General features: G+C 40.3%; 67 protein-coding genes (2 of these 67 cut by a window edge). 31 read left to right on the top strand and 36 right to left on the bottom strand.

Features of this window, described 5'->3' with window-relative positions; translation table 11 throughout:
- Window positions 1-216 carry the end of a hypothetical protein gene (locus tag ACQK2H_RS09410; protein WP_425391184.1) on the top strand. Its footprint begins 216 nt before the window's first position, so the window shows 216 of its 432 coding nt (coding positions 217-432); its start codon lies off the left edge, out of view; its stop codon occupies window positions 214-216.
- Between the two features lie 60 nt (window positions 217-276).
- On the opposite strand, the gene ACQK2H_RS09405 is transcribed toward ACQK2H_RS09410, so the two are convergent.
- Window positions 277-849, bottom strand: a complete 573-nt coding sequence (locus ACQK2H_RS09405) for a toxin-antitoxin system YwqK family antitoxin (protein WP_425391183.1) — start codon at window positions 847-849, stop codon at window positions 277-279.
- Entirely contained in the window at window positions 846-1247 is a 402-nt protein-coding gene (locus tag ACQK2H_RS09400) for a DoxX family protein (protein WP_425391182.1), read from the bottom strand. The genes ACQK2H_RS09405 and ACQK2H_RS09400 overlap by 4 nt, the downstream gene beginning before the upstream one ends.
- A gap of 34 nt (window positions 1248-1281) precedes the next feature.
- Here ACQK2H_RS09400 and ACQK2H_RS09395 point away from each other — a divergent pair, with 34 nt between their 5' ends.
- The 4 genes from ACQK2H_RS09395 (at window position 1282) to ACQK2H_RS09380 (ending at window position 3803) form a co-directional block, all read left to right on the top strand.
- Complete coding sequence (locus ACQK2H_RS09395) at window positions 1282-1710, top strand: response regulator transcription factor (protein WP_425391181.1); 429 nt, start codon at window positions 1282-1284, stop codon at window positions 1708-1710.
- Between the two features lie 73 nt (window positions 1711-1783).
- Window positions 1784-2296 carry a DUF4199 domain-containing protein gene (locus tag ACQK2H_RS09390; RefSeq protein WP_425391180.1) on the top strand — a complete coding sequence of 171 codons (513 nt, stop codon included), beginning with the start codon at window positions 1784-1786 and terminating at the stop codon, window positions 2294-2296.
- A gap of 20 nt (window positions 2297-2316) precedes the next feature.
- Window positions 2317-2826, top strand: coding sequence for a hypothetical protein (locus tag ACQK2H_RS09385; protein WP_425391179.1), 510 nt, complete (start codon window positions 2317-2319; stop codon window positions 2824-2826).
- A gap of 65 nt (window positions 2827-2891) precedes the next feature.
- Window positions 2892-3803, top strand: a complete 912-nt coding sequence (locus tag ACQK2H_RS09380) for a hypothetical protein (RefSeq protein ID WP_425391178.1) — start codon at window positions 2892-2894, stop codon at window positions 3801-3803.
- A 127-nt stretch (window positions 3804-3930) separates the two neighbouring features.
- Here ACQK2H_RS09380 and ACQK2H_RS09375 read toward each other — a convergent pair whose 3' ends face one another.
- Complete coding sequence (locus ACQK2H_RS09375) at window positions 3931-4311, bottom strand: hypothetical protein (protein WP_425391177.1); 381 nt, start codon at window positions 4309-4311, stop codon at window positions 3931-3933.
- Window positions 4312-4384: 73 nt separating this feature from the next.
- On the opposite strand from ACQK2H_RS09375, the gene hisS reads away from it, so the two are divergent.
- Genes hisS through ACQK2H_RS09355 form a run of 4 tightly spaced genes read left to right on the top strand, consistent with a single transcriptional unit; the run spans window position 4385 to window position 8724 of the window.
- Complete coding sequence (gene hisS, locus ACQK2H_RS09370; protein WP_425391176.1) at window positions 4385-5740, top strand: histidine--tRNA ligase; 1356 nt, start codon at window positions 4385-4387, stop codon at window positions 5738-5740.
- Window positions 5741-5769: 29 nt separating this feature from the next.
- Entirely contained in the window at window positions 5770-7395 is a 1626-nt protein-coding gene (locus ACQK2H_RS09365; RefSeq protein WP_425391175.1) for a gliding motility-associated C-terminal domain-containing protein, read from the top strand.
- Window positions 7396-7401: 6 nt separating this feature from the next.
- Window positions 7402-7734, top strand: a complete 333-nt coding sequence (locus ACQK2H_RS09360) for a YbaB/EbfC family nucleoid-associated protein (protein ID WP_425391174.1) — start codon at window positions 7402-7404, stop codon at window positions 7732-7734.
- Entirely contained in the window at window positions 7735-8724 is a 990-nt protein-coding gene (locus tag ACQK2H_RS09355; protein ID WP_425391173.1) for a glycosyltransferase family 2 protein, read from the top strand.
- Here ACQK2H_RS09355 and ACQK2H_RS09350 read toward each other — a convergent pair.
- Window positions 8718-8933 (bottom strand): PspC domain-containing protein, encoded by a 216-nt coding sequence (locus ACQK2H_RS09350; RefSeq protein ID WP_425391172.1) that lies wholly within the window; start codon window positions 8931-8933, stop codon window positions 8718-8720. The two genes, ACQK2H_RS09355 and ACQK2H_RS09350, sit on opposite strands and share 7 nt — an antisense overlap.
- A 145-nt stretch (window positions 8934-9078) precedes the next feature.
- Between ACQK2H_RS09350 and ACQK2H_RS09345 the strand changes: the two genes are divergently transcribed.
- Together ACQK2H_RS09345 and ACQK2H_RS09340 are read left to right on the top strand one after the other, a co-directional pair.
- On the top strand, window positions 9079-10842 hold the full coding sequence (locus ACQK2H_RS09345; protein WP_425391171.1) for a tetratricopeptide repeat protein: 1764 nt from the start codon (window positions 9079-9081) through the stop codon (window positions 10840-10842).
- A gap of 151 nt (window positions 10843-10993) precedes the next feature.
- Entirely contained in the window at window positions 10994-11974 is a 981-nt protein-coding gene (locus ACQK2H_RS09340; RefSeq protein ID WP_425391170.1) for a pyruvate dehydrogenase complex E1 component subunit beta, read from the top strand.
- A 54-nt stretch (window positions 11975-12028) separates the two neighbouring features.
- Here ACQK2H_RS09340 and ACQK2H_RS09335 read toward each other — a convergent pair whose 3' ends face one another.
- Together ACQK2H_RS09335 and ffh are read right to left on the bottom strand one after the other, a co-directional pair.
- Window positions 12029-12880 (bottom strand): universal stress protein, encoded by an 852-nt coding sequence (locus tag ACQK2H_RS09335; RefSeq protein ID WP_425391169.1) that lies wholly within the window; start codon window positions 12878-12880, stop codon window positions 12029-12031.
- 109 nt (window positions 12881-12989) lie between these two features.
- Window positions 12990-14318 (bottom strand): signal recognition particle protein, encoded by a 1329-nt coding sequence (ffh, locus tag ACQK2H_RS09330; protein ID WP_425391168.1) that lies wholly within the window; start codon window positions 14316-14318, stop codon window positions 12990-12992.
- Window positions 14319-14445: 127 nt separating this feature from the next.
- On the opposite strand from ffh, the gene ACQK2H_RS09325 reads away from it, so the two are divergent.
- Window positions 14446-14910, top strand: a complete 465-nt coding sequence (locus tag ACQK2H_RS09325) for a hypothetical protein (RefSeq protein ID WP_425391167.1) — start codon at window positions 14446-14448, stop codon at window positions 14908-14910.
- A gap of 39 nt (window positions 14911-14949) precedes the next feature.
- Here the strand turns inward: ACQK2H_RS09325 and ACQK2H_RS09320 are convergent, their stop codons facing one another.
- From ACQK2H_RS09320 to ACQK2H_RS09275, 10 genes are all read right to left on the bottom strand, one after another.
- A complete protein-coding gene (locus ACQK2H_RS09320) occupies window positions 14950-15354 on the bottom strand; it encodes a DoxX family protein (RefSeq protein WP_425391166.1) in 405 nt (134 codons plus the stop codon).
- Window positions 15317-15538 (bottom strand): hypothetical protein, encoded by a 222-nt coding sequence (locus tag ACQK2H_RS09315; protein WP_425391165.1) that lies wholly within the window; start codon window positions 15536-15538, stop codon window positions 15317-15319. Before ACQK2H_RS09315 ends, ACQK2H_RS09320 begins: the two co-directional genes overlap by 38 nt.
- A gap of 18 nt (window positions 15539-15556) precedes the next feature.
- Window positions 15557-15946 carry a hypothetical protein gene (locus tag ACQK2H_RS09310; RefSeq protein ID WP_425391164.1) on the bottom strand — a complete coding sequence of 130 codons (390 nt, stop codon included), beginning with the start codon at window positions 15944-15946 and terminating at the stop codon, window positions 15557-15559.
- A 30-nt stretch (window positions 15947-15976) separates the two neighbouring features.
- Window positions 15977-16447 carry a hypothetical protein gene (locus ACQK2H_RS09305; protein WP_425391163.1) on the bottom strand — a complete coding sequence of 157 codons (471 nt, stop codon included), beginning with the start codon at window positions 16445-16447 and terminating at the stop codon, window positions 15977-15979.
- The gene (locus tag ACQK2H_RS09300; RefSeq protein ID WP_425391162.1) at window positions 16440-16550 is read right to left on the bottom strand and encodes a MetS family NSS transporter small subunit; all 111 of its coding nucleotides are present in this window, start codon (window positions 16548-16550) and stop codon (window positions 16440-16442) included. Before ACQK2H_RS09300 ends, ACQK2H_RS09305 begins: the two co-directional genes overlap by 8 nt.
- Window positions 16547-18031, bottom strand: a complete 1485-nt coding sequence (locus ACQK2H_RS09295; protein ID WP_425391161.1) for a sodium-dependent transporter — start codon at window positions 18029-18031, stop codon at window positions 16547-16549. Before ACQK2H_RS09295 ends, ACQK2H_RS09300 begins: the two co-directional genes overlap by 4 nt.
- A gap of 54 nt (window positions 18032-18085) precedes the next feature.
- Window positions 18086-18433 (bottom strand): DUF5615 family PIN-like protein, encoded by a 348-nt coding sequence (locus tag ACQK2H_RS09290; protein WP_425391160.1) that lies wholly within the window; start codon window positions 18431-18433, stop codon window positions 18086-18088.
- On the bottom strand, window positions 18430-18651 hold the full coding sequence (locus tag ACQK2H_RS09285; protein ID WP_425391159.1) for a DUF433 domain-containing protein: 222 nt from the start codon (window positions 18649-18651) through the stop codon (window positions 18430-18432). The genes ACQK2H_RS09290 and ACQK2H_RS09285 overlap by 4 nt, the downstream gene beginning before the upstream one ends.
- Before the next feature lie 23 nt (window positions 18652-18674).
- Window positions 18675-21104 carry an ABC transporter permease gene (locus tag ACQK2H_RS09280; RefSeq protein WP_425391158.1) on the bottom strand — a complete coding sequence of 810 codons (2430 nt, stop codon included), beginning with the start codon at window positions 21102-21104 and terminating at the stop codon, window positions 18675-18677.
- Between the two features lie 137 nt (window positions 21105-21241).
- The gene (locus ACQK2H_RS09275) at window positions 21242-23221 is read right to left on the bottom strand and encodes an OPT family oligopeptide transporter (protein ID WP_425391157.1); all 1980 of its coding nucleotides are present in this window, start codon (window positions 23219-23221) and stop codon (window positions 21242-21244) included.
- 311 nt (window positions 23222-23532) lie between these two features.
- On the opposite strand from ACQK2H_RS09275, the gene ACQK2H_RS09270 reads away from it, so the two are divergent.
- Window positions 23533-24000, top strand: coding sequence for a carboxymuconolactone decarboxylase family protein (locus ACQK2H_RS09270; RefSeq protein ID WP_425391156.1), 468 nt, complete (start codon window positions 23533-23535; stop codon window positions 23998-24000).
- A gap of 65 nt (window positions 24001-24065) precedes the next feature.
- On the opposite strand, the gene ACQK2H_RS09265 is transcribed toward ACQK2H_RS09270, so the two are convergent.
- The 3 genes from ACQK2H_RS09265 to ACQK2H_RS09255 all read right to left on the bottom strand — a co-directional run bounded on the left by ACQK2H_RS09265 (window position 24066) and on the right by ACQK2H_RS09255 (window position 27711).
- Window positions 24066-24620, bottom strand: a complete 555-nt coding sequence (locus ACQK2H_RS09265) for a redoxin domain-containing protein (protein WP_425391155.1) — start codon at window positions 24618-24620, stop codon at window positions 24066-24068.
- A gap of 79 nt (window positions 24621-24699) precedes the next feature.
- The gene (locus tag ACQK2H_RS09260) at window positions 24700-25608 is read right to left on the bottom strand and encodes a DUF4097 family beta strand repeat-containing protein (RefSeq protein ID WP_425391154.1); all 909 of its coding nucleotides are present in this window, start codon (window positions 25606-25608) and stop codon (window positions 24700-24702) included.
- A 48-nt stretch (window positions 25609-25656) separates the two neighbouring features.
- Window positions 25657-27711 (bottom strand): carboxy terminal-processing peptidase, encoded by a 2055-nt coding sequence (locus tag ACQK2H_RS09255; RefSeq protein WP_425391153.1) that lies wholly within the window; start codon window positions 27709-27711, stop codon window positions 25657-25659.
- 127 nt (window positions 27712-27838) lie between these two features.
- On the opposite strand from ACQK2H_RS09255, the gene ACQK2H_RS09250 reads away from it, so the two are divergent.
- The 5 genes from ACQK2H_RS09250 to ACQK2H_RS09230 all read left to right on the top strand — a co-directional run bounded on the left by ACQK2H_RS09250 (window position 27839) and on the right by ACQK2H_RS09230 (window position 29812).
- Window positions 27839-28111 carry a hypothetical protein gene (locus tag ACQK2H_RS09250; RefSeq protein ID WP_425391152.1) on the top strand — a complete coding sequence of 91 codons (273 nt, stop codon included), beginning with the start codon at window positions 27839-27841 and terminating at the stop codon, window positions 28109-28111.
- The gene (locus tag ACQK2H_RS09245) at window positions 28108-28824 is read left to right on the top strand and encodes a hypothetical protein (RefSeq protein ID WP_425391151.1); all 717 of its coding nucleotides are present in this window, start codon (window positions 28108-28110) and stop codon (window positions 28822-28824) included. The genes ACQK2H_RS09250 and ACQK2H_RS09245 overlap by 4 nt, the downstream gene beginning before the upstream one ends.
- Before the next feature lie 11 nt (window positions 28825-28835).
- A complete protein-coding gene (locus ACQK2H_RS09240) occupies window positions 28836-29081 on the top strand; it encodes a hypothetical protein (RefSeq protein WP_425391150.1) in 246 nt (81 codons plus the stop codon).
- A 3-nt stretch (window positions 29082-29084) separates the two neighbouring features.
- Entirely contained in the window at window positions 29085-29339 is a 255-nt protein-coding gene (locus ACQK2H_RS09235) for a hypothetical protein (RefSeq protein WP_425391149.1), read from the top strand.
- A gap of 80 nt (window positions 29340-29419) precedes the next feature.
- The gene (locus ACQK2H_RS09230; RefSeq protein WP_425391148.1) at window positions 29420-29812 is read left to right on the top strand and encodes a VOC family protein; all 393 of its coding nucleotides are present in this window, start codon (window positions 29420-29422) and stop codon (window positions 29810-29812) included.
- A gap of 2 nt (window positions 29813-29814) precedes the next feature.
- Here ACQK2H_RS09230 and ACQK2H_RS09225 read toward each other — a convergent pair whose 3' ends face one another.
- The gene (locus ACQK2H_RS09225; RefSeq protein WP_425391147.1) at window positions 29815-30150 is read right to left on the bottom strand and encodes a hypothetical protein; all 336 of its coding nucleotides are present in this window, start codon (window positions 30148-30150) and stop codon (window positions 29815-29817) included.
- Window positions 30151-30184: 34 nt separating this feature from the next.
- On the bottom strand, window positions 30185-30730 hold the full coding sequence (locus ACQK2H_RS09220; RefSeq protein ID WP_425391146.1) for an RNA polymerase sigma factor: 546 nt from the start codon (window positions 30728-30730) through the stop codon (window positions 30185-30187).
- Between the two features lie 125 nt (window positions 30731-30855).
- Between ACQK2H_RS09220 and ACQK2H_RS09215 the strand changes: the two genes are divergently transcribed.
- From ACQK2H_RS09215 to ACQK2H_RS09190, 6 genes are all read left to right on the top strand, one after another.
- A complete protein-coding gene (locus tag ACQK2H_RS09215; RefSeq protein WP_425391145.1) occupies window positions 30856-31188 on the top strand; it encodes a DUF6249 domain-containing protein in 333 nt (110 codons plus the stop codon).
- Between the two features lie 146 nt (window positions 31189-31334).
- A complete protein-coding gene (locus tag ACQK2H_RS09210) occupies window positions 31335-31481 on the top strand; it encodes a hypothetical protein (protein ID WP_425391144.1) in 147 nt (48 codons plus the stop codon).
- 82 nt (window positions 31482-31563) lie between these two features.
- Complete coding sequence (fbaA, locus tag ACQK2H_RS09205; RefSeq protein ID WP_425391143.1) at window positions 31564-32628, top strand: class II fructose-bisphosphate aldolase; 1065 nt, start codon at window positions 31564-31566, stop codon at window positions 32626-32628.
- Between the two features lie 113 nt (window positions 32629-32741).
- The gene (locus ACQK2H_RS09200; RefSeq protein ID WP_425391142.1) at window positions 32742-33629 is read left to right on the top strand and encodes a 3-hydroxybutyryl-CoA dehydrogenase; all 888 of its coding nucleotides are present in this window, start codon (window positions 32742-32744) and stop codon (window positions 33627-33629) included.
- Window positions 33630-33760: 131 nt separating this feature from the next.
- Window positions 33761-35929, top strand: a complete 2169-nt coding sequence (locus tag ACQK2H_RS09195) for a S9 family peptidase (RefSeq protein WP_425391141.1) — start codon at window positions 33761-33763, stop codon at window positions 35927-35929.
- A gap of 75 nt (window positions 35930-36004) precedes the next feature.
- Complete coding sequence (locus ACQK2H_RS09190) at window positions 36005-36364, top strand: VOC family protein (RefSeq protein WP_425391140.1); 360 nt, start codon at window positions 36005-36007, stop codon at window positions 36362-36364.
- Between the two features lie 268 nt (window positions 36365-36632).
- Here the strand turns inward: ACQK2H_RS09190 and ACQK2H_RS09185 are convergent, their stop codons facing one another.
- Entirely contained in the window at window positions 36633-37118 is a 486-nt protein-coding gene (locus ACQK2H_RS09185; protein ID WP_425391139.1) for an RDD family protein, read from the bottom strand.
- A gap of 221 nt (window positions 37119-37339) precedes the next feature.
- On the opposite strand from ACQK2H_RS09185, the gene ACQK2H_RS09180 reads away from it, so the two are divergent.
- Window positions 37340-39751: an ABC transporter permease gene (locus tag ACQK2H_RS09180; protein ID WP_425391138.1), complete on the top strand. Its 2412-nt coding sequence runs from the start codon at window positions 37340-37342 to the stop codon at window positions 39749-39751.
- Here the strand turns inward: ACQK2H_RS09180 and ACQK2H_RS09175 are convergent, their stop codons facing one another.
- Window positions 39752-40267 (bottom strand): hypothetical protein, encoded by a 516-nt coding sequence (locus tag ACQK2H_RS09175; RefSeq protein WP_425391137.1) that lies wholly within the window; start codon window positions 40265-40267, stop codon window positions 39752-39754.
- Between the two features lie 179 nt (window positions 40268-40446).
- Between ACQK2H_RS09175 and ACQK2H_RS09170 the strand changes: the two genes are divergently transcribed.
- The 4 genes from ACQK2H_RS09170 (at window position 40447) to ACQK2H_RS09155 (ending at window position 42425) form a co-directional block, all read left to right on the top strand.
- Window positions 40447-41157 (top strand): peptidoglycan recognition protein family protein, encoded by a 711-nt coding sequence (locus ACQK2H_RS09170; RefSeq protein WP_425391136.1) that lies wholly within the window; start codon window positions 40447-40449, stop codon window positions 41155-41157.
- A 5-nt stretch (window positions 41158-41162) separates the two neighbouring features.
- Window positions 41163-41576, top strand: coding sequence for a hypothetical protein (locus ACQK2H_RS09165; RefSeq protein ID WP_425391135.1), 414 nt, complete (start codon window positions 41163-41165; stop codon window positions 41574-41576).
- Window position 41577: 1 nt separating this feature from the next.
- Window positions 41578-41976 (top strand): hypothetical protein, encoded by a 399-nt coding sequence (locus tag ACQK2H_RS09160; RefSeq protein ID WP_425391134.1) that lies wholly within the window; start codon window positions 41578-41580, stop codon window positions 41974-41976.
- Window positions 41977-42104: 128 nt separating this feature from the next.
- Complete coding sequence (locus tag ACQK2H_RS09155; RefSeq protein ID WP_425391133.1) at window positions 42105-42425, top strand: hypothetical protein; 321 nt, start codon at window positions 42105-42107, stop codon at window positions 42423-42425.
- Window positions 42426-42428: 3 nt separating this feature from the next.
- On the opposite strand, the gene ACQK2H_RS09150 is transcribed toward ACQK2H_RS09155, so the two are convergent.
- Window positions 42429-43271: a universal stress protein gene (locus ACQK2H_RS09150; protein ID WP_425391132.1), complete on the bottom strand. Its 843-nt coding sequence runs from the start codon at window positions 43269-43271 to the stop codon at window positions 42429-42431.
- A gap of 9 nt (window positions 43272-43280) precedes the next feature.
- Complete coding sequence (locus ACQK2H_RS09145; protein ID WP_425391131.1) at window positions 43281-44195, bottom strand: universal stress protein; 915 nt, start codon at window positions 44193-44195, stop codon at window positions 43281-43283.
- Window positions 44196-44374: 179 nt separating this feature from the next.
- On the opposite strand from ACQK2H_RS09145, the gene ACQK2H_RS09140 reads away from it, so the two are divergent.
- Window positions 44375-44905 (top strand): cysteine dioxygenase, encoded by a 531-nt coding sequence (locus ACQK2H_RS09140; protein WP_425391130.1) that lies wholly within the window; start codon window positions 44375-44377, stop codon window positions 44903-44905.
- Window positions 44906-44911: 6 nt separating this feature from the next.
- Here the strand turns inward: ACQK2H_RS09140 and ACQK2H_RS09135 are convergent, their stop codons facing one another.
- Window positions 44912-45772 carry a universal stress protein gene (locus tag ACQK2H_RS09135; RefSeq protein ID WP_425391129.1) on the bottom strand — a complete coding sequence of 287 codons (861 nt, stop codon included), beginning with the start codon at window positions 45770-45772 and terminating at the stop codon, window positions 44912-44914.
- Window positions 45773-45924: 152 nt separating this feature from the next.
- Between ACQK2H_RS09135 and ACQK2H_RS09130 the strand changes: the two genes are divergently transcribed.
- On the top strand, window positions 45925-47100 hold the full coding sequence (locus ACQK2H_RS09130; RefSeq protein WP_425391128.1) for a hypothetical protein: 1176 nt from the start codon (window positions 45925-45927) through the stop codon (window positions 47098-47100).
- Here ACQK2H_RS09130 and ACQK2H_RS09125 read toward each other — a convergent pair.
- From ACQK2H_RS09125 to ACQK2H_RS09080, 10 genes are all read right to left on the bottom strand, one after another.
- Window positions 47050-48063, bottom strand: a complete 1014-nt coding sequence (locus ACQK2H_RS09125) for a hypothetical protein (RefSeq protein WP_425391127.1) — start codon at window positions 48061-48063, stop codon at window positions 47050-47052. The genes ACQK2H_RS09130 and ACQK2H_RS09125 overlap by 51 nt on opposite strands.
- A complete protein-coding gene (locus ACQK2H_RS09120) occupies window positions 48060-48392 on the bottom strand; it encodes a cupin domain-containing protein (RefSeq protein WP_425391126.1) in 333 nt (110 codons plus the stop codon). The genes ACQK2H_RS09125 and ACQK2H_RS09120 overlap by 4 nt, the downstream gene beginning before the upstream one ends.
- A gap of 24 nt (window positions 48393-48416) precedes the next feature.
- A complete protein-coding gene (locus ACQK2H_RS09115) occupies window positions 48417-48701 on the bottom strand; it encodes a DUF7009 family protein (protein ID WP_425391125.1) in 285 nt (94 codons plus the stop codon).
- Window positions 48701-49945: a sulfate reduction electron transfer complex DsrMKJOP subunit DsrP gene (gene dsrP, locus ACQK2H_RS09110; protein ID WP_425391124.1), complete on the bottom strand. Its 1245-nt coding sequence runs from the start codon at window positions 49943-49945 to the stop codon at window positions 48701-48703. Before dsrP ends, ACQK2H_RS09115 begins: the two co-directional genes overlap by 1 nt.
- A 6-nt stretch (window positions 49946-49951) precedes the next feature.
- Window positions 49952-50962 (bottom strand): 4Fe-4S dicluster domain-containing protein, encoded by a 1011-nt coding sequence (locus ACQK2H_RS09105; protein ID WP_425391123.1) that lies wholly within the window; start codon window positions 50960-50962, stop codon window positions 49952-49954.
- Window positions 50963-50965: 3 nt separating this feature from the next.
- Window positions 50966-51631 carry a hypothetical protein gene (locus tag ACQK2H_RS09100; RefSeq protein WP_425391122.1) on the bottom strand — a complete coding sequence of 222 codons (666 nt, stop codon included), beginning with the start codon at window positions 51629-51631 and terminating at the stop codon, window positions 50966-50968.
- Window positions 51589-52281 carry a multiheme c-type cytochrome gene (locus tag ACQK2H_RS09095; RefSeq protein WP_425391121.1) on the bottom strand — a complete coding sequence of 231 codons (693 nt, stop codon included), beginning with the start codon at window positions 52279-52281 and terminating at the stop codon, window positions 51589-51591. Before ACQK2H_RS09095 ends, ACQK2H_RS09100 begins: the two co-directional genes overlap by 43 nt.
- Window positions 52278-54620 carry a molybdopterin-dependent oxidoreductase gene (locus ACQK2H_RS09090; RefSeq protein WP_425391120.1) on the bottom strand — a complete coding sequence of 781 codons (2343 nt, stop codon included), beginning with the start codon at window positions 54618-54620 and terminating at the stop codon, window positions 52278-52280. Before ACQK2H_RS09090 ends, ACQK2H_RS09095 begins: the two co-directional genes overlap by 4 nt.
- The gene (locus ACQK2H_RS09085) at window positions 54613-54837 is read right to left on the bottom strand and encodes a chaperone NapD (RefSeq protein WP_425391119.1); all 225 of its coding nucleotides are present in this window, start codon (window positions 54835-54837) and stop codon (window positions 54613-54615) included. Before ACQK2H_RS09085 ends, ACQK2H_RS09090 begins: the two co-directional genes overlap by 8 nt.
- 69 nt (window positions 54838-54906) lie before the next feature.
- Window positions 54907-55632, bottom strand: the 3' portion of a protein-coding gene (locus ACQK2H_RS09080) for an alginate export family protein (RefSeq protein WP_425391118.1). The gene runs 531 nt beyond the window's last position; the window shows 726 of its 1257 coding nt (coding positions 532-1257); its start codon lies beyond the right edge, outside the window; the stop codon is at window positions 54907-54909.

The raw sequence follows: 55632 nt of genomic DNA, 5'->3' as shown, positions 1-55632 counted from the left end.
TTTCAGGAAGGATTGCCGGTTCGAACAGGTACGTGGACTGTTGGTGGTGATTTAACTCTCTGTGTTGAAGAAGATGGCGAGCAGGTTTGTGAATCGTATCGTGCCACTGTTAATAGCACTACATTAACCTTAGCTACAACCAATGAAAACACAGGCTGTATCATTACTCAAATTTTCATTCGACAATTTGATACTCCGGACGATCAGGAAGCTTAAAAACAAAAGAGGCTGATCATCCTTACGATCAGCCTCTTTTTTGATTATACTGCTGGAGGTTTATTTCTCTACCAACTCGCCCATATTGTATTCATATTCAATCTTAAGGTTACCCTCCTGATCATACCACTTTGCCACACCGTGAATGGTGCCATTGACATAGTTGGACTCCTCCATCACAGTACCATCGGTATAAAACTTTTGCTTTAAGCCCTCCAGCTGTCCTCCGGCGTAGTTTCTTCGTTCAGTGATTTTTCTTCGATTATACACAAGGTATTCTCCATTTAACTGATCTTCATGATAGTATGCTTTGGTTTGCACATATCCTAGATTATCAAAAATCAATTCAACTCCCTGCTTCTTTCCCTTGTAGTAGGTGGTAATCGATTGAACCTTACCTTCAGGATCGTAAGTGGTCCAGGATCCATGATACAATCCATCAAGAAAATCACCTTCTCCCAAAGTAATATCGCCTGATTTGATAACCGCCTTCTGGAGGTTGGGAATGGATTCATAATCTTGCAGAATAGCTCCTGCCGGAATCTGACTTCCCTCTACAGGTGTAGATGTACTAGAATTTGAATTTTGACAAGCGATAAATAGGACAGCTAAAACCCAAATACTCTGTTTCATTTTCTATTCAAAAGTTTAGGTAAAACATCATTTTCAATTCTTTCTTTATTGTTGAAGACCACATATAAGCCGCACAAAAATACAATCAGTGCATAATAGAAAAGCTGCCCTTTATCACCCATCACTTCTATTCCCAGCTTTGTAAAATGCATCCCGATAGCACCAATCATCAAACCAACAGCCAGGAGTCCCCCTGCCCATGCTGTTTTTGGAATAATCAGTAAAATGGCTGCTACACCTTCCAGAAAACCAATCCCCCATCTTCCCCAAGGTTCCATACCTACCGTTTTAAAAATGTAAATAGACTCAGCAGAACCTGTAAATTTGAAAAATAAGGTCTGTGCCATGATGATGGCGGCCGCCAGACGGGCAATGAAATAGGCAATTTTCTTTAACATTAGTGTGATTTTTAGAATTGAAAATTAGAGAATTTTGAGAAAGCTTCAGAAGCTAAATAAAATCTATTGGATTTATGGGGGTGTAATGGGTCTTTTAATGATCATTTTAGAAGTGGTACACTACCGTACCATGATTCGAGACCTGCAAATTGAAGTGTATGGAGCTATCATTGGACTTCTGTTTCTAGCGTGCGGTATTTGGCTGGGCGCCAATACTTTTAAAAGAAAATCAAGCTCAGCTTTTGATGCTAAAAAGTTAGGCTTGAGTAAAAGAGAGGTTGAAGTCTTGCAACTAATGGCAGATGGATATTCCAACCAGGAAATTGCGGACAAGTTATTTGTCTCATTAAATACAGCTAAAACACACATTTCAAATATCTACTCCAAATTGAATGTCAAACGCAGAACACAAGCCATTCAAAAAGCACATGATTTGGCATTATTAACTCCCTCGAACGGGTGATTTATGAGATATCACCCGAAAGGATGAAGTTTTTATCCTTTAAAAATCTGTGATTTGAAGAAAAAATAAAACTATGAAAAAGCTAATCTACTTTGGTCTTCTCGCAGGCCTCATCAATGTGATCGGATGGTTTGTACTCGATACCATTTTTCAAGGAGATGATTTTGATTTTTCCCTGGGGGAAACATTAGGGTATACCGCCATGCTTATTGCATTATCCACAGTCTTTTTTGGAGTAAAATCCTATCGGGATAAAGAGTTGGATGGAGTCATTTCGTTTAAAGATGCATTCATTAAAGGCCTCATCATTGTTTCAATAGCATCGTTGATATACGTTATCGGTTGGGAGATTTATTACCCAAACTTTAAGGCTGATTTTGGTGAAAAATACACTGAGTATCTCGTAAGCAACCTTGAGGAACAAGGGTTATCCAGTGCAGAAATTTCAGAAGAGAAGGCAAGCATGTCAGAATGGATGGAAATGTATAAAAATCCGCTTTATAGGGTGCCATTAACACTCATGGAGATATTTCCCCTTGGGCTAATAATCGCACTTATTTCTGCTTTAATATTGAAGAGGAAATAGAATATCTCTAATTTTCCCCTATGATTAAGAAACTCAGCATTGTGATAATGGCAGCCCTTATACTGGGCTGCACTTCATCTTCCAACGAAAGCAGCAATCAGGATAGTGGATTGATACCCCTTGAAAAGGTGGAAGGGAGTGCATACATTTCTGATGAAATTCACTCAAATATTACCAGCAAACGTCGTGGGAAAATGAATAAACTGCAGGCAGATGGTCCTGCCTGGTTCAGTTTTCGGTTAGAGAAGTCGTTTCAAGAATTGCAGATCATCATTTCAAATAATACAGGCTCTACTGATTTCATCTGGCCGGTTGAAGATATCCTCGGATCTAATGAAGGAAATCAAGATGATTCGGCGGATGTAAATGTTGATGTATTAATTACTGCTGAAAAGGTCGAGATATTTTTCAATGAAAACATTCGATTTTCCTTCCCAGATGATTTGACCGCCACTAATAATTCTATTGAAGTTTACTTGGACGGAGAACTGCAGAATTTACCGGGAATTTTGTACGATATTGGGCTTTAAAATCAATTTTCAGTTTTGCATTTAAATAGTAAAACAGAAAAATTTTAGCGTAAAAACCATTAAACTTGAATAAGAACACACTCCCAACCTCTATGAAATCATCATTCAAAGTCCTAAGTCTACTGGTACTGGTATCATTAATCGCCAGCTGCAGTGGAGGTTCATCTTCAAATGAAAACGAAAAGTCAAAGGAAGAATTGGCTGAGGAAAAAACCATCCAGGATCTTGAGAAGCTCATGGAAGATCTTCCTGATCCATCCTTGGTGCCCTTCACGCTAAAATCTGTTGGCGCTAATTTTGACCGTGCACATATCAATTCACTGGATAAGATTGAAAGCTATAAGAGCAACCGTGATAAAATGGCCCTAAATATGGGAGTGTATGCTTCCGACATTAGCTACTTGGCTGCATATGGACATGAAGAGGACTGCATCGATTACCTGAAAGCATCCCATTCAATGGCAGAGTTTCTTGGAGACTCAGCCATATATAACGAAGATGACCTCAATGAATTCAGAGGACACATCAATGATCAAAATGAAGATGAGATTGCAAGAATCCTTGGCAAGCTCTTTTTGGAGACAAGTCTCAAAATGGAAGAAGATCACCACCTCACAATGGCCGGTCTTGCATTGACGGGAAGTTTCGTTGAGGGCTTGTATCAGGCAGTAATCACATTGGAAACTTTTCCGGACACCCCGGAGAATCAAAAACTTTTAGAACCTTTGGTAAAGATCGTGCTTGGTGAAGAAAAAGCATTACTGGATATCATTGAAGTATTGAATGACCTTCCTTTTGATGATACCATTGCTGATATGATCACTGAGCTTTCCATTCTCGACAGACTCTATAAAGGAGATCTTCAGGAAATCGAAGAGAAGATGAAAAGCGATCCTGATTTTATTTTAACCAGGGATGTGATGAGAGACATCACATTGGAGGTAAAGCGCATCAGACAAAGAATTACAGAAGAGTAAACACTTAATCTACCTAATCCGAAAGCATCGATCCATTCGATGCTTTTTTTATAAATAAAAAAACCCCAGACGGTAACCGTCTGGGGAAGTGTTTGGCTTGATAAGAAAAGGATAATTACTTATCCTCTTATTTCTTTGCAGCTGCCTTCTTAGGAGCAGCTTTCTTAGTTTCTTTTTTCTCTGCCTTAGGCTTTTCTTCTTTCTTAGCTTCCGCCTTTGGTGCAGCTTTTTTCTTAGGTGCAGCCTTTTTAGTCTCTTTTTTAGGAGCCTCTTTAGCTTCAGTTTTTTCTGCCTTAGCCTTAGGAGTTTCCTCTTTTTTAGCGGCAGCTTTCTCAGCTTTTGGCTCTTCTTTTTTAGACTTAGTCTTTTTAGCGAATTCAGCCTTTATCTCTTCAATGTCCACATTTTTGATAGTAGGAACAGCGTTCAAACGCTTCATGTTGTTCACTCTATTCTTTGCAACATTTTTATTTTTTCTTCCTTTTCTTTCTAATCTTGTTACCGCCATTTTCTTGGTCTTCTTACGTGAAATGAGCCGCAAATTTAGTGGATTATGTAGTTTTGTCCAAAACCAAAAGTGAATGTCTAAAAGTAAGCCTACACTACCCCGAGGCACACGTGACTTTGGCCCGGAAGTTTCTGCCAAAAGAAGCTATATAATTGATCAAATAAAGCACAATTTCATCAAGTATGGCTTTAGCCAGTTGGAAACCCCGGCCATGGAAAATCTTTCTGTGCTAACAGGAAAATACGGTGATGAAGGTGATCAGCTACTCTATAAAATCCTAAACTCCGGGAACTACCTAAATAAAACCACAGCTGAGGACTATCAAAATGGAAGCAAGCATCTAACTCAAAAAATCGCAGAAAAAGGATTACGCTATGACCTTACGGTTCCGTTTGCCCGGTTTGTGGTAATGAACCAGCATGAAATTGCTTTTCCATTTAAGCGATTTCAGATTCAACCGGTTTGGCGAGCCGATCGGCCTCAAAAAGGACGATACCGGGAGTTTTATCAGTGTGATGCAGATATCGTAGGCACAAAAGGCATTTGGAACGAAGTAGAGCTAGCATTACTCTTTGGTGATGTTTTCAATGATCTGAATCTCGAAGATTATATCATCAAAATTAACCACAGGGAAATCCTATTCATGCTTGCTGAATACGTTGGACTGAAAGGAAAGGAAGTCCCATTCTGCGCTGAAATTGACAAGCTCGATAAGATTGGCGAAGAAAGGGTTCTCGAGAACATACAGTCAATTGGAGGCAACCAATCAAAGCTGGAAGAGGTGATGGCTTTACTCTCACAAACCGACAAGGATCAGCTGCTAGCAAAAGTAGAATCGATTGGACCAGATAATTCGGGGGTTACTGAAGTGAAAGAATTCTTTCAAAGCCTGGATCAATTTTCTGATCGAAATATCAAAATCGAATTGGATCTTTCATTGGCAAGGGGCCTCTCCTACTACACCGGCATGATCTACGAGGTGAAGCCGACTTCAGTAAAAATGGGAAGTATCTGTGGAGGTGGGCGCTATGACAACCTGACCGGTGTGTTTGGGTTAGATGGTATTTCAGGTATTGGTATTTCTTTTGGGCTTGATCGTATTTATGATGTTATGGAAGAATTAAACCTCTTCCCGGATGCGATCACCCAAAGGCTTGATGTTTTGATAGTGCATTTCAGCGAAACAAACCTCAATCACGGACAGAAGCTGGTGATGGATCTTAGATCTGCTGGTATTAAAGCCGATTTGTATCCTACATCGGATAAAATCAAAAAGCAATTCAACTATGCGGATAAAATTCAGACACCTTACACCTTAATCGTCGGGGACAATGAAATGGAATCCGGTGACTACATGCTCAAAAACATGAGCTCCGGAGAACAAAAACCAATGAAACTGGATGAAATAATCCAGCTTTTAAAAGGTTAATTTTACGAGACTCGTCGTAAACTAAATTCATGCGTCGCTGGACACTGATCATATATGCGTGCTTTGCCTCCTTTCTACTTGAAGCACAAGTGCTAAGTAGCAAAGGCAGATTCAGTGTGGAATTCGATCGCGGGTGCGCACCCATGACAGTAAACATTACTGAGTTAGACTCCTTCGGTGATGTTACCCGCCAGTATTATTATTTTGAAGGTGCAGATATCACCAACAGTCAAACCTTCAGCTATCAGGATCCTGGTGTTTATCAGATCGTACAGGTTGTTGGTGTAGATGGGATTGATGATAAAACGGACACTTTATTCGTTGAAGCATTCGAATCACTTAAGCCTCTTGTAACGTATAGTAAATGCAATAACCGTGAAGTTTCGGTTACCTCTATAGATACCTATTACGATAGTATTCGTGTTTACTTTACTTCATCCGATTCCATCACTTTACAAAATGGTGAATCAGGATCTTTTACATATTCTTCGGATAATATTCAAACAATAGAATTGAAAGGATTTTTTGATGATGCAGATGAAGTCTGTGATTCATTTTCTGACGAGATAGTACCCATACCATTACTCGAGGCACCTCAAATATTAAACGTCTCTGTTAAAGAAACATGCAAAGATCTTTTCACCTTATACATGGAACTTGATACAGTCGATACGCTAGCGAATTATCGAATCAACCTCTTCCAACCTTCATCTACTACCATTTTTGACGGGTATTTATCACAGCGCGATTTTATTGTCAATGACATCCCTTTCAATCGACAAAATTTCTGTATCAACATTGAAGCCTACGACCCCTGTAATGATACCGCTAGCACAAGTGATGATTATTGTGCCGAATCAAGCGACCTCTCACTTTCTCCTTTCGAATCCCTCTATTCTTCCTATTCAGGAATCGGCATTTACATTAACCTGGACGAGGTAAATAGCGGCACATTTGCTGTTTTTAGGCGGTTGGATCAGGGTGAATTTGAAGAGCGTCCAAGCCAGTCGGGCTCTTTTACTGATCCAATTGGATCAAGAGCACGGAGGTACTATTACAAGATAGAATATGTGGACAGCTGCAATCAAATACTTTACACTGCAGAAACGAATCCACCATTAATTGATACTGATTACCTGGATGTAAATACGTATCAGGTTTCCTTTATCCCACCTGCAAACTCACTGGAAGAGGCTCCTACAAATGAATACCAAACAGGAAATGAGGCGTCCCAAACAAGTGGAGAAATAAACCAGACTACTTTTAATGTACAGCTTGACTCTAAAGATGGAAGTCCAAGGCAATTCATTACTGCCACATCCACGTATCCATCAGACAATCTAACGATACGTTCCAATTCCGTAACAGTAAGGCATGAGCTGGTTATTTATGTTCCGACAGCATTTACACCAAATGGTGATGGACTGAATGACACCTTGGAAATATTCGGACTGCCTACAGAAATTGCAACAACCAGAATATACAATCGGTGGGGTAAGTTGATTTACACTTCCGATCAACCCTCTCCCGGATGGGATGGAACTATTGGTGGCTCACTGGCAAACGAGGGAACTTATCTGTATGATATCACCTTTGAAACAGCAAGCGGAGAAAAACGCACACAAAAAGGTACTTTTGCATTGATTAAAAAATAGAAGGATATGTTTGATATGATGAAAATGATGGGCAAAGTGAAGGAGATGCAATCCAAAATGAAAGAAGCCCAGGATCAGCTAAAAGATATCAAAGCGGAGGGTGAATCCGGCGGAGGTATGGTTAAAGCCACAGCGAATGGAAACAAGGAGCTAATAGGTCTGGAGATTGATCCATCTATTGTCAATCAGGAAGATAAAGACATGATGCGAGATCTTATCATCGCTGCGGTAAATAAAGCTGTGAGTGAAGCTGACGCTCAAGGAAAAGAACATATCAGAAAATCTACCGAAGGATTGATGCCAAACATTCCCGGTATGGATCTATCCGGAATGATGTAAATGACTAAAACAGCTGTTGTCATACTCAACTACAACGGAAAAACTTACCTGGAGAAGTTTTTGCCTTCTGTAGTTACCAACTCGCTTGGAGCCCAAGTGATCATCGCTGACAATGCATCCACGGATGATTCCATTACTTTCTTAAAGGAAAATTACCCCAACCTCACACTCATAGTACTTCCTGAAAACCTGGGATTTACAGGAGGCTACAATTCAGCTCTGAAACAAGTCGATGCGGAATATTTTGTTCTTCTAAACTCGGATGTAGAAGTAACTCCCGGCTGGTTGCAGCCAATGGAGACCTTTCTGGACAAACATTTAAACTATGCTGCTTGTCAACCAAAAATTAAAGACTTTAATAATCCGGAAATATTCGAATATGCGGGTGCGAGTGGTGGCTTCATTGATTTTCTTGGGTATCCCTACTGCAGAGGCCGCATATTAGATCATCTTGAAAACGATCATGGTCAGTACGATGAGTCGATCGATATTTTCTGGTCGTCAGGGGCATGCATGATGATAAGAAGCACCATGTTTTGGGAGTCCGGTGGATTCGATAACGATTTTTTCGCTCATATGGAGGAAATAGACCTTTGTTGGCGACTAAGTAGTTTGGGCTATAAAGTGAAAAGCATTCCTCAATCTGTCGTCTATCATGTTGGTGGCGGCACTCTTGATAAGACCAGCCCTTTCAAAACGTATTTGAACTTCCGAAACGGACTCAGCCTCCTGTTAAAAAACCTACCATACGATAAACTACTTCTTAAATTCCCTGTCAGGGTATTGCTTGACTGGGTTGCCGCTTTGAAATTTCTTCTTGAAGGTAAGCCCAAGCACTCGCTGGCAGTACTCAAGGCTCACATCTCAACTTTTATAAATTTTCGACGAACGCTCAAAAAACGAACCATTACATCAACTGCACCAAAGTCTAAATTGATGATTTTTGAGTATTACCTGAGAGGAAACAAGAAATTCAGTGAGCTTCAATAATACCAAAGGGTATTATTTCTCCTTCTCAAATGCTTTCTGAAATTCATAATAAAAGCAAGTCCTAGGTAGATGATTATGGGAGAGCCAAAAGTCAAAAAGGAGCTGTAAATAAAGAATAATCGAATACTTGAGGTAGGAATACGTAATTTTTCACCCAATCGGGTACAAACTCCAAACGCATATTTTTCCAACAAGTCTTGCATATTCATTTTAAATACACGCAAAGATAAACAATAGAACTTTTAGATAGTTGGTATTATAGTGTTAGAAAATGATATTTTCGATTAATTTTGCCAGCACTATAACTAAGAATTATACTATTTATTGTTTGTACAATTAAAAAGACTGAATCAAATGAAAAAATTTAACCTAGCCATGGCTTTTGCTGCCGGAGCAATTTTGCTTTCCGGTTGTAAGCTTGATAAAATGATAAAATTGGCTCAGGAGAATGATCTTCAAGTGGATCCAAATCCGCTTGAGGTACACGGTGGAGACGTTCCTTTCGAAATGAGCGCTGTTCTACCTCCTAAAATTCTTCCAGCAAATACAAGCTTTACACTAAACACAGTTTACGTGTATGGAGATCAAGAAGTAAGTGTTGGATCAATAGAATTCCAAGCTTCTGACTTTCCAAATAGCTCAACAACTACATCTAGAAAGTCAACAAATTTCTCATTCCCTTATCAGGAAGGAATGAACCCAGGAACTCTTTTTGTTCAAGGAGTTGCTACTGACACGAGAAATGGTAAGTCAAAATCTACAGAAAGAATGGCTGTAGCTCAAGGCTTGATCATGACTTCTGGATGGGTAAAAGATGTTGCTCTTGTGTCCTATGCAGACCATGGATATAACGATAAAGAGGAGTTAATTCCGACAAACGTAAACTTCTACTTTGATCAGGGAGTATCTAACCTTAGAACTTCTTTGACTTATGATGGAGTTTCTAACAGATCTAAAAGAGAAGAGCTTAGCGCATTTATCGCTGAGAAAAACGTAACCAGAACTGTTTCTATTACTGGTACTCACTCTCCGGAAGGTTCTGAGACTATAAACAGTGATCTTTCTGAAAATCGTGCGAAAGAAATCGAGAAGTTCTACAGAAATAGAATGGATCGATACGATTATAAAGGAGCTGCAGATTCAATTGACTTCATCCTTAAGCCTGTGATTCAGGACTGGGCTGCTTTCAAAGCTGCATTAGCAACTTATGATGGTATTTCAGCAGATGAGAAAAAAGCATACAATAACATTATTAATGGATCAGGTTCTTTCGTGGAGAAAGAAAAGGAAATGCAAAAGCTTCCTACTTACAAAAAAGTATTCAAAGATGTTTATCCTGGCTTGCGATCAGCTAAAACTGAAGTGTTGACAGTTAAGCCTAAGAAATCTAATGCAGAAATTGCAGTGCTTGCAAAAGCAATCGTTGATGGTTCTGCTGATGCTGATACACTTTCTATTGAAGAGCTAATGTTCAGTGCTACGCTTACTCCTTCACTTGAAGAAAAAGCTGCAATCTACAAAGCTGCTGCTGACAAGTCTGGAATGTGGCAAGCACACAATAACCTTGCAGCAGCTCACATCGAGATGGCTAAAAGAGGTGATGCTTCTAAACTAGATGGTGCTGCTACTCAGCTTGAGATCGCAATGAACAAAATGAGTTCAGCTGGTGAAGTACAAGCTAACATGGCTGCAGTTCAAATTCTTCAAGGTGATTACGATGCAGCTTACGAAACACTTGGTAACGTAAGTTCTTCATCTAATGATATCAATGGACGAGTGAATGCAATGAAAGGCGCAGTAGAAGTTAGAATGGCTGACTATGACAAAGCAAAAGCTTCATTCGCATCTGCAACTAACAACGAAAACGTAATGATTGACAGAGGTCTTGCTTACCTTCTTACAGGAGATTACAGCATGGCTGATGCAGAATTCAAGCAAGTAGAAAGAGCTGATGCTTACTATCTATTGGCTGTATCTGCAGCACGTCAAAATAACGCTTCAGGCGTAGGTTCAAATCTTAAGAAAGCAGTAGAAGCTGAGCCTTCTTACAAGGATATGGCTCTAAACGATCTTGAGTTTGCAAACTTTGCTGACGCTGTAAACGAGGCAGTGAAGTAATTCATAAGAGATTCAGATATAAGGAAGCCCTGCTAATTAGCAGGGCTTTTTTTATGCGTATAGGCAAATACTACTATTAAAAGGTCATTTAATTCCATTATAATCATTCATTCATCATTAATTTAGCAGACCGAAAAACAAGACTTGTACAATGAGAGAAATCCAGTTTAGAGAAGCCCTTGGTGAAGCAATGAGTGAGGAAATGAGAAGAGATGAAAATATCTTCTTAATGGGTGAAGAAGTTGCTGAATACAATGGTGCATACAAGGTAAGTCAGGGCATGCTTGACGAGTTTGGCGAAAAACGAGTGATTGATACACCCATCACAGAGTTAGGATTTGCAGGGGTTGGTGTAGGTGCAGCTATGAACGGTCTGCGTCCCATTATTGAATTCATGACTTTCAATTTCTCTTTGGTTGCAATAGATCAGGTGATCAACAGTGCCGCTAAAATGCTCTCAATGTCAGGTGGTCAATACAACATACCGATTGTCTTTAGGGGACCTACCGGTAATGCAGGTCAATTGAGCCAGCAGCATTCACAAAACTTTGAAAACTGGTATGCAAATACTGCCGGGTTAAAGGTTGTTGTCCCCTCCAATCCATATGATGCTAAAGGGCTGTTAAAAACGGCCATCAGAGATGACAACCCAGTTATCTTCATGGAGTCTGAGCTAATGTATGGTGACAAAGGAGAAGTACCTGAAGAAGAATATCTACTGGAAATTGGACAGGCCAATGTGGTAAGAGAAGGATCTGATGTTACAATCATTTCTTTTGGTAAGATGATGAAAGTAGCTAATAGTGCTGCTGAGGAGCTTGCAAAAGAAGGTACTGATGCTGAAATCATTGACTTGCGATCTGTAAGACCAATTGATTATCATGCGATCGTTGAGTCAGTTAAGAAAACCAATCGTTTGATCATTGTTGAAGAAGCATGGCCACTTGCTTCCATTTCTTCAGAGATTAGTCACCACGTACAGCGAAATGCATTTGATTGGCTGGATGCTCCTATCCATAGAATCACAAACAAAGATGTATCCCTTCCTTACGCGCCAACGCTTATTGAAGAGGTGCTTCCAAATGTAGAGCGAACAATAGAGGCTGTCAAAGCTGTTACTTATCAGAAGTGAACCGGGAAAATATAGAGTTAGAAAAGGTTAGCAGTATTGCTAACCTTTTTTAGTTTATACGTGCCTTTTGTTAATTGTAAGCACCGGAATAGCAGATTTCTTAGTCAGCTTAGTAGCAAACGAATGGTTGATGAATCGACTAAGCCCTCCTTTAGCTTTGGATAAAACCACTATCAATCCGGCGTTTGTTCCTTCAGCATAGTCGAGTAGTGCTTCACATGGATTTCGATCTTCAATCACGTCTACCATGTAATTAGATAGTCCGACGATTTTGGCAACTTTATTCAAAAGCTGCATCATTTCTTCATCATCCTTAGACCGGGTGATATCGATGATATGCAAAGTAGATCCTAAGGCTTCACAGATATTTTTCACCTTTATAAAGGCCTTTTGTGTATACGTTTCGTCCTCCATATCAAGACCCAATACGATATCTTCAATTGGATGAAACTGCTGGTCTTGAAGAGACAAAACCGGAACCGCTAAATTATCTATTAACTGTTCCGTATGATTTCCACTAAAAAACTCTTGAATACTTTCCTGGCCGGAAGTGCCAATCACAACCAAGTCTACGGGGTGTTGTTCAACATAGTGAGTGATTCCCTTCAGAAACCCTCCTCCATATTGTTGTGTATAAACCAATACTTTGTCTGTAGAAAAATCCTGTTCTAATGCTTTAAGTTTTCTTTTATTGGCTCTAAAAAGCTGTGCATTAAACAAGGAATCATCAGATATTGCACTACCACTAGCCTCCCCTGATAAATGCAGAGACATATCTCCAAGTGGTAATTCTTCGCAATGAATTACAGTTACACGTGCGTCCAATGGTTCTGCCAACCTGATAGCAAATTCAAGCGCATATTCTGACAAATTGGAAAAATCGGTAGGTACAAGGATATTTTTCATCGCATTGAGATTTGGTTAGTACCAAACTACAATGCCTAGCCGATTAGAAACAGGACATACATCAGTTACAAAATTGCTTTTGATCAGATATTGAAGATTGACAAACCAATTACTTCATTCCTCCAAGCATATTGGCAAGTGCTCGCTTCCCTCCTGACTTATTCATCATCTTCATCATCTTACGCATTTGCTCAAACTGCTTAAGCAATTGGTTTACCTCCTGAATGGACGTGCCACTACCCTTCGCTATGCGTTGCTTTCGGTTACCATTGAGAATTTCAGGTTGTGTACGTTCTTTGGGTGTCATGGATTTAATGATCGCTTCAATAGGCTTTAAAGAATCATCATCAATATCTATATCCTTGATGGCTTTACCCATTCCCGGAATCATTCCCAGAAGATCCTTCATGCTACCCATTTTCTTCATCTGCTCCATTTGAGCAAGGAAGTCATCAAATCCAAATTGATTTTTTCGAATCTTTTTATTGATTCTTCTTGCCTCTTCCTCATCATAGTTCTGCTGGGCTCGTTCTACTAAGCTGACAACATCACCCATTCCAAGAATTCGACTTGCCATCCTATCCGGGTGGAATAGATCGATGGCATCCATTTTCTCTCCAGTGGAAATGAACTTGATTGGTTTTTCTACCTCTTTTCTTATTGAAAGTGCAGCACCACCACGTGTATCACCATCGAGTTTAGTAAGAACCACCCCATCAAAATCTAGTCGCTCATTGAATGTGGCAGCAGTATTCACCGCATCCTGTCCTGTCATTGAGTCAACTACAAAGAGGGTCTCTGCAGGATTAACAGCCTTTTTGAGTTCAGAAATCTCATTCATCATTTGCTCATCCACTGCCAATCGACCGGCAGTATCTATGATGATTGATTTCTTACCGTTCTCTTTAGCATACTTGATCGCATTTTTCGCGATTTTAACAGCGTCTTTATTGTCAGGTTCAGCATAAACTTCCACTCCTACTTGTTCTCCAAGTACCTTTAGCTGATCAATTGCGGCAGGCCTGTAAATATCACATGCTGCTAGCATTACTGTGCGACCCTGCTTTTTAAGGTGATTGGCAAGCTTTCCTGAGAAAGTAGTTTTACCGGATCCTTGAAGACCTGAAATCAGAATTGTGTTTGGATTGCCGTCTAAACTTATAGGCACGTTGGTCTCACCCATTAACTTGGTGAGCTCTTCCTGAACAATCTTCGTCAATAATTGACCCGGAGATACTGCTATTAAAACATCTCTACCCAGGGCCTCTTCCTTGATATTGTCGGTCACATCTTTTGCCACCTTGTAGTTCACATCGGCATCAACCAAGGCTCTTCTGATCTCCTTAATGGTAGATGCAATATTGATTTCGGTGATCTGCCCCTGTCCCTTTAGCGTTTTAAACGCCCTGTCTAGTTTTACACTTAAACTATCAAACATAATTCTTCTTAAAAATCCTGCTGCAAAGGTATAAAATAGTGATCAGTGATTGATAATTCCTTACAAATGAAACCTTTTATTTGAGATAGAGTATAACTAGTACCTTGCATAACAAAATACAACCAAAATGAAAAGGACAATTTTTACACTAATTCTACTATTCAGCGCAATATTTATAGTAGAAGCACAAAAGGTGACTAAGAAAGATATTGTTGGTACCTGGAAGCTTGTAATTGACATTGAAGAAGAAATGGAAGAGGAAGCCGAAGAAGCCGACTCTATGCTTGAAGAGGTGTTCATCAAAGCAATCTCTGGATTTGTAGGTGGCATAATGGAAGACATTGAGATTTACTTCGAATTCCAGGCAGACAATGATGTGAAAATCACTGTTTTAGCATACGATGAAAAAGAAACCGAAAGGGGCACTTGGTATATCAATAAGCGTGGCTATTTAGTGATCGAGAATATCGATGACGATGATGATGATTTCAACATCAGCGCAGATGATGACGAGTGGAAGCTCATAGACGGAATTCTCGTAAGTGATGAGCACGAAAAAGATCGAACAGTTTACATGACTCGTGTAGATTAGAATATCACACGTTCACCTACTCTACTATAAAGGCAGCCATCAAATGGTTGCCTTTTTTGTATTTAGTCGGTCATCCAGGCTTAACTTGCCTTCCCCATACAAGACTAAAAATAATGACCCTGAGAGAATAGAGATCGCAGGGTAGACATTTGGATAAGGATCGTTTAAATGAACTAAAAGTATGGCCACAATGAAATTAAAAACCATGACCAGGCCGGTTAAACGAACCTTCCATCCAACGATAAAAAGAATACCACAAATAAATTGAGCATAAACGGATACTACCGCAGCTACCAGCGGGAGTGGCATTCCAAAAGCTTCCAAAAACTTTTCAAATTCAATCATTCGTTCCCAGGAAAACACATTATCCTGGGTGCCATAGATTAAGTGGAACCCTACAGTAAGTCTAATTGGAAGATCCGCGTACGCTCTCAGTTTGTTCATTTCCAAATAAGGTATCTACGATGACTTTGGCAGCAAGCCGGCTACCCTTGGGTGATGGATGAAAACCATCCATGCCATACAGGGAAAAGTCTTCATTACTTTCAAAATAAGATTTCCAGGCCTGCCCTACCGGACATAAAATCGCATCATTTGCACTTGCCGCATCGATGTGATTTTTGATCACTCCATCAAAAGTGTGAAATTAGGTGCGTGACGGCCAGACCATAAAGTAAACCAATTGAGTTCCATGGTTTTGACATAGCTTTTGATATCTGGCTCCATCTTCAATCAACATTCGCCTCCCCTCATCTTGGGAGGAAGGTCCCTGCTGCACCACTACATAATCATACTTTTCACTTTGAATAAGCTTCTGAACTTCTCCGTCATCCCAATGATCAATGATTGCATAATTAGGAAAGGCTATCATCTTGGTTTGAACTTTCAAACCTTCTCGCTTAGCCTCTTTCTCCACCAATTCCGGAAGGTTATTTGTATAGGTTAAGCTATTGCCAACAAACAGTATTCGTGTTGTTTGACTGAAAGAGACAAAGGAGGTTATTAGAACAATAAGCAGAATCAAAGACCGTCGCATATTCACGAAACAATCCATGTTCTTCGAACCCTACTTTTCGAGTATAGATTTTAAATCAGCAGGCGAATAATTGATGGACTTAAGGGTCTTATTGTCTCCTACTCTGTACACCAGCCACTTCCCATCTCTTTCTTCATAGTAAGCGTCTGTATCCTTTTCAGCCTTGTAGTGAGTCACTGTTTGCTTAGCTTCTTCTTCGGTTTTACAGGCCTTGCTCATATTGGATCGTTGCACTTCTTCAAAGAGCTCTTTAAATTTTTCGCCAAGACCAAACTCAAGCACAGCACCTGAAAGCACATATTGGATATCGCATAGCGCATCAGCTATTTCCACCAGATCATTGTCATCAATAGCCTCCTGAAGTTCCTTGAGCTCTTCAGCTATGAGCGACACCCTAAGCTTACATCGATCTTCAGAAGGGATCTGAGGGTTTTCCAGTATGGGATGTCTGAAAGTTTTATGAAAATCTGCTACTTGATTTAAAGGATCTATTTTATCCATTGGTTTTTCGTTCTTTTTTGATTGCTCGTGTTAAAAAATATAGGAAGCCACCCACCACCACGGTGAGAATTATGATCATACTTACGATTGCTCCGGTGCTCATTGCTTTACAAATTTTCTATACAAATATCCATTTAATATCAGCCCTGCAATTATAACAATCCCCCATTGGGTAATAGTAGATGCGTTGCTATATACTCCAAACACATCCCACTGCCCCTGTTCATTAAACCAGGTGGAGCTAAAGTCTTGTGAAAGCCACCAATAGATCAAAAAGAACCCGATGGCTATGTTAGCAAAAATGGCAAATCGAAAATACTGTGAAGGTAAAATCATATCTGAGCCTACATCAATTGTAGATGCTTTGAACTTCGCCGGATTGTTCATTGCCACGCCAATCAGAATAAACAAACCGGTCACAATAAGTCCTACACCCCATACCCAATCTTGATTTGAAAAGTAGTCGAGTGACCATGCAGATGGGAACCCGAAAATGATGAAGCAGACTATAACTACCACCAATGTCTTTCTTTTTGAAATATTCAAGTCTGCCACATTTTGTAGAAAGAGCTCAATCATAGGCAGCAATGAACTAAATGCAGCTACAAACAATGCGAGGAAGAATAAAGCTGACAGGTAGTCTCCTCCGGGAATATTGGCAAAGAGCTTGGGAATAATAGTGAAGGTCAGCGCCTGATTCCCAGTCTGCAGGTATGAGATAGCCTCTGCATCTGATGCTGCTAAAGCAAACACTGCCGGAAGTATGGCCATGCCCGATAAAAGTGAAGCTGTATTGTTACCAAAAGCGCCTATGAATGTATTTAGGGTTACATCTTCATTATCACGAGAAAATGCTGATAAGGTCATCATTAGCCCCCATCCTGCCCCGGTACTCCATGCTGATTGAGAAAGTGCTTCTATCCAAATCGTGGGATTACTAAAAAGAGACCAATCAATCGCAAACATGTATTCAAGTCCTCTGACTCCCCCGTCCATATTCAACGATACGATGACAATGACTATCAAGAGCAAAAACAAACTTGGAATTAAAAGCTTATTTGCCTTCTCCAATCCATTTTTGACGCCTCTTATTAGTATGAATGCTGCCAGAAAAATCACGCAGATATACACGATGACTGTCACCCAATCACCATTGGAAATTCCATTCCAAAAATTGGCCAGGTAATCAGGGTTTGATTGTAGCGTCTCTTTCAGTGTGGATTCCTGAAAAACATTGCCTAACGAGAACGTTAGATATCTGAAGGACCATGCAGTAACAATGGAGTAATAGAAGGCTATACCTAATGTACAGATGGTAATGAAAAAGCCCATCCAGGTGTACTTCTTACCGGCAAATTGAGCAAAGCTTCCAATAACTCCACTTTTGAATTTTTTACCAATAGCAAACTCAGAAAGCAATAGAGGTATCGACCAGATAAATAGAAACAATATCCATAAGAGGATGAATGACCCACCATACTGTCCGGCTAGTCGTGGGAACCTCCAAAGGTTGCCTGCGCCAATAGCCATACCTAAGGCAGCCAATACAATTCCCCAGCGATTACTAAACTGTTCTTTACTCATATATCAGGTATTGCGAATCCGCCAAATATATGGCTTTAGGATAGAATAATAATATCACAAGGAATCAAATCCAAGACAGCCGATATCTTTAAATTCTTCATCATTCAAAAACTTTTCTATTATTTTTCTTTTTTGAAAAAAGAACTTCTTAAGCTCCGATCGAGTGGAATTTCCAAACCTTAACCAGATTAACTTTGGTGGGAATCCTTTAGTGAGTTGAAATTCAAAAAAGTCAGCATCAAAAGTGACAATCGTATAGTCATGATCTTTGGCAAAGTTCCAGATCATTTGATCTTCCTTATTTAGCAGCCCTAGCGACTTAACGTGTTTGATACTAGGATAAACATCGCTTAATTCTTTGACAGGACGATAAGAAATATTCTGATCAAGCATTAACCTCATGCAACACGAATATTGTGCTCACGATCTGCGGCATATTCGAGGCATGCTCTTATATCATTTTCATTCAACTCAGGGAAATCTTCTATTATCTCACTGTATGACATGCCTTTGGCAAGCCACGCCAAAACATCATATACGGAAATTCGAGTATCACGTACGCACGGCCTGCCGAATCGCTTATTTGGATTTATTCGAATGATCTCTTTGTAAGATTTCATATTATCAAAGATAATCAACAAACTTACTCATCCTTCAAAGTGGTAGCAGGATTTATCAGTGCTGTACTAATCGTCCTGTGACTAACTGTAATTGCAGCAATCAACAAAGTGACCATAAATGCTATTAGGAAAAACTCAACCCCAAGTTCTATTCGAAATTCGTAATCGTTTAGCCATTGATTTAGTATAAAGAACGCAGCAGGTGCGGCAATCAAAAAAGCAATAATTACCAAGACAAACACCTCTGTTGTGAATTTTCGAATGATACTGAGAATAGAAGCACCTAATACTTTTCTGATACCCACTTCTTTGGTTCGGTTTGCTGCTATGAAAGCAATCAACCCGTACAAACCTAAACACCCGATGATGATTGATACCGCTGAGAAGGTGGTCATTAATGTCGCGACACTTTGCTCCTGTTCGTAGTTTTCCGCTAGTTGCTCATCGTAAAACTGCCAATTAACCACAAACTCCGGATACACTTTTTCCCAGGTATCTTCGAAATGAGTGATTGCATTCTTAACGTTAGCTCCCTCACGTGTTTTAAAGGCAACCTCATAGAATACCTCAGGATCCCTCAGCAACAATACGTATTGAATTCCTTCACTCAAATCTTGGGAATGAAAGTCTTTCATTACCCCAATCACTTTTAAGTCATTTCGCCTCCATCCAGAAGTTAATTTTTCACCAAGAGCACCGCTATAGTTATCCTTGAATCCCATAAGATCAGCTATTCGCTGATTAATGATTACATAATTAATACTATCCGATGGCATGAAGTTTCTACCTGCCAGTAGCTCCAGCCCATATAGATTGACATACTCTTCATCTGCAGGCTTGAAACTGGCATTGAAATCTTCTTCTATCTCCAGAGGTGGGTAATTGAAATTTGAGTGAGAGTTTGAATTACCGGTTGGCGAACTGAGTGAAAAGGTAATGTTTTCTATCGCCGGGTCTTCTAACATTAGGTTCTTAAATCGCTGGTTTTTGACTTCATCGCGTTGCGGGAGATAGCTTTTAATAATAGCCTCCTTTTCAAATCCTAAATCCTTTTCCATGAAGTACCGCATCTGCGCAGAGATAATCACAGTACCAATGATTAGAAATTGTGAGATCGTAAACTGAGTCACTACTAATGCTTTGCGTAGGTTCAGACCTCCTGAATGATCCTTGGACGTAATCTTACTCTTTAAGGCCTGTACAGTGTTCATATTACTTAGTAATATGGAAGGGTAAAATCCTGACAAGAAACTTACCACAACAAGTAATAGCAGCATGAAACCAATGGTCTCGAATTGCACGAATAGATCAAGTGTTAACCGGGTACCTATAACATCTTCCAGTTGCACAAAAAGAAATTCAGCAATAGCCAACGAACAAAACAATGCAACCAAAGTAATAAGCGTGATTTCTGTAAAAAACTGAACGACCAACTGGCCTGAGTAACCTCCTATGGCCTTTCTTATTCCAATTTCTTTAGACCTATTAGCAGCTTGTGCAGTGGCCAGGTTCACAAAATTGATACACGCTGTTAAAACCAGAAAAATAGCAATAATTGCCAACGCTTTGATTAATTCCGGTGAGGTTGAGTATACATAATTACCATACTCATCATCGTAATGAATCTCTGCTAATGGTTGTGTAACAAACCTTCTTCTCTCTGATGCTCCTTCTTCATAATGTTTTTCAACAAAATCCAGAAGCTTATTATCAAATGTCACGCGGTTAAATCCATCTCCTACGAGAATGTAGGTGTTGGTATTGGAGCTGGTTGAATTCCATCGTTTTCCCTCACCGAAATAAGGATTGCTTGCTGCTTGTCCGCTGTATTCTAGAAGTACCGTAAATGGAAAATTGGTAGCCTCAGGAGGATCGGAGATAACTCCAACAACTGTGAAATCTGCCAGGTTGCCAACATTAATGGATCTACCCATTGCGTTTGCTTCGTTCCCTTTCTCCAATCCGAAAAACTTTCTACTCTCCGAGGCTGAGATCACCGCCGTATTTGGCTCACTTAGCGCAGTTTCCGAATCACCCGCCAAAAACTCTACCGAGAACACCTTGAAGAATTCATTCTCTGTATAAACAACACCTTCTTCTAAAAGAAATTTCTTTACATTCTGTCCCTCATTGACATTGATTTGATCACCGTATTCATAGTGCGTTCTGACTACCTGTTGAATATCCGGATAATCCTCACGAAGCGTAGGCCCCACCGGATGAGGTGAACCCATACCTTTTGATACTTCGCCGGCTCTAATGCTTTGACCTACAATCCGGTAAATATTATCGTAGTTTTCCTGATGCTTATCAAAGCTGTTTTCAAAGACGATTACCTTATAAATAACAAGTGCACACCCAATACCTAAGGCTAACCCTAATACATTGAGAAACGCATAAACCTTGTTTCTACTAAGGTTTCTAATGGCCGTTTTGAGATAGTTCTTGAACATGGTCTTCTAGGTTTCGTTGTAAATAGGATCAAAATCATGCCAGACTACCTAAGTATCTGATAAACAAAAAAATACACCTGACACCACTATTGAAAGTGAAGCCAGGTGTACAGGTAATTCGTTCAATTTCGTACAGTCTAATCGTCTGATTTAGAAACCTTAATTACAGTTTTATAGATGAAATAGATGATTAAGCCGAAGATGATTAATCCAGGCCAGCTCGATGCATCTTCAAATACTCTCATCGCATTTGGATCGCCTCCGGACTTCATCACTCCAACAGTAAGTCCTGCAATTAAAATACCCATCAAGGCCTCTCCTGTGATCAGTCCTGATGCCAACAACAATCCGGCGTTATTGCCTTTTTCAATGTTCTTATTCGATTTTGTTGCTTTTGAAAGCATATAGGCTAAAACTCCTCCTACGAAAATAGATGAGTCAAGCTCAAAAGGTAGGTATAGACCAACTGCTACCGCAAGAACGGGCATTCTGAAATTTGATCCCTTAGATTTTAAATACTGATCAAAAGCAATAATGGCCGCAGCTATTCCAGCTCCGATATAGATAATGTTCCATGGCAATCCGCCACCAAAAATACCCTGAGCCACACTCATCATTAAAGTTGCCTGAGGTGCTGCCAATGCTTCCGGTTGTTCCGGTGTTGGTGCTCCGATACCATTTCCTATCAATAAGATGTTCAAAACAATTGGGATGGCAAGTGCGCCTGCTACAACTCCCACAACCTGCATGATCTGTTGCTTGTATGGTGTTGCACCCAATAAATGACCCGCCTTAAGATCCTGCATGTTATCTCCAGCAATTGCTGCTGCACAGCATACCACTGCACCAATCAGAATAGCTCCTGCAGCTCCGGCAAGGTCATTCCCTGTGCCCATCAAAGTGAGCAAAAGAATAGAAGCAAACAAGATAGTGGCTATTGTTACTCCTGAGATCGGATTGTTGGAACTACCTACCAGCCCGGCCATGTAGCCTGCCACGGCAGCAAATAAGAATCCAGCCACAACCATAATTAAGGTCATAGTGGTGGTGACTGTCGCATCGCCAATAGCAGATTGATATATGAGGAAAATTGGAATAACCATCACTCCAATCGCGATGATCACCCATGACATAGGCGTATCCATCTCCGTTCTGATCTGATCTTTCATGGATGTACCGCCTTTCTTAAACGCTGAAATACCAGCTTTAAATGCAGTACCCAATGATCCGGCAAGACTTAGTAATGCCCACAGTCCTCCAACTACCATTGCTCCTACTCCTAAGTACCTCATTTTAGCACTCCAAAGTGCTCCTCCTAAATTATCCGCATTCACATCGCTTACACTTGTAAAGCTTCCCAACTGAACGAGCTCCGCAGCAACTGCATCAAACCCATTCGATCCAATGTAAATCGGCATAGCTATCCACCACGTGATTACTCCTCCAAAAAATACCAGAAAGGCAATATTCAATCCTACAATGTAGCCTACCGCAACAAGTGCCGGAGACAGATTCAAACTGAAGTACCCATAGAATTTTTGGCCTACTAGTGTTGCCTTCTCGAACAAACCACTCCAAAGATTAAGTGCTGAATCGGCCAGCTTGAAAAGGCCTCCGATGATCGATCCCCAGACAAGGTATTTTACTGCTTTTCCTCCTTCTTCTCCTGTTTTTAACACTTCAGCTGTTGCTACACCTTCAGGGAATTTTAGGTTTTCTTCCACAATTAAAGCTCTACGCAGAGGAATGGTGAATAAAATACCCAAAATTCCTCCACACATCGCAATGGCCATGGTTTCAAAATAATTGAACTCTTCCCAATACCCCATAATGACCAACGCAGGAATCGTAAAGATTACACCTGCTGCCAGCGACTCTCCGGCGGAGGCAGCTGTCTGAACAAGGTTGTTTTCAAGGATATTTGAGTTTTTGAAGACCTTCAATAGGGCCATTGAAATAACGGCAGCCGGTATGGAAGCAGATACAGTGAGACCGGCAAAAAGACCAAAATATGCATTTGCAGCAGACAATACCACTGACAACAATGCACCTAATATCACCGCCTTTACAGTAATCTCAGGCAAACTGGTGTTTGAATCGATATAAGGTTTTTCCATCTACGTTGGTTTTGAGTTAGGTTGTTTTATGATACCGGCAAAAATGTCTATTTGTAATGGATTAAACAAAAAAGGATCTTGTCACCCTACATAAGTTCCATTTATGGAAGTTGAAAGCGAGTATCGTCAAGCTGGTGACATTACCTTGAATCGTTACCGCGTATCCGAACGATGGATAGCCCCCCTTGTTCTATTGGTGTAATTAATTAGGAACAACTAAGAAAAAACATAATATTAAAAATCTAGAAACTTTATCATACGAACAAGCTAATGATGAATCAAAAGAGATATTTGATGGCTTAAAAGAAAAGATGGGTAGTGTACCAAACGTCTACGCAACCATTGGTAATTCATCTAAAGCGCTAAAAGGAATTTTAGACTTAAATAGCACATTATCTGAAGGCGAATTTTCACGTAAAGAAGTAGAAGCCATTGCTTTATCAGTGGCACAAGTAAATGAATGCAACTATTGCCTGGCGGCTCATACCGCAGTGGGTAAGATGCAAGGATTGACGGAAGATGAAACAGTGGAAATCAGAACAGGCGAGATAGCAGATAACAAGCTGAAAGCGCTATCTGAATTGGCTAAACAAATGACAATAACCAGAGGTAATCCAGATCAGGAATACATCAACAACTTCTTCTCAGCAGGTTATAATGCATCTGCATTATCAGAATTGATTGGATTTATTGCTGTAAATACCATTACCAATTATACAAACCATATCGCTGAAACAGACATTGACTTCCCGGTAGCACCGGAATTGGAGCACGCATAATCTGTACGTTCAGATTGATCATATAAAAGGCTGGGTAATTCCAGCCTTTTTTTATGATGTTAGGGCTATTTAATGAAAGATGTGATAGCATCCATTGAAATCCTATCCTTTAAGTCATTCCAATAATTAGCTTTTCGTAAAACTCCCTTTTCATCAACCAAAAATTCAGCCGGTATGGTGTTGAACGATTCATCTCCTGCCATCCAATGAACCGGTAGTCGCTTGAACTTTGCAACCAAGGCTGTTTGTATCAAGAAAAGGATATGACTTTTAATAGATTTAGACCTTGAACTTTCAACTCCAAATTTATCGTACCACTCTCTTTCCGGATCTGAAATAATTGGTACCGGAGACATATTTTCATAGAAGTGATTGGCAAGTAGTACTTCCTTGGTAGATTCAAAAAAGAAAATCATCTCCATCCCTCTGCTCTTTAATGGAGGATAGGCCATTTGAAGGGTGTGAGCTCTAATATTACAAAACGGACATCCTACATGCCTAAAAAATGCAATTAGCAGCTTTTTACCCTTAAGAGCATCCAGGTCAACTTCATTATCAAAAATATCAGTAGCCTGAATTCTCGGTATATGTGCCCCTTCTTTTAAAATTATCCTACTCAATCGTCTTCGCTTGTTTCATTTTCTAAAAGAAAATACGAAGATATTTTATTGAATGGATGTTACCGATTTATAATTGGAATTATTCGTATTCCTGATCACCACTTGAGGTGGTGCCATTTATTTTGTATCCCCCACGATCTATAACCAATCGTTTTTCACCTGATCGATTACCAACCTCCAAATCTCCGGATGTGGCGGTCAGATCAAAACTGAGCTCATCCAGATCATTAATAAAGTCAATTTCAATATTGCCTGAGGTTGCTTCCAGGTAGCAATTATCATTGACTTCAATACCATAGCCATCGATCTCACCGGAAGAAGTCCTGATTTTTAAAGCACCTACTCCTTTTCTGACATCTACGTCTCCCGAAGTAGCTTGAATTTCGATCTTTCCATTGAAACCTGAAACGGTGATATCACCTGAACTTGCTCTGGTTTCGATATTACCTCTTGTGTTGAAGATATCCTGATCACCACTTGTGGATTCAATTTCAGAATCTCCGGTAAGTCCATCTATATCAATGTCTCCGCTTGACGTTTCAACCTCTAAATTTGCTACTATACTTCTCAATGTAATGTCTCCACTTGATGCTTCAATTCGAGATTCCGAAGCTCGGAGATTAGCTACACTCACATCCCCTGAAGAATTATCTATGTCCAGTCGGACACCATCCGTTATTGTTAAGTCGATTCTGGATTCATTAAGTCTATAACTCTTCCAATTAGGTTTAGCATTTCTGTCAACACGAATTACCAGTGTCTTTCCTACGATCTCAGTATCAAACTCATAATCTCCTTCATCCCCATTTCCGGTAATCTTTCCTTTAAAGTATACGCGCTCGCCGGAGTTTACGTACACATCCACAAACGAACCCTCTATTCTTACTTCATCAATATTTTCTGCCTCTAACTCAGCCTTGGCTAAGATATTCTGGCCGTATGAAATGGTTGAACATAGTATTGTTATGACGATCAGGATCTTCTTCATGGTATATGGTTTTTATTTTAAAGATGAAGATTTATCGAAATGGTTGCTTCACCCCACTTTATATTTTTTCATAGCTGCTAAGAGCCTAAGGCCTTCCTTCAGGTAAGGATCCTTTTTAAGCTTTTCATCAATCTCATCCTTTTCAGCAATGTCTGAATTATCTACACTGGTAGCCAGATCGTCTTCGTCGTTATTTGAATTCTCTCGCCTGGTTTCCAGATTTAATGAAACGGATTTTCTGTTTCTATTTTCTCTGGCCTTTTCGATATCTCTCACCAGCTTTTGCAAGTCCGGATCTGAATTTAAATCTTCACGATAAAGCTTATTCAAGTGATCCAGTAGTTCTTCAGAAACTGTATTGGTAGGCTTATAATTAGCGCTCGCAATTTCATCCCATGGAAGTGCGTTTTCCCTACTCGCCTCACCGAAATCATCGATGGAATAAATGGATGGAAACTGAACATCTGGTGCGATTCCAACGCGTTGATTGCTACTACCCGTTACTCTGTAAAACTTTGCAAGCGTCATCTTAATCTGACCTAGATTCAATTCAGGGTTTCGAATGTACCTACTTAAATCAATCACATTTTGGACAGTACCCTTTCCAAAGGTGCTCTCTCCGATGATCACACCTCTTCTATAATCCTGAATCGCCCCGGAGAAAATCTCCGACGCTGAGGCACTACCTCTGTTTACTAAAACAGCTAGAGGACCATCGTAAAAGACTTCACCACCATCTTCATCATCCATTTTATCGACAGACTGATCATAATTTCTTACCTGGACTACCGGTCCATCAGGAATAAACAACCCACTCATTTCGATCGCTTCCTGCAGAGATCCACCTCCATTGAATCGAAGGTCAATCAACAACCCATCCATTCCCTGCTCTTCAAGCTCAGTGATCAATTTTTTTACATCCCTGGTAGTGCTTCGATAGTCTTCTTTTCCAGCTCGTAATTCTTCAAAATTCAAATAAAAGCTTGGTACAGTAATCACCCCCAGATTGTAGGTAGTATTACCTTCTGTAATTGGAATCATTTCTGATTTGGCAGCCTGTTGCTCCAAATTGATTTTATCACGAACAAGTCTCAATGTGTCAGGAAGTGCATTGATTCCTTCACTAGCTTTCAATATCTGTAGCCTAACCACAGAACCTTTAGGCCCACGGATTTTAGAGACTACATCATCTAATCTCCAGCCTATTACATCTATAAACTCTCCATCGTCACCTTGTGCCACTCCTATGATTCTATCATCTTTTTGAATCTGCTTGCTTTTATAAGCAGGGCCTCCCGGAATGATTTCAGCCACCTGAGTGTAATCCAGGTTTTGCATCAATCTAGCCCCGATACCCTCCAATGATAGGCTCATATCAATTTGAAAATTCTCGGCATCCGGGGGAGAAAAGTAATCGGTATGCGGGTCGTAAGCATTCGTGTAAGCATTCATGTAGCTCTGAAATACATCTTCACTATTGTACTGATAGATGGCTTTCTGAATGCGCTGATATCTTTTGGTCAGACTTTCGGAAATATCTTTCCAATCTCTTCCTGCAAGCTTATAACTGAGGGCCTGATTTTTAATGATTTTTCTCCAAATCTCGTTTTGCTCATCCTGATTTGAAGGCCAGTCAGCATCTTCCCTGTCAAATACATATATTTCATCTTTAGAGAAGTCAAACTCGGTATCCAGCAGTCCAAATACATAATCGATTTGACTTAATGCCCGCTTGCGATAAACATCGAACACATCATATGCAAACTGAAGCTTACCTTCAGGAATTTGATCATCTAGCTCGTATCTGTACTTTTCAAACTGTTTGACATCTGAAGTGTAGAAATATGCCTTGTTTGGATCTAGTGATTCAAAGTAGTTATCAAAAATGACAGAAGAAATGGAATCATTTAATGGTAGTTTCCGGTAGTGAATTCTTTTTAATAAATTGGTAATAACATAAGCCTCACTTGGATGTTCATCCAAAGGCTCAAGAACTTTTAACGTATCCCCTTCCAGTAATAACTGGATATCATCGCCATACTCAGTAGAAACTCCAAAGGAAGTGAGTAATACAAACCCGGCAATCAACAGCAACTTATTCATATGTAGTAAAATTTTAGACGTATTCTTTCAACGCAATATTGAAAAGATTGATTTTAAAAATAGCTGATTTTTTGTGAGCGGTTCAAATAGTAAGCCAAAACCACTACTTTTAATAAAAATTAACATTATGAAAAAGTATGCTTTGGGCACACTTTTAATAGGAATTGGATTTATTCTTATTTCGCTTACATTTTTTGCTTTTATGAAATCAAAAGATTTTGAAAAGCGATGGAATCAAACCGAGCTAGAGGCCAATCAACTACGAGAAGAGGTCATCCGCCTTCAGGAAATTGCAATAGATGAAGCAGCCAAAGCAAGAGCAGCAGAGGCTGAAGCCATGTTAAAAGCCAAAGAAGCCAAAAAATATTATGAGGAGCTAAGTGATTGTAGAGGCAAATGAAAGACGTAATTAAATATGGGCTGCCGTGGATATTACTATGTGCTATAATAATCACACTTAATCAACTTGGATTAAATCAAGGAGGACGGTTAATTGGATTGATGATAGCTATCCTTGCTATTTTTTATTTCAACATTGATAATCCGCATAAGGCTTATAAAAATGGACTTAATATCTCGCTGATTGCCTGGGTTGTGACCTTACAACTTCGTCAAATATTTAAACCTGAGCTAGGGAACTGGCTGCCGGCACTTGCCGCAGCTGTTTTGGCTTTTATCTATTTTCAACGCTTTCAAGCAAGAACAGACAAGCACTGGGTGGATGCTTTAAAATTAATCGGGGTACTCGCCTTACTCCCTGCGACCTACTTTGAGCCAGCTCTTACAGGCATCATAACCACTCTGTTAGCATTTATTTACTTACTCGATCGACTTATAATCAGAAGACAAATGAACAAAACCACACAGATCATTACTTTTTGCGTTATGGGGCTTATCTGTCTATCCTTTATGATTTTCGCTTTCATAAAAGCAGATGAAGCTGAAAAGCAACGTTTAAAAGCCCTGGCAGCTCAAGAAGAGGCAGAAAGATTAAGGGATGAGGCGGTGCAAATTCAACAAAAGGCACAATTAGAAGCAGCCCAGCAGGCATCAATCGCAGCTAGTATCATGGAAGAGCTGCAAGCATGCAAAGAAGATTCAAAATTGAACTGAACCTTATCCTTATGAAAAAGAACACAGTAATTGGTATTTTGATCCTACTTGTTTTATTCGCTATGACTTATGCTAAAATCAAAGCCAATGAAGTAGAAGAACAAGCCAGTCAAGCAGCCGCACTAAGAACTCAAGTGGAACAACTAACTAGTCAGGCAGAACAACTCAAACAAGCAGCTGAAGAAGCGGCAGCAGAAGCACTCATGCAAAGAGCACGAGCTGAAGAAGCACTTCGAGAATGTGAATCAACTAAATAAGCCATGAAAAAGAATATCATTATTGCAGGCCTTATGATCCTTTCACTTGTGTTCATGATCTTTTCATTTATCAAAGCAGATGAGGCAGAAAAGTGCAGAATGGAAGCTCAAAGAGCAATGTCTCAGGCGATGAGCGAAAAAGCGAGAGCTGATATGCAAGCAGAGCTTGCACTAAAGCATTCGGCAGAAGCCTCTATGGCTAAAGCAGAAGCCGAGCGCGCCATGGAAAAATTCATGGAATGCCGAGATGGTAAATAACCCTCACCCATTCGGGTGATTTTTCACTTACTTTTTCGGGCGTCCCACTTTCTGACTTTATTTGATGCAAACACACAACTATGAAAAAGCGAGTAACAGGCATTGGAGGTATCTTCTTTAAAACAAATGATCCTGAAAAAATGAAGGATTGGTACAGGAATCACCTGGGAATAGAATCCGACCAATATGGTGGTTTATTCAAATGGCGAGATTATGAGGACAAGGAAAAAGAATGCACGACTGCATGGAGTCCCTTCTCAAAAGACACCAAGTATTTCAAGCCAAGCGAAAAAGAGTACATGTTTAACTATCGAGTAGAAAACCTGGTGGAGTTACTCGAGGCATTGAAAAAAGAAGGTGTAGAAGTAATAGGAGATATTGAGGAATTCGAGTATGGTAACTTTGGATGGATCATGGATCCTGAAGGCCGAAAAATCGAACTTTGGGAACCGATTGATGCACCGTTTCTTTAAAATTAGACGTGCAATATTTTGTCTTTAACCAGTCGTTTGTCAAGGTATTGAATCACTACAATCAGTAGTCCTGCCAGTACAGCCAATGGAACAACTTTATTGCCTGTTTTTATCGATTCAAAGCTTTCCAAAGTAGATGGCATGAAATAAGCTATGGTGGCATATCCAAATCCAATTATCACAAGCGTACCGAGAGCCATCCATAGGTATAATTTTCGCTGACTGGACCTTTCTTTTTTTCTGACCGTCTGAATGATACGATCCTTGAAATCCCTACTTAATTGAAAAGTTGGCTCGGTTTTGAGCGCCTCATCGATGATATCTTCTATTCTTTTCATGCCAAAATATTTTTAATTGATAGCAGCCTAGTATTCATTGTAACGCAACCTCTTTTTTAGCTTGTTCTTCCACAATCAATTTAAGCTTTTTTCTAGCTCTGTGTATGTAGTTTTTTACGGTTCCTTCAGGCATACCTGTCACTTCTACAATTTCAGGATAACTAAACCCATCCAGATAAAAAAGCGTCAAAACCGTTTTATAATTTAATGGGAGCTGATCTACCAATTTTAAAATAAAGCGTTTCATATCTTCTTCTTCTGTCACTTGACTTTCTTCTCCTACTTTAAATGATACCTGATCCAAATCCACCTGATCCATGCGTTTCTTCTTAGCAAAGTTGACTGCCGTTCGATACGCAATTGTTGCAATCCAGGTTGAAAGCTTCGAGTCGAAATGGAAGGTATTCAGCTTATCTATTACCTTCATAAACACATCCTGACACAATTCTTCTCGGTCCATATCATCAGATACCACGCGAGTTATCATGTGAATAACCAAACGTTCGTACTTATCTATTAGCAAACGTATGGCAGAGTCACTCCCACTTAAAATCTGACGTACCAATTGTTTTTCGTCCATGGATACCTATTAGTCAGCACAGGTTATCTGAATGTTGCATGAAAAAATTATTTTTATTTGATGCAACATTTACAAATAGTCCCCATGTCCAATCAGGTGATGTTAAACATAAAAATTAAATAATTATGGACGATTTAGTACCTATAATAGCTATCATTTCTGTTTTTGGGTCGGTGATACTTTTTGTGTCCACCCTCACCAATTACTCCTTGAAGAAGAAACTCATTGATAAAGACATGGTGAATACAGAAACAGCTAATCTTTTTACTAAGCAGAGTAATAAACACAATGCCTTGAAATGGGGCTTAATTGTATTATTTGGCGGACTAGGATTAATCATTATTGATGCAATGAATCTGGATGGAGATGATGCTATGCCTTATGGAATAGAGGCTGTTTGTATCGCTGTTGGGTTTCTTATCTACTACGCAATGATGAAAAAAGAAATGGACCAATAAGCATTTTCTCAAGTGCAGGCGCAACTCAAAGGTCAATAAACTCAATGTCAAGGTGTTGCGCCTTTATTCATTAATCTCACTTTAGTTTTACAAATAATCAATCTTCATTTAAACCATTAGACTGATTCAGGTGTCTAAGAAGTCCTATGAAGTGGAGAATCCTAATCAAACTGCTTTATTTGGTCATCCTTTTCGCCGTAGCTGCCTATCAGTGGGAGGAAGAATCACAATTAATTGATTCGGATCCTTACATCGAAGAACAAGACCTTCAGCAAGCTTACCACGAAGCGTGACCGAAAACGTTTTCATTCCTTAGAGGAGAAGTTATATTTGCGGAACAAAAATTCTGTTAAATAACTCTCAAACTCTTATACAATGAAATTCAGACCTGGTGTTCTTACCGGACAGGAAGTAACAGACCTTCTCAACTATGCCAACGAAAATGATTTTGCATTACCTGCTGTAAATGTGACCAGCTCCAGTACAGTTAATGCTGTACTTGAAACCGCGCGAGACATCAACTCACCGGTAATGATCCAATTTTCCAATGGTGGCGCTGCTTTTATGGCAGGAAAAGGGCTTTCAAACGATGGTCAGGCAGCCGCAATCGCAGGTGGAGTAGCCGGAGCACACCACGTGCATCAATTAGCTGAAGCATACGGTGTGACTGTTATTTTACATACAGATCATGCTGCACGAAAATTACTTCCATGGATAGATGGGCTTTTAGATGCCGGTGAAAAGCATTTTGAGCAAACAGGAAAGCCACTTTACTCCTCTCACATGTTGGATTTGTCAGAGGAACCAATCGAGGACAACATTGGAACGTGCGTTGAGTATTTCAAGCGCATGGATAAAATGGGTATGACATTGGAAATAGAGCTGGGAGTGACAGGTGGAGAAGAAGATGGTGTTGACAATACGGACGTTGATAATTCGATGCTTTATACCCAGCCGGAAGAAGTGGCTTATGCTTATGAAAAGCTCAAAGAAGTAAGCGATAACTTTACCATAGCAGCTGCATTTGGTAACGTACACGGCGTGTACAAGCCCGGAAATGTAAAGCTTACCCCAATCATTCTGAAAAACTCTCAGGATCACATCCAGGAAAAGCACAATACAGGAACTAACCCTGTAAACTTCGTATTTCATGGCGGATCAGGTTCTTCAAGAGAAGAGATCAGAGAGGCAATTTCTTATGGTGCAATTAAAATGAATATCGATACAGATCTACAGTGGGCATACTGGGATGGTGTGAGAGGATATTACCAGGCAAACGAAGGTTACCTTCAAGGCCAGATTGGAAATCCTGAGGGCGATGATAAACCGAATAAGAAAAAATACGATCCAAGAGTATGGATCAGAGAAGCAGAAAAAACTTTTGTAGAGCGCCTGAAGCTTGCATTTGAAGATCTAAACTGCGTTGGAAAAAACGCTTAAAACTTAAATTGACCCTGGGCAATGTTCAGGGTCTTTTTTTGTCTGAACGGGCAGAAATGCTGAAACAAGTTCAGAAAAACGATGTTTTGTTTGAATAGAACCCAAAAATCAAAATGAAGAATATATCTGTTATTGGAAGCGGTACAATGGGAAATGGAATCGCCCATGTATTTGCACAAAATGGTTATAATGTTTCGTTGATTGATATCAATGAGGCTGCTTTAGAAAAAGCAATAGCAACCATTTCAAAGAACCTTGATCGAATGGTTCAGAAAGAAAAAATTACAGAAGCAGACAAAGAGTCCGCCCTGAAAAACATTACCACATTCACTTCTACAGAAGAAGGTGTCAAAAATGCAGATCTTGTGGTAGAAGCTGCAACGGAAAACTTCGATATCAAAAAGAAGATTTTCGAAACGATGGATAAACACGCACCGGAAGGGGCAATTCTTTCCACCAACACCTCCTCTATTTCCATAACTAAGATTGCAGCAGCCACTAATCGACCGGAGAAAGTAATCGGTATGCACTTCATGAATCCGGTACCGGTTATGAAGTTGATCGAAGTAATCAGAGGATATGCTACCTCTGATGAAACAACAACTACCATCATGGAGATGAGCAAGAACCTGAAGAAGGTTCCAGTGGAAGTAAATGATTATCCCGGTTTTGTAGCAAACCGAATTTTGATGCCTATGATCAATGAGGCGATCATCACCCTTCATGAAGGAGTAGCCGGAGTAGAAGAGATTGATACGGTAATGAAGCTGGGTATGGCTCATCCTATGGGTCCACTTCAGCTTGCAGACTTCATTGGATTGGATGTATGCCTTTCGATCATGAATGTACTGTACGAAGGATTTGGAAATCCTAAGTATGCTCCATGTCCCTTACTGGTGAATATGGTGACTGCAGGATACTTGGGAGCTAAAACCGGTGAAGGGTTTTACAAATACACGCCGGGATCCAAGGATCTGGAAGTGAGCAAAATGTTTAAATAAATACCGAAATCAAAACAAGAAAAGACAGGTATGAATATCTGTCTTTTTTTATTTGTGCCGATCATATAAATCAATTAGGATATTTTTGAATGAGTTGGGAACTTCCCCACCTTAAAACTCACTTCGAAAAGATGAAACAAATCCAATCAATAACACTTTTAGTGGGCATCCTGCTTTTAGGGGCCTGTACGAATCAAACGAAAGAAGAAAAACCTATGAGACCTGATGCACCCGTTGCAGCTAAGGCTGATACTATTTTGAAGGAACACGGACAAACCAGAGTAGATCCTTACTTCTGGATGCGTCTCACAGATGATCAAAAAAGAGCCTCTGAGCCTGACGAGCATACTGAACAAGTATTAGCATATCTCAATGCCGAGAACGATTACACACAAAAGGTCATGTCTCATACTGAGGATCTTCAGCAGAAACTTTATGATGAGATCGTAGGAAGGATCAAGCAAACAGATGAATCCGTTCCGTATTTATCCAATGGATACTGGTACTACACGCGCTATGAAGAAGGCGGTGAATACCCAATCTATTGCAGGAAAAAGGGAAGCCTGGAGGCAGAAGAAGAGGTTCTTCTAAACGTAAATGAAATGGCTGAAGGCTATGGCTATTATGCAGCAGGTGGACTAAATGTCAGTCCTGACAATAAAATCCTGGCGTTCGCAGAAGACACGCTAAGTCGAAGAATCTATACAATCAGATTTAAGAATTTAGAGACTGGAGAATTTATAGATGATCAAATTGAGAACACCACCGGAGGTGGAGCCTGGGCGAATGATAATAAAACATTCTTCTATACCGCTAAAAACAAAGTATCTCTCCTTTCGGAAAAAATCTACAGACATGAATTAGGCACTCAGCCTGAGATGGATGTAATGGTTTATCATGAGAAGGATCCATCGTTTTATATAGGCGTTTACAAATCAAAATCGGATGATTATGTGATCATCTGGAATAGCAGCACATTGGTAAGCGATTATCATGTGTTGGATGCAAATAACCCACGAGGAGATTTCCAACAGTTTATTCCGCGTGATGACAATGCGCATGAGTACAGTATCTCACACTTTGAGGACAAGTGGTATATCGTTACAAACAGAGATGCCACGAACTTCAAGCTGATGGAAACATCTTTGGGCAATACCTCTGAGGATAACTGGAAGGAAGTGATCCCCCACCGAGACAATGTATTGCTAGAAGGCATTGAACTTTTCAACGAATACATGGTGGTAGATGAGCGAGAAAATGGACTCACCAACCTCCGAATTATTAATCAAAAATCCGGTGATGAGCATTACCTGGATTTTGGGGAGCCGGCATATAGTGCCTACATATCTACGAATGCTGAGTTTGACACTAACATTTTAAGGTTTGGCTATACGTCCATGACTACACCTAACTCCACGTATGATTACAACATGGAGACCCGCGAAAAAACATTGATGAAGCGTCAGGAAGTGGTAGGTGGACATAATCCGGAAGATTATGTAACCGAGCGAATCTGGGCTACCGTGAGAGATGGAGAGCGAGTGCCAATATCAATCGTTTACAAAAAAGGATTTGAAAAGGATGGCAATGGCCCTCTACTGCAATATGGCTATGGCTCCTATGGTGCTACGATTGATGCTAGCTTTAGCTCTGTAAGATTAAGCTTGCTAGATCGAGGGTTTGCTTTTGCTATTGCGCACATTAGAGGTGGTCAATTGATGGGTCGTCAGTGGTACGAAGATGGAAAAATGTTCAAGAAAATGAACACGTTCAATGACTTCATCGATTGCTCGAAATACCTTATTGAGCAAAACTATACTTCACCAGAGCACCTGTATGCACAAGGCGGAAGTGCCGGTGGATTGTTGATGGGTGCAGTAGTAAACCTTGCCCCAGAACTTTATAATGGCATTTTGGCTGCTGTTCCCTTCGTAGATGTAGTCTCTACCATGTGGGATGAATCCATACCTCTTACAACTAATGAGTTTGATGAGTGGGGGAATCCAAAAGAGCTGGAGTCTTATGAGTATATGATGTCTTACTCTCCTTACGACAATGTAACTGAGCAAGACTATCCGAATATGCTTGTCACTACGGGTCTTTTTGACTCACAGGTACAATACTGGGAGCCGGCCAAGTGGGTAGCAAAACTCAGAGACATGAAGACTGATGATAATACCTTGATTCTTGATACGGATATGGAAGCAGGACATGGAGGAGCTTCAGGAAGATTTAAGCGATACAAGACCACTGCTCTTCAGTATGCGTTCTTGCTTGACCTGGAGAAAATCGAAGAATAACCAGTCGCTAGTTTAGACGTTTTAAAAAGCCTCGGATAATTCGAGGCTTTTTTAATATCGGTCAACAGCAATACTATGATAATTGGAACGAGATACGTTTTAGCCGTTCAGAACTTGGCCCACTCTATCACTTATTATAAAAATAAGCTGGGTTTGAACCTGGAATGGGAAATGGACGGATGGGCGTTACTTAGCAGAGAAAAATTCATTATCATGCTTGGTGAATGTAAGCAGGATATATCCGCATTTGAAACCAACAATCACTCTTACTTCGGATATGTGGAGGTTAAACAGATTGATGATTTGTATGAGGAGCTTACAGGAAATGGTGTTGAAGTCATTACTGAACTTGAAGATAAACCATGGGGCCAAAGAGAATTCGGAATTCGAACACCGGATGGACACAGGATTATGTTCGGTAGCCAAAATGATTGACTATCTGTCTGGAGTTAGAGCGTCTATCTAGCCTTTGTGTTCCATAAAATTCCAGTTTAATGAAATTTTCAACTTACCGTCAAATAAAACCCTAGGTGGCATGAGATTTGTTAGCTTTGTAGTGTTCTATCACCGTGATTACTATTCGCTACAGCAAATAATATCACATACTCATAATACGATTAGGTTAAGCATTATGTGTGGATAGAACAAAGCCCTGACGAGTCTACGACTGTCAGGGCTTCTTTTCATTAAAAGAATCTTTCTTTTATTTTTTGACAACCAGCGTACCTGCTATCATGTCATGAAGGGCTTGCTTCTTCTCAGTGAAGCCTGCCATGATGTACCCGATAAGAAGTATCAGACCTGAGACTATCTTTCCAATTTGCCTCAAGGCAGCTTTTCCAATGTCCAGCTTGTTGCCGTTCATATCTGTTACCTTCAAACCCAATGCGATTTTTCCTACTGTCGCTTGATATTTACTTGACTCCATGATCGCATAATAGAGGAGGTGAATGATCAACATGAGAATACCTCCAGCAAACAGTGCACCCATAACTGCAGTACCCATCGCAATAATATCCCCATCAGTCATTGTGTTAAAATCAAATCCTTCACTAGCTGCACCGATGCTCAATCCAACTGCTGCTAAAATGGGGATTATTACAAAACCATTGATTACGTATAAAATGATGTAGTCAATAATGTAGGCTACAAATCTGAGCCAAAATCCAGCGTATTTACTTTCTGCCATAATTAGTTAGGTTTAGTTTATACCTATCAAATTAGTGGATTTATCATTGATATACCAAATGGGAATTGGATATTAGATTAATAAAAACAAGGTAGCAGCTATTTCTTTTAAGGCTCCTGAAAATACAGGAAACATCTACAAGGTTTCATACAACCATTGAGCCCATGCAACATCCTGAATAAAACGGTTGTCCAACCATTCAAACTCAAAAACTTAAAAGGATGCTAAAAAACTATCTAACCATTGCGTTCAGAAATCTCTGGAAACACAAATTATTTACAGGATTAAATATCTTCGGATTGTCCTTAAGCATGTCAGTTTGTCTAGTCCTTATTCTTTTGGTTTATGACCATTTTCAATACGATAAATTCCATCCACAAGGGGATAAAATCTATCGCATCACTACTGCAGCTAAAGGTCATGAAGGGCCATTCAATGAAAAATATGCCACCTCTCCCCTGCCATTTAAAAACGAGCTTGTTGAGCAATATTCTATCATTCAGGGTGGTACTAATCTTAATTCTTACCTGCGTGGTGAAATTCGCTCACCACATAAAATCTTAAACATTCGCTCGATGTATGCTGATGAAGCATTTTTTGATGTTTTTGGTTTTGAATTAAAGGAGGGCGATATCAATTCTTTATCAGAACCTTTCAATATTGTTCTCAGCGAAGACTTATCCAGCAAACTATTCCCAAACCAATCAGCACTGGGACAAACCATAGATTTTGAAGATCATGGAAGCTATAAAGTCACCGGAGTGGTTAAAAATCCACCAGGGAAAACCCACATGCAGTTTAAAGCCCTGGCATCCCTAAACACACTTCCTATTCTAGCTGAAAAAGGGATAGTATCCGATAGCTATAATAGCTGGAAAGAACACTGGAGTGGGTATAACTACCTGGTATTGAGTGACCCATCATTTCATGAAGAAGCAGAAGCAGCCATTAACACACTTGCATCTGAAAAGATTGAATACGAAGCAGACGAACAAGAAATGATATTTCGGCTTCAGCCGATGAATTCGATTGTTCCGGGCGGTCTTACATCCAATGAGATCGCATTCACTTTGCCATGGTTTGTACTTATGTTTTTCGGTGTGTTGGGGTTGATAGTGCTTATTACCGCATCAATTAATTATACCAATTTATCAATTGCGAAAGCACTGAGTCGTGCGAAAGAAATAGCGATCAGAAAAGTGAATGGTGCCAGCCGAAGACAGATAATATCGCAGTTTCTTACAGAGTCGGTAATTACAGCCTTTTTATCTCTACTATTGGCGGTGGTGATCTACCGATTTCTGATTCTTTCTTTCAACGAAATATGGATTTTTAGCATGATCGGTATCTCATTGGAGGACTCCATTGGGACTTATGGATATTTTATCCTTTTCACGATCATTTTAGGACTACTTACCGGGATTGGACCTGCGGTGTTTCTTTCCAAAATCAAAGCAGTAAACTCACTTAAAGGAAATGTGTCAAAAATAAAGTCAAGAAAACGGTCGATACTCAGGCACCTATTTGGAAAGCGAACCCTGATCAGCATTCAGTTTAGTTTATCAATCATCATGCTGGTGACGATTCTAATCCTCAACAAACAAGGTGAATTTCTAGTAAACTCAAATTATGGATTTAATGAATCAGAGGTGTTTTATGTCAACACCCATAAGCAAAATCCTGCTTCAATCAAGCAACATTTTGAATCCATTTCCGGTGTAGAAAATGTGACTTTCACCTCACATCATCCCGCAATAGGACGCTCTCATGGAGGAGGTGCTCAATGGAAAAAAGACCAAGATCCAATTACCCTCTATTATTTCTCTGTAGATCCAAATTATATCGATGTAATGGAGCTGGATCTTATTGCCGGGAAGAACTTCCCCAAAGATATTTCCACACAGAATGAAAAGTTTCTGATCATTAATGAAACCGCGGTTGAAACCTATGGATTTGAATCCGCCAGCCAGGCCATTGGTGAAACGATGTTTCTTGACACGCTATCTCTTCAGATCATTGGAGTGGTGGAAGATTATCATTGGGAGCCACTTATGAAATCCATACGGCCCCTTGCTCTACGAACCTTGCCTGACAGATATGAGTATGCCTATTTGAAAGTGAGAAGTGACGATATTATTACTCAAAGTAAGAAGTTTGAGGAAGCCTGGACATCATTTGATGCAAGCAGAGAATACGAAGGAGGATTTTTAAATGAACAGCTTGATGAGTTCTATCAGTTTTTCTACGACCTGGGAAATATATTGACCTATATAGCTATGATTGCTTTATCGATAACCGGGTTAGGCTTTCTTGGAATGGTCAGCTTTGAATTAAAAACCAAGGTTAAGGAAATCGGTATTCGAAAAGTATTAGGTGCCACTTTTAGATCGCTGACTTATTCCATGGGAAAAGGATTTATAGTGATGATTGCAATCACATCAATCATTGCGATTCCATTTGCTATGTGGGTCAATAGTCTATGGGTAAATCAAATGGCCTTTCATGCACCTATAGATACCACCATACTTATTCCTACTTTGACAATTATCCTTGGAATAGCAAGTGCAACGATTTTGTCGCAGGTATGGGTAAATGCGAACAAAAACCCAACTGAGACGTTGCGCTCTGAGTAGCTATTTAAAAATACATTCAGCATTTTCTTTGGAGATCTGAACGACTGCCGTTGGGATTTCCTGATCGCTGAATGAGTTTTCCATTGCCTTGATTCGAATGAAAACAATACCGGAATCTGCGATATCCTTCATCGTTTCTTCGGTCATTTGGAAGGTAATCTCATAACTGGTGATCTTGCTTCCGTAATCGTCAATGATTTTCGGTTCGGCTTTTTCAATGGCATTCATCCGAACTACATTGCCGCTTCCAGTTCTCATCACCAGCTCGCTATCCTTTGAGATCGTTTTGTTCAGTTCGCCGTAATCACCCACCTCAACCTGAAACCGATAATCACTACCGTTTCTGATATAGGAAAAGTAATAAAAAGGTGTCGGTCCGGTTAACCTCGTCTTTACCGTCCGAATGATATCATCTGTAATGGGGTCTTGCTCATTAACGACGTACTTACATATTTGAGCACTTCCCGAAAAGGAAACCATTAAAACAATTAATGCTAAATAAACTCTTCCGCTCATGGGTTAATAACAACTTTCGATTTTAAAACTACAACAAATCAAAAACAGCTTTGGGTTTAAAAACCAACAATAATTTATCTTCTAGTTTAGAAATGTGCCATAAGCTCGTTGTTTACAAAGCTTGCGAATCAGCTAAAATCATCGTAGCTTAACTTTATTAAGTAACCTAATCACTCACTATGGCTGAAATCCAAAACATGATTTCAATCCTGCCGTGGCATCCTACCAGAAGGTGGGGAGTCAGGCAATTGTCGGCAATTAATAAGATAATCATACATCAAGAGCTGGGAGAAGCAGATGTAGAGGCAGTCAACAACTACCACATTAAGCCAAATCACATCTCCTCAAAGGGTTGCCCGCATTTGTGCTATCACTTCTCCATTCGGAAAAATGGTGAAATCATTCAAGCCAATGAATTATCCAGTGTGACCTGGCACTGCAAAGGCCAAAACATTGAAGCGGTAGGGATCATGGCCGTGGGTAATTTTAATGGGCCCGGCTATGATATGGGTACCTCAGAACCCACAAAAGAACAGATAAAGTCTATTGATTTCCTGATTGATTATCTCATAAAATCATTGAGACTGACCAACCAGGATGTTTTTGGACATTATCATTTTGGAAAGCCAGCATGTCCCGGGCATGAGCTGCAGAAGTACGTGGAGAAGCGGCGTGAAAGTTTAGTAGCGGTTGATTCGAACGTTGAAAAATCCGTGAAAGAGGTACAAAAGAGGTTAAACCAATTAGGGTTTGCAGCTGGAGCCGAAGATGGTATTCACGGAATAAAAACACTTGCAGCCATCCGCAAATTTCAGGCTGCACAAGGGCTACATGTGGATGGTATAGTAGGTCCTAAAACCTGGAGTAGATTACTAGAACTGACTAAATAGCTAACATGGAAAAACCAGAGAAATTATTCATCGGAGAGGACGGGTTTTGGTCTGCTTGGTTCTCCAAACTACTTTTTACACTCATCAGCGTGAAAGTGTGGGGATTGGTAGCAGGCACCTGGATTTCTACCTACCTCCTACTTAATCAGAAGCTGATTGAAGTTGGGGATAAGACTTATGAATTGAGCTTTAGCAGTGCCCAGTGGCTGACTTTTAACACCACCATATGGGCCTTGATATTTGGAATGAAAGAGGTATTCAGAATATCTGAGAAAAAAGACAAGAATGAAAAAGCGGCACTTGATAAGCGGCTGGAGACTAAAGAAAAAGTAGCCGCTATGATAAAGACTCCCCATGATCCGGCTACCGTAAGGGTGAACCCGGATGGAACTGAAACGGTAGGATCTGAACCGGATTGAAATGAGTAAAACCATTAAAACGATATTGATTGTAGCCATTATCCTCGGAGTGGCTGTGCTTTTGATCTTCAGAAGTGATTTGATCGGCCAAGCAATTGCCGCGCTGGCTGGAGGGTTTGCAGCGTTTAAAGCGAAGCTCTTTAATTCATCGAAGATTGATGTGGAAGCAGAAATAGATGAAATAGAAACCCAACATGCTGCCAAACGAAAAGACTGGCAGCTAATCATAGATGAGTATGACAGTAAGTTCAATGCGCTGAAAGCACGGATGGACTACCTGGATTACAAATCGGCTTTAATTTCAAAGCAAATCGTCAACTTGGATACAGCAGAAAAGGAAGCATTGAAGAAAAATGCAGATTTAAGCGATGATGAACTATTAGATTGGTTAAGAAACTAGCAATGAAAACACCTTCTTGTATATTACTCTTATTAATAAGTCTCATTCCGGCTTTAGGACAACAAAACACTGGCATCATCAGACCGGGATCTAGTTTTAGTAATCCCTTTGATTATAATTTGTTTTATATGCCACGATCCAAGGTAGTGGAATTTAAAAACCTTGAGACCAGGGCTGAGTTTGACTCAATCCGCATCGTACTCTATCAGGAGAAGTTGAAAACCTTTGAAGAGCGCATCTTTCTGGCAGATAGTGCCACTCAACTACGAAAGCTAGAGGCGAACTATTGGAACTCTAAATTGCTGGCCAATGATGCTTTACTGGAGGAGGAACGTAAAACCAATGTCCACCTAAGAGCGGATATTCAGCGAATCAGGCAATCCAGAATATACTACTTCCTAGGTGGAATTGTTGCCACTTCAGTGGTCGTTGGGGTTTTGTCCGATTAAAGGCTACTCCAGAATTTTGTAAACTACAATCGGTTTTTTCGACTCATTAACCACATCTTCAGTAATTGAACCACCTATCAAGTGTGCTATTCCTTTCTTGCCGTGAGTGCCCATTACAATCATTCCTGCATTGACATCATCAGCGAACTTCACCGCTCCCTGATCTACAAAATCGGCTTCAATGGTGCTTATCGTATAATCCTTCAGACTGTTTCTCTCGGCAAATTGCTCCAGTCGTTTTTGAACCTGACTTTCTTCCAGCCAGTTGTACGGGGTTTTCACTTTAACAACATGCATATTTAAACCTAACATCTCCTGGATATCTTTTGCTTTATGAGCAATTAAATCCTGCTCAGCACTAAGATCGGAGGCAAAGGCCATACTCTTTATATCCTTTAAATGGGTTTCTCCTTTGATAATTATCACCGGGCATTCAGCATGTCTTATCATTCGTTCTGCATTCGATCCAATGAATACTTCTCTTAAACCGGAAGCTCCTTTAGATCCCATAATGATCCAACTGGCATTTTCTTCAGCAATCATCTTGCTAATGCTGGTAAATGCATTACCAAATTTCATATGAACGGACACTTGCTGGCCTGCGTCAATTACACGCTTCGACCATTCTTCTAATTTGGATTCAGAAGCTTTTATATACTCGCCTGTATAAAAGGCCTCCATTCCGGAGGTGTTTACCTCCCCTGTAAAACTTAAATGTCCTACCGGCACCTCTAACACATTAACAAGTATAATTTCTCCTTTGACTTTCTCATTAAACGCTATGGCGAAATTCAAAGCGTGAGACGCTTGCTCTGAAAAATCAATCGGAACTACTATTTTTTTCATATCAATTCGTTAGTCTACTGTTAATACTTCAATTTTCTTATACTCCGGCTTACCGTGAGCATTTTCAACACTACTTAATCTAATGGATTTTTCCTTTTTATCCATCTTAAATGTCCACACCGGTTTTTTAATGTGATTTACGGTATCTTCAGTTAGACTTCCTGATAGCCAGTGAGAAATTCCTCTTCTTGCATGAGTAGCCATGGCTATCATATCTGCATTTGTTTCATCTGCGTGCCATAAAATACCATCAGATGGAAATACATTTTTAATGATGGTAAATTCAAAATTCGCTATGTCGTATTCCTCTATCAGCGTGCTCAGCTCTTTGCTTACTTTTTCTTCATTTTCAATATTATGCGGTGTTTTTACCCATAAAAACTCGATTCGGGCTCCAAATTGCTTTTGGAGGGCTGCTACTTTAGTGAGATAACTGGCCTTGATCTCACGAATATCAATGGGTACAAGTATTCGTTTTATACTGTCAACTGTGGCAGCAGAAGGAACAGATATCACCGGACAAGGTGCATGACGAACTACTTTTTCTGTATTAGATCCCACTAAAACTTCTGAGATGCCGGATGCACCTTTGGTGCCGACTACCACCAAATCAAATCCTTCTTCATTGACCATGTTTTTCACAGATTCTACTAAGGAGAGTTGATTGACTACACTCTTCAGCTTAAGTCTTGATTTAAACGTGTTTTTGAACTTCTCCATTTTTTCTTCCATTGCATCTTTGACCTCATCCATCATAGATTTAGCAGTGGTGAATGATGTGAACTGATAATCAGTGAAATAGTCGAAATGAACACTGTTCAACAAGGTGATCTCTGCATCATTTTTTTCAGCTATCTCTATCGCGAAACGTGTAGCGTGTCCGCTCACTTCCGAAAAGTCTACAGGAACTAGTATTTTCTTCATGGTACTAATATTTATCCATACCAAAACTAGAGACTCCACTAAGTGCATCATATGACATTTAAGAGTTGAATGGTTGATTTAAATCACATCTTGATAAAAATCAGCTCTACTCCTAGGAATGATCATCCATTTTTCTACTCATCCATTTTACCTTTTGCAATAACAAAAAATAGAAATAGATGGAAACGATTAAAACTGTAGAACAACTTGTCAGGGCATTAAGCTCGTGTGTAGATTGTAGTAATCATGTGTTGGATGTGATGAGCAATGTTAAAATACCAAGAACAGAATTTGAAAAGTATTACTCTTGGGATGATGAAAAATATGCTCGAAATGTACTGGCGAGAAATGAGAATTTTGAAGTGCTACTGATTTGCTGGGAAGAAGGTCAGTCTTCACCTATACATGATTTCAATGCCCAGGAAGCCTGGATTCATCCTATTCAGGGGATGCTTAGGGAAGAACGATTCAAGATCAATGTAGACGATGATCGTCTTGAAAAAGTAAGCAACGTACTACTGGGAACTGATGAATTTTCATATATGAATCAGGTAGGAATTCATCGATATTCGAATGCCAATAAAGCACGAACGGTCAGTTTAAATATTTATAGTAAGCCTGTTTCAGAATGGCATGTGTATGATGAAGCCAGTTCAAACAGTACTATGAAAGAGACCTGGGAAAATAAGAATTATCAATTATTGGATTAGACATTCTTACACAATGAGATTGATGATCTTTTCAGATTTATCAATTTTAAATGACCAAACCGGAATATCCAAATGATTGACTGTATCTTCAGTAAGGCTCCCTGAAAGCCAATGTGAAATACCTCTCCTGGCGTGAGTGGCCATAGCAACCATGTCTGCATTTGTGTCTTTAGCTTCCAGAAATATGCCTTCTTCAGGACTAATATTGTTGACAATAAATATTCTGTAATTATCAATCTTATGTTCCTTAAAAATCCGAGCAAGTTCTCTACCCAATCGTTCCTCATTTCGCTCGGAAAATGAGACATCAGTTACCCAGGCAAATTCCAACTTACACTTGAGATTGCTTTGAAGCATTGAAATCTGTGCAAGGAATCCGGAGCGTAACTCACGCAAGTCAAGTGGTACTAATATCTTCTTTATACTTTCAAGTTGAACCGATCCCGGAATAGAAATAACCGGGCAGGACGCATGTCTGACAATCCTTTCTGCATTTGAACCAACCATCATTTCAGAAAGCCCGGATGATCCCGTCGTACCAATCACAACCAAATCAAATTTTTGCTCTTCAACCATATCCTTTACAGCAGATACCAAGTTCAGTCCATTTACCTCCGTGTGAATGACATGCTTCGTATCAAATTGCTTAGCAAATTCCTCCATTTTCTCAAAAACAGCCGCTCTCACATCTTTTACTATCGTTCTTACCCCGGAAAAATTTGCCAACTGCTGCTCGGAATACAAATCGAAATGAATGCTATTAAGTAAAGTGATTTCAGCACCAAACCTATCCGCTAATTCAACAGCAAATCGAGTGGCATGTATACTTACTTCAGAAAAATCTACGGGTACTAATATCTTTTTCATGCTAAAGGTTTTTCAACTAAAACTTCCATAAAAGTATCGTCATACTTACCCTATTAGACTGACAATTGCTTTGTGCAAGCTTGATTTTCATCAACGATCCAAGATTCATATTTATTTTTTTTGAGGAAAAATGCAACCTTAGCTAGTCGAAAATGAAATCTTATGCACGTATTTCCCTGATCTTTCTGACCCTTGCAGCTTCTATGGGCCTGATATTGAGGTCGATGCAATCCGGATTCCCGTTGATGAACTACAAATTTCTGCTGCACACACACTCTCACATAGCTTTAATCGGATGGGTATATAATGGTGCATTTATTATCATATCCAATCTACTTCAGGTTCAAAACAACAAAGTATTTAAGCGGCTCTTCTGGATCACTCAGCTAAGCATCGTAGGCATGCTTTTTTCCTTTCCTTTCCAGGGTTATGGTGCCATTTCCATTGCTTTTAGCACATTGTATGTGTTTTGCTCGTACTATTTGGTTGTTTTGATATTCAGGCATACCATTGACGAGCCTAAGTCTACAAAATCACGCTTTTTAAGGTGGGGAGGTATTTATCTCATAGCCTCAAGTGTAGGGCCGTTTGCACTTGGCTACTTTATGGCCAATGATATGGGAGATTCCATCTGGTATAACCTCTCTATCTACTGGTTTTTACATTTTTTGTACAATGGTTTTTTTGTATTTGTTGTTTTTGCTCACATTGTGAGTAATGGTCTGTCTAAAGGGAAAACCATATTTCTTTTGATGAACATCTCTCTGATTCCTCTTTTCGGTTTATCCGTTCTATGGGTAGAACCTCCGATGTTCATGTATTTATTAAGTGGTATTGGGGCAACTCTCCAGATCATTGCACTCGTCATACTTCTAAAGAGCAAAAGCATTAAACTCACTAACTCACTAACAAGTTGGCTCCTACGGCTATCGCTCATTGCCTATGGATCGAAGCTGATTTTTCAATTGATTGGTTGTACCCATTCAGTGCAGCAATTCATCAACGATACCGTGCCCTATTCAGTCATTGGTTTCATTCACCTGGTGATGTTGGGATTCTTTACCTTGTTTTTACTCTTCTACTTTTTCACCATTGAACAAATCAGATTATCCAGACTTTCAAAGCTTGGGTCCTGGTTATTAATCATAGGGATTGTGCTGTCTGAGGGACTTCTTTTTGGTAAGGCAGCTCTTATACAATTATCCATTCCATGGCTTACTAATTTTTTCCCAACCCTCACAGTGGTCTCAACGCTGATGCCGATTGGTATTCTTCTTTTAACCATTAGTTCTTTCAGCCACCGTGCGATTCCTGATCACTTGAAATAACAAAGAGGAAGCATATAGGATAATGGCTAGCAGATTCAGGATGCCGCCAATATTACGCGCTAATTGTATTTGAAACAGATCTCCTATGATTAGCCGGGCAATTAGTCCAATGGATAAAAATATCACCCATAAGTTCGGGAAGGTCTTCAATTCTTCCAATCCAAGTTTTTTTAATAAGGCATCCGGGGCATTGATGAAAATCATGGAGAAAAAGAAACCTAAAAATAACGCATGAAGAACCAGATCATAACTATACAGGATGTGATCTGAAAATAGCGAACTGATACCTGTAATCAGTAGCCAACAGTAGGCCACTACTAATGCAAGTAAATGTTTGCTGCCATTTTTTATCTCCAAATAGGCCAGTCGAATGCCCAACAATGCAAGCCCTACCCCATAAATGGCTTGTCCATACCCATGGAAACCCAACCAGAAGGAGAAGAAAAGAGCCAATGAAAGTACCAGGCTAATTACATCCTCTTTCCCCATTTTGCTCAGTCGCGTACCGACGATCAGCATGAGAATAAACACTATAAAAAATGGGACAGCCGCCGGGTAAAACCCATTTTGATAAAACTTGAGATTACCAATAAACCAGGATAAAAGGCCTACTAACTGATAGACACCATTTTGTGATTGTTTTTCAATCAGGACATAAGTTTCTTTTAGAAACAGGATCGCAATATTGGCTGCCACCAACAACAGTCCGAATTCAAAACCCATTAAATAAAGTGTAAGACCACTAATTAATAATATTAGACCGATAAGTATCCATCGATCGTTTGGTTTACTTAATAAGCGCTCAACGGTAATGACACCTCCGGCAAACCCATTAAGCATTAAAACTCCATGATGAAATGAAAGTGGAAAGTGGATCAGTCCAAACCGGCTGAGACCGGTAAACAGTCCGAGGATGAGAAAAACAGGTATGCCGATCGCTACAAGAAGCTTCAGCTTACTCATTTAGGATCTTTGATCATGATCAGCATCATCTTGAAAGGCTCGATGGCCTCTAGTGCATGAGGTATGGTAGCAGGCATCAAAATCATCTGTCCCTCTTCCAGCTCAAAATCTTTCCCACCAATTGTGATCTTGCACTTTCCATCTACAATTTGAGCGATGGCATCAAAAGGAGCCGTATGTTCGCTAAGTCCCTGACCTTTATCAAAAGCAAAAAGCGTCGTATTTCCACTTTTGTTTTTCGTCAGCGTCTTACTCACAACAGCTCCATCTGCATAATTAACCAGTTCTTTCAAAGTAAAAACGGTTGATGGGTTGATTGAATTATTCATCTTCATTAATCTTTCTAATTGACATTATCCGTATAAATCACTTTCTACCAGGACCTTCAATCCCTCACTGGAAACCCATGTAATCGAGACATGATTCTGATTTAGAAATTGTTGTCTGTCTATTGAAACAATCATTGATCCTTCTTCAAGAATTACTTTATTCTCTCCTGCCAGTCGTAATTGATAGCAGTATGTTTTTTGCAGATCAAACTGCAGTTCTTCTCTCACAAAACCACTTTCCTTTAGTGCCTTACTATCATCTCCTGAAAGTCGAATTCGAATAGAGTTTTGATGTATCCGAAGTTTCATTAACCCCTAGTTGAAACAGATTGCTTCTTTTCCTTATACCGCATTCTTCCCAATTCAATGGAAATAGCAGATTTTGCCAGGATGGTAAAAATGAAGGCACCCATTGCCCATATTCCAATGGTGACTCCAATCTCAATCCACGTTGGCACATATTCAACAATATCCCCCCAAGCACCAGGTATAAACCCAGGAATGATCAGCCCCATTCCCTTTTCAATCCAAATACCGACAAACAAGCAAACGCAGGCAACCGTCAACCAGCGGTAGCTTTTCAAAATCAAGTGCATGGTCAGTATTCCGGTAGCTACTACATTCAAAATCAAAGAGGCGTATGTCCATGGAACCAAACCTGTCTTACCATGCAAGCCGAAAAACAAATAAACCGCACTCAGACTGTGATGGGTCTGCGCATAGAATTCTTTAAATAATTCAGAAATCAGCATGATAAGATTGACCTGAGCAGCCACTGTCACAACCATTGCCAGTTTGGCGAATGATTTCTCAGCAATTTTGTAATCCGTATACTTGGAAATAATCTCCAAGATGATGATGATCAGTGCTGGTCCCGCAGCAAAGGCTGATGCCAGAAATCGAGGACCAAGCAGAGATGTATTCCAAAACGGTCTGGCGGGCAATCCCGCATATAAAAAGGCTGTCACCATGTGAATACCTACCGCCCAAAAAACAGAGATCATCGCTCCCGGTAAGTAAAATTTCTTATTTGGTTCTTTATTCTGGTATCTGGACATTAAGATGTATAATGGTATGGTAATATTGATAAACAAGTAGCCATTCAGCACAATTACATCCCATGCCAGCATGGATTGAGGAAAATTGAATAATCCGATACCGGGAATCAAATGCCAGGCTCTGCCAGGTCCACCTAAATCCACTGTAACAAACGCCAAACACATGATCAGAGCTGCCACTGCCAGGCCTTCTCCGATTAAAACTGCTTTAGAAAAATCAACATCTTTCAACACATAAGTGGGCATCACGAGCATGACTGCCGCAGCGGCAACACCGACGAGGAAAGTAAAATTTGAGATATACAGTCCCCAGCTCACATTGTCATGCATTCCTGTGACTATCAGTCCCTGACTTATCTGCTGATAGTAGCAATACGCACCTAGAAGCATAAAGAAGGTAAGTACACCCATCCAAATGTGATAGGATCGAGAACCTTGCATGGCATTTGATATGCTGTCCTTTACCAGTGAGCTGAATATTTTTAGTTGATTCATCATTGCTTAATCCATGAAATACCAAAACTTCGGTTCAGTGCCCAAATCCTCCTTGAGTCTAAATACCTTTTTATTTTCAAGCACCCATCTTATTTCGCTATTCGGATCAAGAATGTTTCCGAAAATTCTTGCCCCGGTCGGACAGGCCTCTACACAGGCCGGGTTCTTACCATTTCGTGACCGTTGAATACAGAAGGTGCACTTCTCCATCACCCCATTCTTACGTAATCGATTGCCCAGGTAATGCTGATCCTTGTTGACTTCATTCTCCGGCACTTCAGGCTGCTTCCAATTAAATCTTCGCCCATCATAAGGACAAGCAGCCATACAATACCTACAGCCGATACACCAGTCATAGTCGATCACGACAATCCCATCCTTCTCTTTCCAGGTCGCTTCCACCGGACAAACATCTACACATGGAGGATTCTCACAATGAAAGCACTGAGTACCCATGTAAAAATGGCCTTCGGCAGGAACTTCATGGAAGAAATCATCCTCAGCCAGCTCAAAATTGATTTGGCCATTCTTGTGTTCATGAATGCGGATGTATTGCATCTCAGAAGACCGATCCTGATTATTCTCTTCCACGCAAGCATTTACACAGTCCATGTAGCCTTGACATTTGGAGATATTGAATGCATATCCATACAGTACATCCTCCGTGGCACCTTTTGATGAGACGCTGATTTTCTTACCTGTATTCATCTCATACAGGCGCTCGAGACGCTTTACCGTATCCTTTTGCTCCTTCTCCGTCATCACACGATAATTCTTCTTAAAGAATTCATCCCATTTCAAACTATTTTTTTCCTTAGTATCATCGTCACCGACCACACTACATGAAGTAGATGCCATTCCTGCGCCAGTCAGCAGTCCGAGGGTTAATTTCTTTAAAGCACCCCTTCTGCTGGTCTTTGCATCTCCCATCTGGCCAAATCCGGTATCGGGAGTTGGGGCTGACTCTTGCTTACTTCCACAGCTACAATTGTGTCCACATGATTGATTTTCTTCCATGACTTAATGATTTTGTGCTTTAATTTTCTCTGTATTCAGGCGAGATGGCCACCTTTTCTCAAAGGCGGGTTTATGCGGATTATGACATCCCACACAGGTTTGTGATATCCTCGGTGGAAGCCACCCTTTTAGTCGTTTTCCATGTGCACCGCCTTCCCAGTCTTTGTATTGGGAAGAGTGACACTGGGCACACTGCTGATACGAATGATCAAAACTGATACTTGTCTTTGTGAGCGAAGTAAGTTCATCCGGCTTATCCATGTTATGACAGGTCATACAGTTCATAGAAATCGGATTCGCATGAGACAACTTAATGTCCCAATGAGCACTCGTGCCATTATTCAACTTTTTGAGCTGACCTACTGGTTTTGTGTGACAGTTAGAGCATGGAAATTTGGTCATTTGCTGAACCCTCGAAGGCACCAAGAACTGGGAATCTCGCTCGTGAATCTGAGTTAACACGGTGGCAACCTCCAAATCATCCAATCGTTCAAAACTGTCAAAATTATAAGTAATCGAGTCGGTATGCCTGGCGATTAAATCCAGGTTGGATTCTTTGTGCCCTCCCGAACAGCTCAAGAGATAAAGACCCAGCATGGCGAAAGACAATATTGTAAAACCATTCTTCATTCTGTTCCTCCTTTCTCTTCCGTTGATTTTCTTTCCCATGTGATCTGACGACCTTTTGTTGGCGCATGACATTGCAGGCAATTCACTCGCTCGGGATGGGTTACACGAATTTCTTTTGGTGCAGAAGGTGCTCCGTGGCAAGAGAGACAACTACCGCGAACCTGAAAATCATGAGGTATGGGTGGCGGGCTGCCGTCCAGCACACCTCCACTCATCTTTTTAGGTAAGGTATTTTTAAACCCACTTGAAACAAACAACTTATCTGTTTTCACAGGTACATGGCACTGCTTGCAGCTGACAAAATCAGGATGTGGTGTAATTGGCGCAAAGGCTTTGAATCGCTCTACATACCCACCTGTAGAATGACACTGGAGACAGGTCTTGCCTCCTATCCCTTTTTCACTCACCAATGGATGAGGTATTACAGGGGGCGCCCCATCGTAGGCTCTATTTTCGTAGTACTCTGCTAGTGTCTTTTGGCTTTCGACAGATTGCAACACTTTAAACTCAAGGGCTAAATCCTGAAGGTCAAAGACATCTTCTTCTTTCATTTCACTACGAATGACCAACTCAGCGGGATCTTCGGTAATTTCTGCTTCCGTCTTGGACTGACTGATGCTTAGATCAAAAACGATGATTGCGGCAATCATCAAAAGGACAATGAAGAAAATGATCGACTTATTCCTCATACTTTCTCAATTCTTACCGCACACTTCTTGTAGTCCGGTTGTTTGGAAATGGGACAATAGGCATCTAGTGTCAAATCGTTGATCAAATACGACTCATCAAAGAATGGTACAAAGACGTGACCTGAAACAGGCTTACCACGTTCATTCACAGATGCATCCATCACGATCTCCCCTCTGCGAGAGACTAGTTTTACCTTATCCCCGTTTCTAATGTCTAATCGTTTAGCATCTTCCGGGTTTAATTCTACATAGCTTTGAGGCACGGCCTGGTGCAGAATAGGCACTCTTCTTGTCATTGAACCCGAATGCCAATGTTCAAGTACCCGACCGGTACATAGCCAATACGGATAATCAGCATCAGGAATTTCAGGAGCAGGCTCGTATGGTCGTGCCCAAATCCAAGCTTTCCCTTCAGGCTTTCCGTAAAAATCATAAGTATCGCCTTCACACGCAGGGTCATATTTTCCATGATAGCGCCACTTGGTCTCCTTCCCATTCACATATGGCCATTGTGCACCAGCCTGTGACTTCAACACCTCGTATGGTGCCATAGCATGCTTTTTGCCTTCATGGAAGCGGCTGTACTCTTTCCAGATTTCCTCAATGTGATTGGACTCATCCCATGGAAAAAGCCCCCCATATCCAAGCCTTTTGGCTACTTCAATGAGCTGCCAGGTATCACTCATCGCTTCACCCGGAGGTTGGAGCAATTGATTAAAATGTTGAGTTCGTCGCTCTGAGTTACCATACATCCCCTCCCGCTCGATCCACATCGCAGATGGAAGAACCACATCGGCGATATCTGTTGTCGGGGTGGGGTAAACATCTGAGACCACAATGAATCGATCATCCTTTTTTGCCCCGTTACGGTATCGGTTCAAGTGCGGCATAGTTACCATCGGATTGGTCACCTGAATCCACATAAACCGTATATCTCCTCGATCCAATGCTCTGAACATTGAGACCGTATGATGAGTAGGTTTAGAGGGAATATTCTCAACAGGCACCTTCCAAATCTCAGCCGCCATTTTGCGATCTTTCTCATTCATTACCACGCCATGCGGTAGCTTGTGTGTTAGCGTACCGACTTCACGAACAGTACCACATGCACTTGGCTGTCCGGTGAGAGAAAACGGACTGTTTCCCGGTGTAGATATTTTACCTGTCAGCAGGTGAATGTTGTAAATGAGATTATTGATCCAGGTACCGCGTGTATGCTGATTCATACCCATGCACCACAACGACATCACTTTGTTATTGGGATTGCCATAAAGAGATGCCAGGTACTTAATATCCTTGACAGAAACACCACTATACTCTGCGACCTTTACCGGTGCATAGTCCTCCAAAAACTCCTCAAAATCTTCGAAAGAAATGTCTTTAGGTTCATCCTTGAATTGAAAGTTTTCTTCCAATCCATAACCGATATTGGTTTTTCCTTCCTTCAAAGCACAGTGCTTCTCTACAAAGCCTTTATTTACCCATCTGTTTTTAATGATCTCATAGCAAATCGCATTGGCAATAGCCAGGTCTGTTTGCGGATTAAACAAAATGGACTTATCTGCCGCATGAGAAGTACGCGTCGTTCGAGTGGCTAAATCGATTATTTTGACCGGGCGTTTCAATCGGTTGTCCAACATTCTGGAAAACAACACCGGATGCATTTCTGCCATGTTATTACCCCACAAAACAAACACATCGGCATGATCAATGTCTTCATAGCAGCCCATCGGTTCGTCCAGTCCAAATGAAGTCATAAACCCTGTAACAGCACTGGCCATGCAGAGGCGAGCGTTTGCCTCAACATTATTGGTTCCGATCCCTCCTTTAAAAAATTTGGATGCAACATAGCCATCCGGAATGGTCCATTGACCTGACCCATAAATAGATACTGAGTCCTTTCCAGTTTCTTCAATGGTTGATTTCAATTTTGAAGCCACCAGATCCAATGCTTCTTCCATCGTTGACTCAACCAGTCGCCCATTTTTACGAATTAAAGGTTTGGTCAACCGATCCTTTCCATACAGTGCTAAAACTGAGTGATAGCCTTTCACGCAACATAAACCTTTATTTACCGAGCTATTGGTGTCTCCTTTGACAGCCACTGCCTTACCATCTGAGATACCCACCTGCAGTCCGCATCCTACCCCGCAAAAACGGCATGGTGTTTTCTTCCATTTGACATCCAGATCCCCAAGCTTTTCTATCATTCGGTTCTGCTCCTCAGCAAAGACGATCCCGGGGAACATTGCAGCTGCTGCAGCGAACGCTGAAGCACGGGCAGCTATTCTCAGAAACTGCCGTCTGTTTAGATGAGTTTTTTCTAATGTTTCATTCATATCCGGACACTAATGAAATGTGTTTGATGTTTTGATTGGATTCTATTTGCGCAAAGAGCTTTTTATCCTCACTCTCATTATCTGTATCTGTGACCAGAACCAATACCTCTTGATTTTCCGCGGGATGGATTTCACATCCATTTAGTTTGTTTATTTCATCAGCCAAGTGTTGCTTTTGGTCTGACTGAGGAATAATGATGTAGCTCTTTACTGGCATAGGATTAGGTTTTGCTCTTCAAGTTGGCTATCATTTTAAATTTATGAAATGATTTTTATCATATCCAGATTATTTTCCATCTATTTCGAAGAAAGTAGGCTTAATAGTCAGCATCATCCAGGCCCAATTATTATTGGAGCCAGCATCTCCACCTTTTAGAAGCTCCATGGATGGAGAACCTAACATCTGGGAATACCCAAAATTGAATTTGATTTCTTCTGAAATTTTCTTGGTCAGTACCCAATCGATTTCTGTACCTAGGTACTTATCCGCAGGTTCGTTCGTTCCTGGGTCAAGTTGATCTGCCTGGGATGCAAAGTAGTGTACTGCAAGACTTGAGCTCCAGGAAGATATAGGTGTTGCTAATGCAAGGTAAAGATCATTTAAGCCTACACTTCCGATATGATTGCCCACATAGAAATAGTCCATTAGTCCATTGAACTTATGGTTGGTTCCATAAAAAGGATTGAAGGCCTCATTATCCGAAGAAGGATTGACCTGGTCATTGCCGGATAGGGATTCAAACCCCAGTGTCAGTTTTGATTTTTCAGCGAGTTTATAAGTTAGGTCAAGTTGTAAATCGTAAGCGGAGATACTTGCACCACCTCCATCCTCACCAGTTTGATAATAAAATGCACCACTCGGTTGAAAATTACTATTGTTGCTAACCAGCCTAACACCCATTGTCTGACTGAAATATGTATTACCATCTGTCGCTGTTCCTCCTTGTAGACCATTGTTGAGGAATAGAAATGAAGATTTCACCTGACCAAACTGCTTCTGTACCCACAAGAA

This window comes from Ekhidna sp. (assembly GCF_965228795.1).
Taxonomy (GTDB): domain Bacteria; phylum Bacteroidota; class Bacteroidia; order Cytophagales; family Cyclobacteriaceae; genus Ekhidna.
Note: the sequence above shows the minus strand (reverse complement) of the source record. Positions and strands in the feature narration are given on the sequence as shown.

Bases quoted from the DNA above. Each gene is read 5' to 3' on its own strand.
- ACQK2H_RS09405 (WP_425391183.1), bottom strand. From the start codon at position 849: ATGAAACAGAGTATTTGGGTTTTAGCTGTCCTATTTATCGCTTGTCAA.
- ACQK2H_RS09400 (WP_425391182.1), bottom strand. From the start codon at position 1,247: ATGTTAAAGAAAATTGCCTATTTCATTGCCCGTCTGGCGGCCGCCATC.
- ACQK2H_RS09390 (WP_425391180.1), top strand. From the start codon at position 1,784: ATGAAAAAGCTAATCTACTTTGGTCTTCTCGCAGGCCTCATCAATGTG.
- ACQK2H_RS09385 (WP_425391179.1), top strand. From the start codon at position 2,317: ATGATTAAGAAACTCAGCATTGTGATAATGGCAGCCCTTATACTGGGC.
- ACQK2H_RS09375 (WP_425391177.1), bottom strand. From the start codon at position 4,311: ATGGCGGTAACAAGATTAGAAAGAAAAGGAAGAAAAAATAAAAATGTT.
- hisS (WP_425391176.1), top strand. From the start codon at position 4,385: ATGTCTAAAAGTAAGCCTACACTACCCCGAGGCACACGTGACTTTGGC.
- ACQK2H_RS09365 (WP_425391175.1), top strand. From the start codon at position 5,770: ATGCGTCGCTGGACACTGATCATATATGCGTGCTTTGCCTCCTTTCTA.
- ACQK2H_RS09360 (WP_425391174.1), top strand. From the start codon at position 7,402: ATGTTTGATATGATGAAAATGATGGGCAAAGTGAAGGAGATGCAATCC.
- ACQK2H_RS09355 (WP_425391173.1), top strand. From the start codon at position 7,735: ATGACTAAAACAGCTGTTGTCATACTCAACTACAACGGAAAAACTTAC.
- ACQK2H_RS09350 (WP_425391172.1), bottom strand. From the start codon at position 8,933: ATGAATATGCAAGACTTGTTGGAAAAATATGCGTTTGGAGTTTGTACC.
- ACQK2H_RS09345 (WP_425391171.1), top strand. From the start codon at position 9,079: ATGAAAAAATTTAACCTAGCCATGGCTTTTGCTGCCGGAGCAATTTTG.
- ACQK2H_RS09340 (WP_425391170.1), top strand. From the start codon at position 10,994: ATGAGAGAAATCCAGTTTAGAGAAGCCCTTGGTGAAGCAATGAGTGAG.
- ACQK2H_RS09335 (WP_425391169.1), bottom strand. From the start codon at position 12,880: ATGAAAAATATCCTTGTACCTACCGATTTTTCCAATTTGTCAGAATAT.
- ffh (WP_425391168.1), bottom strand. From the start codon at position 14,318: ATGTTTGATAGTTTAAGTGTAAAACTAGACAGGGCGTTTAAAACGCTA.
- ACQK2H_RS09325 (WP_425391167.1), top strand. From the start codon at position 14,446: ATGAAAAGGACAATTTTTACACTAATTCTACTATTCAGCGCAATATTT.
- ACQK2H_RS09320 (WP_425391166.1), bottom strand. From the start codon at position 15,354: ATGAACAAACTGAGAGCGTACGCGGATCTTCCAATTAGACTTACTGTA.
- ACQK2H_RS09310 (WP_425391164.1), bottom strand. From the start codon at position 15,946: ATGCGACGGTCTTTGATTCTGCTTATTGTTCTAATAACCTCCTTTGTC.
- ACQK2H_RS09305 (WP_425391163.1), bottom strand. From the start codon at position 16,447: ATGGATAAAATAGATCCTTTAAATCAAGTAGCAGATTTTCATAAAACT.
- ACQK2H_RS09300 (WP_425391162.1), bottom strand. From the start codon at position 16,550: ATGAGCACCGGAGCAATCGTAAGTATGATCATAATTCTCACCGTGGTG.
- ACQK2H_RS09295 (WP_425391161.1), bottom strand. From the start codon at position 18,031: ATGAGTAAAGAACAGTTTAGTAATCGCTGGGGAATTGTATTGGCTGCC.
- ACQK2H_RS09290 (WP_425391160.1), bottom strand. From the start codon at position 18,433: ATGAGGTTAATGCTTGATCAGAATATTTCTTATCGTCCTGTCAAAGAA.
- ACQK2H_RS09285 (WP_425391159.1), bottom strand. From the start codon at position 18,651: ATGAAATCTTACAAAGAGATCATTCGAATAAATCCAAATAAGCGATTC.
- ACQK2H_RS09280 (WP_425391158.1), bottom strand. From the start codon at position 21,104: ATGTTCAAGAACTATCTCAAAACGGCCATTAGAAACCTTAGTAGAAAC.
- ACQK2H_RS09275 (WP_425391157.1), bottom strand. From the start codon at position 23,221: ATGGAAAAACCTTATATCGATTCAAACACCAGTTTGCCTGAGATTACT.
- ACQK2H_RS09270 (WP_425391156.1), top strand. From the start codon at position 23,533: ATGGGTAGTGTACCAAACGTCTACGCAACCATTGGTAATTCATCTAAA.
- ACQK2H_RS09260 (WP_425391154.1), bottom strand. From the start codon at position 25,608: ATGAAGAAGATCCTGATCGTCATAACAATACTATGTTCAACCATTTCA.
- ACQK2H_RS09255 (WP_425391153.1), bottom strand. From the start codon at position 27,711: ATGAATAAGTTGCTGTTGATTGCCGGGTTTGTATTACTCACTTCCTTT.
- ACQK2H_RS09250 (WP_425391152.1), top strand. From the start codon at position 27,839: ATGAAAAAGTATGCTTTGGGCACACTTTTAATAGGAATTGGATTTATT.
- ACQK2H_RS09245 (WP_425391151.1), top strand. From the start codon at position 28,108: ATGAAAGACGTAATTAAATATGGGCTGCCGTGGATATTACTATGTGCT.
- ACQK2H_RS09240 (WP_425391150.1), top strand. From the start codon at position 28,836: ATGAAAAAGAACACAGTAATTGGTATTTTGATCCTACTTGTTTTATTC.
- ACQK2H_RS09235 (WP_425391149.1), top strand. From the start codon at position 29,085: ATGAAAAAGAATATCATTATTGCAGGCCTTATGATCCTTTCACTTGTG.
- ACQK2H_RS09230 (WP_425391148.1), top strand. From the start codon at position 29,420: ATGAAAAAGCGAGTAACAGGCATTGGAGGTATCTTCTTTAAAACAAAT.
- ACQK2H_RS09225 (WP_425391147.1), bottom strand. From the start codon at position 30,150: ATGAAAAGAATAGAAGATATCATCGATGAGGCGCTCAAAACCGAGCCA.
- ACQK2H_RS09220 (WP_425391146.1), bottom strand. From the start codon at position 30,730: ATGGACGAAAAACAATTGGTACGTCAGATTTTAAGTGGGAGTGACTCT.
- ACQK2H_RS09215 (WP_425391145.1), top strand. From the start codon at position 30,856: ATGGACGATTTAGTACCTATAATAGCTATCATTTCTGTTTTTGGGTCG.
- ACQK2H_RS09210 (WP_425391144.1), top strand. From the start codon at position 31,335: ATGAAGTGGAGAATCCTAATCAAACTGCTTTATTTGGTCATCCTTTTC.
- fbaA (WP_425391143.1), top strand. From the start codon at position 31,564: ATGAAATTCAGACCTGGTGTTCTTACCGGACAGGAAGTAACAGACCTT.
- ACQK2H_RS09200 (WP_425391142.1), top strand. From the start codon at position 32,742: ATGAAGAATATATCTGTTATTGGAAGCGGTACAATGGGAAATGGAATC.
- ACQK2H_RS09195 (WP_425391141.1), top strand. From the start codon at position 33,761: ATGAAACAAATCCAATCAATAACACTTTTAGTGGGCATCCTGCTTTTA.
- ACQK2H_RS09190 (WP_425391140.1), top strand. From the start codon at position 36,005: ATGATAATTGGAACGAGATACGTTTTAGCCGTTCAGAACTTGGCCCAC.
- ACQK2H_RS09185 (WP_425391139.1), bottom strand. From the start codon at position 37,118: ATGGCAGAAAGTAAATACGCTGGATTTTGGCTCAGATTTGTAGCCTAC.
- ACQK2H_RS09180 (WP_425391138.1), top strand. From the start codon at position 37,340: ATGCTAAAAAACTATCTAACCATTGCGTTCAGAAATCTCTGGAAACAC.
- ACQK2H_RS09175 (WP_425391137.1), bottom strand. From the start codon at position 40,267: ATGAGCGGAAGAGTTTATTTAGCATTAATTGTTTTAATGGTTTCCTTT.
- ACQK2H_RS09170 (WP_425391136.1), top strand. From the start codon at position 40,447: ATGGCTGAAATCCAAAACATGATTTCAATCCTGCCGTGGCATCCTACC.
- ACQK2H_RS09165 (WP_425391135.1), top strand. From the start codon at position 41,163: ATGGAAAAACCAGAGAAATTATTCATCGGAGAGGACGGGTTTTGGTCT.
- ACQK2H_RS09160 (WP_425391134.1), top strand. From the start codon at position 41,578: ATGAGTAAAACCATTAAAACGATATTGATTGTAGCCATTATCCTCGGA.
- ACQK2H_RS09155 (WP_425391133.1), top strand. From the start codon at position 42,105: ATGCCACGATCCAAGGTAGTGGAATTTAAAAACCTTGAGACCAGGGCT.
- ACQK2H_RS09150 (WP_425391132.1), bottom strand. From the start codon at position 43,271: ATGAAAAAAATAGTAGTTCCGATTGATTTTTCAGAGCAAGCGTCTCAC.
- ACQK2H_RS09145 (WP_425391131.1), bottom strand. From the start codon at position 44,195: ATGAAGAAAATACTAGTTCCTGTAGACTTTTCGGAAGTGAGCGGACAC.
- ACQK2H_RS09140 (WP_425391130.1), top strand. From the start codon at position 44,375: ATGGAAACGATTAAAACTGTAGAACAACTTGTCAGGGCATTAAGCTCG.
- ACQK2H_RS09135 (WP_425391129.1), bottom strand. From the start codon at position 45,772: ATGAAAAAGATATTAGTACCCGTAGATTTTTCTGAAGTAAGTATACAT.
- ACQK2H_RS09130 (WP_425391128.1), top strand. From the start codon at position 45,925: ATGAAATCTTATGCACGTATTTCCCTGATCTTTCTGACCCTTGCAGCT.
- ACQK2H_RS09125 (WP_425391127.1), bottom strand. From the start codon at position 48,063: ATGAGTAAGCTGAAGCTTCTTGTAGCGATCGGCATACCTGTTTTTCTC.
- ACQK2H_RS09120 (WP_425391126.1), bottom strand. From the start codon at position 48,392: ATGAATAATTCAATCAACCCATCAACCGTTTTTACTTTGAAAGAACTG.
- ACQK2H_RS09115 (WP_425391125.1), bottom strand. From the start codon at position 48,701: ATGAAACTTCGGATACATCAAAACTCTATTCGAATTCGACTTTCAGGA.
- dsrP (WP_425391124.1), bottom strand. From the start codon at position 49,945: ATGAATCAACTAAAAATATTCAGCTCACTGGTAAAGGACAGCATATCA.
- ACQK2H_RS09105 (WP_425391123.1), bottom strand. From the start codon at position 50,962: ATGGAAGAAAATCAATCATGTGGACACAATTGTAGCTGTGGAAGTAAG.
- ACQK2H_RS09100 (WP_425391122.1), bottom strand. From the start codon at position 51,631: ATGGGAAAGAAAATCAACGGAAGAGAAAGGAGGAACAGAATGAAGAAT.
- ACQK2H_RS09095 (WP_425391121.1), bottom strand. From the start codon at position 52,281: ATGAGGAATAAGTCGATCATTTTCTTCATTGTCCTTTTGATGATTGCC.
- ACQK2H_RS09090 (WP_425391120.1), bottom strand. From the start codon at position 54,620: ATGAATGAAACATTAGAAAAAACTCATCTAAACAGACGGCAGTTTCTG.
- ACQK2H_RS09085 (WP_425391119.1), bottom strand. From the start codon at position 54,837: ATGCCAGTAAAGAGCTACATCATTATTCCTCAGTCAGACCAAAAGCAA.